The 57,671-nt window shown below is 40.5% G+C and carries 46 protein-coding genes, 2 tRNA genes, 1 pseudogene, 1 riboswitch and 1 other annotated feature; of the genes and pseudogenes, 42 read left to right on the forward strand and 7 right to left on the reverse strand.

The features are described from left to right. The first annotated feature begins 232 nt into the window (after window positions 1-232). The 9 genes and pseudogenes from H8S17_RS11580 to H8S17_RS11620 all read left to right on the forward strand — a co-directional run bounded on the left by H8S17_RS11580 (window position 233) and on the right by H8S17_RS11620 (window position 10,834). The gene (locus H8S17_RS11580) at window positions 233-436 is read left to right on the forward strand and encodes a DUF6462 family protein (protein ID WP_186867432.1); all 204 of its coding nucleotides are present in this window, start codon (window positions 233-235) and stop codon (window positions 434-436) included. Between the two features lie 76 nt (window positions 437-512). Continuing rightward, entirely contained in the window at window positions 513-683 is a 171-nt protein-coding gene (locus H8S17_RS11585) for a CopG family transcriptional regulator (RefSeq protein ID WP_186867433.1), read from the forward strand. A gap of 44 nt (window positions 684-727) precedes the next feature. After that, window positions 728-1,969, forward strand: a complete 1,242-nt coding sequence (locus H8S17_RS11590; protein WP_186867434.1) for a tyrosine-type recombinase/integrase — start codon at window positions 728-730, stop codon at window positions 1,967-1,969. A gap of 167 nt (window positions 1,970-2,136) precedes the next feature. Beyond that, window positions 2,137-2,328: pseudogene (locus H8S17_RS11595) on the forward strand (coproporphyrinogen dehydrogenase HemZ); the annotation flags it as partial. A gap of 165 nt (window positions 2,329-2,493) precedes the next feature. Continuing rightward, complete coding sequence (locus tag H8S17_RS11600; RefSeq protein WP_186867435.1) at window positions 2,494-4,212, forward strand: methyl-accepting chemotaxis protein; 1,719 nt, start codon at window positions 2,494-2,496, stop codon at window positions 4,210-4,212. A 134-nt stretch (window positions 4,213-4,346) separates the two neighbouring features. Beyond that, window positions 4,347-4,621: a binding site (T-box leader), on the forward strand. A gap of 273 nt (window positions 4,622-4,894) precedes the next feature. After that, complete coding sequence (locus H8S17_RS11605; protein WP_186867436.1) at window positions 4,895-6,601, forward strand: carbon starvation CstA family protein; 1,707 nt, start codon at window positions 4,895-4,897, stop codon at window positions 6,599-6,601. 205 nt (window positions 6,602-6,806) lie between these two features. Further along, window positions 6,807-8,066, forward strand: a complete 1,260-nt coding sequence (gene hisS / locus H8S17_RS11610; protein WP_186867437.1) for a histidine--tRNA ligase — start codon at window positions 6,807-6,809, stop codon at window positions 8,064-8,066. A 33-nt stretch (window positions 8,067-8,099) separates the two neighbouring features. Continuing rightward, entirely contained in the window at window positions 8,100-9,884 is a 1,785-nt protein-coding gene (aspS, locus tag H8S17_RS11615) for an aspartate--tRNA ligase (RefSeq protein ID WP_186867438.1), read from the forward strand. Between the two features lie 68 nt (window positions 9,885-9,952). Continuing rightward, on the forward strand, window positions 9,953-10,834 hold the full coding sequence (locus H8S17_RS11620; protein WP_186867439.1) for an N-acetylmuramoyl-L-alanine amidase: 882 nt from the start codon (window positions 9,953-9,955) through the stop codon (window positions 10,832-10,834). Window positions 10,835-11,183: 349 nt separating this feature from the next. Here H8S17_RS11620 and H8S17_RS11625 read toward each other — a convergent pair whose 3' ends face one another. Genes H8S17_RS11625 through H8S17_RS11635 form a run of 3 tightly spaced genes read right to left on the reverse strand, consistent with a single transcriptional unit; the run spans window position 11,184 to window position 14,104 of the window. Continuing rightward, on the reverse strand, window positions 11,184-12,872 hold the full coding sequence (locus H8S17_RS11625; protein WP_186867440.1) for a glycoside hydrolase family 13 protein: 1,689 nt from the start codon (window positions 12,870-12,872) through the stop codon (window positions 11,184-11,186). Beyond that, complete coding sequence (locus tag H8S17_RS11630) at window positions 12,865-13,638, reverse strand: DUF975 family protein (RefSeq protein ID WP_186867441.1); 774 nt, start codon at window positions 13,636-13,638, stop codon at window positions 12,865-12,867. Before H8S17_RS11630 ends, H8S17_RS11625 begins: the two co-directional genes overlap by 8 nt. A gap of 34 nt (window positions 13,639-13,672) precedes the next feature. Beyond that, entirely contained in the window at window positions 13,673-14,104 is a 432-nt protein-coding gene (locus H8S17_RS11635) for a hypothetical protein (protein WP_186867442.1), read from the reverse strand. 165 nt (window positions 14,105-14,269) lie between these two features. On the opposite strand from H8S17_RS11635, the gene uxaC reads away from it, so the two are divergent. The 7 genes from uxaC to H8S17_RS11670 all read left to right on the forward strand — a co-directional run bounded on the left by uxaC (window position 14,270) and on the right by H8S17_RS11670 (window position 22,386). Further along, window positions 14,270-15,679, forward strand: a complete 1,410-nt coding sequence (gene uxaC / locus H8S17_RS11640; RefSeq protein WP_186867443.1) for a glucuronate isomerase — start codon at window positions 14,270-14,272, stop codon at window positions 15,677-15,679. Between the two features lie 301 nt (window positions 15,680-15,980). Further along, entirely contained in the window at window positions 15,981-17,288 is a 1,308-nt protein-coding gene (thiC, locus tag H8S17_RS11645) for a phosphomethylpyrimidine synthase ThiC (protein ID WP_178052049.1), read from the forward strand. Between the two features lie 51 nt (window positions 17,289-17,339). Further along, window positions 17,340-18,506: a CgeB family protein gene (locus H8S17_RS11650; protein ID WP_186867444.1), complete on the forward strand. Its 1,167-nt coding sequence runs from the start codon at window positions 17,340-17,342 to the stop codon at window positions 18,504-18,506. An 86-nt stretch (window positions 18,507-18,592) separates the two neighbouring features. Beyond that, window positions 18,593-19,537, forward strand: a complete 945-nt coding sequence (locus H8S17_RS11655) for a magnesium transporter CorA family protein (RefSeq protein WP_178052051.1) — start codon at window positions 18,593-18,595, stop codon at window positions 19,535-19,537. Between the two features lie 87 nt (window positions 19,538-19,624). Then, window positions 19,625-20,377, forward strand: coding sequence for an exodeoxyribonuclease III (locus H8S17_RS11660; protein WP_186867445.1), 753 nt, complete (start codon window positions 19,625-19,627; stop codon window positions 20,375-20,377). A 95-nt stretch (window positions 20,378-20,472) separates the two neighbouring features. After that, window positions 20,473-21,735, forward strand: coding sequence for a C40 family peptidase (locus H8S17_RS11665; protein ID WP_186867446.1), 1,263 nt, complete (start codon window positions 20,473-20,475; stop codon window positions 21,733-21,735). A 75-nt stretch (window positions 21,736-21,810) separates the two neighbouring features. Continuing rightward, window positions 21,811-22,386 carry a response regulator transcription factor gene (locus H8S17_RS11670; protein WP_186867447.1) on the forward strand — a complete coding sequence of 192 codons (576 nt, stop codon included), beginning with the start codon at window positions 21,811-21,813 and terminating at the stop codon, window positions 22,384-22,386. 178 nt (window positions 22,387-22,564) lie between these two features. On the opposite strand, the gene thiT is transcribed toward H8S17_RS11670, so the two are convergent. Next, window positions 22,565-23,248, reverse strand: coding sequence for an energy-coupled thiamine transporter ThiT (thiT, locus tag H8S17_RS11675; RefSeq protein ID WP_178052055.1), 684 nt, complete (start codon window positions 23,246-23,248; stop codon window positions 22,565-22,567). A gap of 53 nt (window positions 23,249-23,301) precedes the next feature. Continuing rightward, window positions 23,302-23,427, reverse strand: a riboswitch (TPP riboswitch). 374 nt (window positions 23,428-23,801) lie between these two features. Here thiT and H8S17_RS11680 point away from each other — a divergent pair. Next, window positions 23,802-24,278 carry a hypothetical protein gene (locus H8S17_RS11680; protein WP_243238073.1) on the forward strand — a complete coding sequence of 159 codons (477 nt, stop codon included), beginning with the start codon at window positions 23,802-23,804 and terminating at the stop codon, window positions 24,276-24,278. Between the two features lie 99 nt (window positions 24,279-24,377). Beyond that, window positions 24,378-25,274 (forward strand): ATP-grasp domain-containing protein, encoded by an 897-nt coding sequence (locus H8S17_RS11685; protein ID WP_186867448.1) that lies wholly within the window; start codon window positions 24,378-24,380, stop codon window positions 25,272-25,274. A gap of 167 nt (window positions 25,275-25,441) precedes the next feature. Here the strand turns inward: H8S17_RS11685 and cls are convergent, their stop codons facing one another. Then, window positions 25,442-26,983, reverse strand: coding sequence for a cardiolipin synthase (gene cls, locus H8S17_RS11690; protein ID WP_186867449.1), 1,542 nt, complete (start codon window positions 26,981-26,983; stop codon window positions 25,442-25,444). A gap of 156 nt (window positions 26,984-27,139) precedes the next feature. Here cls and H8S17_RS11695 point away from each other — a divergent pair, with 156 nt between their 5' ends. The 7 genes from H8S17_RS11695 to H8S17_RS11725 all read left to right on the forward strand — a co-directional run bounded on the left by H8S17_RS11695 (window position 27,140) and on the right by H8S17_RS11725 (window position 33,990). Further along, window positions 27,140-27,568 (forward strand): hypothetical protein, encoded by a 429-nt coding sequence (locus tag H8S17_RS11695; protein ID WP_186867450.1) that lies wholly within the window; start codon window positions 27,140-27,142, stop codon window positions 27,566-27,568. 3 nt (window positions 27,569-27,571) lie between these two features. Further along, window positions 27,572-28,057, forward strand: a complete 486-nt coding sequence (locus H8S17_RS11700) for a signal peptidase II (protein WP_186867451.1) — start codon at window positions 27,572-27,574, stop codon at window positions 28,055-28,057. Between the two features lie 76 nt (window positions 28,058-28,133). Then, a complete protein-coding gene (gene truA / locus H8S17_RS11705) occupies window positions 28,134-28,874 on the forward strand; it encodes a tRNA pseudouridine(38-40) synthase TruA (protein ID WP_186867452.1) in 741 nt (246 codons plus the stop codon). A 24-nt stretch (window positions 28,875-28,898) separates the two neighbouring features. After that, window positions 28,899-30,623: a single-stranded-DNA-specific exonuclease RecJ gene (gene recJ, locus H8S17_RS11710; RefSeq protein WP_186867453.1), complete on the forward strand. Its 1,725-nt coding sequence runs from the start codon at window positions 28,899-28,901 to the stop codon at window positions 30,621-30,623. Window positions 30,624-30,686: 63 nt separating this feature from the next. Beyond that, window positions 30,687-31,625: a methyl-accepting chemotaxis domain-containing protein gene (locus tag H8S17_RS11715; protein WP_186867454.1), complete on the forward strand. Its 939-nt coding sequence runs from the start codon at window positions 30,687-30,689 to the stop codon at window positions 31,623-31,625. A gap of 21 nt (window positions 31,626-31,646) precedes the next feature. Beyond that, complete coding sequence (locus tag H8S17_RS11720; RefSeq protein ID WP_186867455.1) at window positions 31,647-32,588, forward strand: alpha/beta fold hydrolase; 942 nt, start codon at window positions 31,647-31,649, stop codon at window positions 32,586-32,588. A gap of 94 nt (window positions 32,589-32,682) precedes the next feature. Then, entirely contained in the window at window positions 32,683-33,990 is a 1,308-nt protein-coding gene (locus H8S17_RS11725) for a DUF1002 domain-containing protein (protein ID WP_243238074.1), read from the forward strand. Between the two features lie 88 nt (window positions 33,991-34,078). On the opposite strand, the gene H8S17_RS11730 is transcribed toward H8S17_RS11725, so the two are convergent. Then, complete coding sequence (locus H8S17_RS11730) at window positions 34,079-35,128, reverse strand: DUF6709 family protein (RefSeq protein ID WP_186867456.1); 1,050 nt, start codon at window positions 35,126-35,128, stop codon at window positions 34,079-34,081. 176 nt (window positions 35,129-35,304) lie between these two features. Here H8S17_RS11730 and H8S17_RS11735 point away from each other — a divergent pair, with 176 nt between their 5' ends. From H8S17_RS11735 to H8S17_RS11745, 3 genes are read left to right on the forward strand one after another with little or no spacing between them, the layout of a single operon-like run. Beyond that, entirely contained in the window at window positions 35,305-36,063 is a 759-nt protein-coding gene (locus tag H8S17_RS11735; protein ID WP_186867496.1) for a class I SAM-dependent DNA methyltransferase, read from the forward strand. Window position 36,064: 1 nt separating this feature from the next. Further along, a complete protein-coding gene (hslO, locus tag H8S17_RS11740) occupies window positions 36,065-36,934 on the forward strand; it encodes an Hsp33 family molecular chaperone HslO (protein ID WP_178051931.1) in 870 nt (289 codons plus the stop codon). Next, window positions 36,931-38,853 carry an NAD(+) synthase gene (locus H8S17_RS11745; protein ID WP_186867457.1) on the forward strand — a complete coding sequence of 641 codons (1,923 nt, stop codon included), beginning with the start codon at window positions 36,931-36,933 and terminating at the stop codon, window positions 38,851-38,853. Before hslO ends, H8S17_RS11745 begins: the two co-directional genes overlap by 4 nt. Window positions 38,854-39,109: 256 nt before the next feature. Here H8S17_RS11745 and H8S17_RS11750 read toward each other — a convergent pair whose 3' ends face one another. Next, the gene (locus tag H8S17_RS11750) at window positions 39,110-39,817 is read right to left on the reverse strand and encodes a phosphatase PAP2 family protein (RefSeq protein ID WP_186867458.1); all 708 of its coding nucleotides are present in this window, start codon (window positions 39,815-39,817) and stop codon (window positions 39,110-39,112) included. A gap of 366 nt (window positions 39,818-40,183) precedes the next feature. Between H8S17_RS11750 and H8S17_RS11755 the strand changes: the two genes are divergently transcribed. From H8S17_RS11755 to secD, 14 genes are all read left to right on the forward strand, one after another. Next, a complete protein-coding gene (locus H8S17_RS11755) occupies window positions 40,184-41,182 on the forward strand; it encodes a LacI family DNA-binding transcriptional regulator (protein WP_330595746.1) in 999 nt (332 codons plus the stop codon). 358 nt (window positions 41,183-41,540) lie between these two features. Then, on the forward strand, window positions 41,541-43,373 hold the full coding sequence (locus H8S17_RS11760; protein WP_186867459.1) for a hypothetical protein: 1,833 nt from the start codon (window positions 41,541-41,543) through the stop codon (window positions 43,371-43,373). Further along, entirely contained in the window at window positions 43,346-43,564 is a 219-nt protein-coding gene (locus H8S17_RS11765; protein WP_178051852.1) for a hypothetical protein, read from the forward strand. Before H8S17_RS11760 ends, H8S17_RS11765 begins: the two co-directional genes overlap by 28 nt. 61 nt (window positions 43,565-43,625) lie before the next feature. Beyond that, on the forward strand, window positions 43,626-44,735 hold the full coding sequence (locus H8S17_RS11770) for a glycoside hydrolase family 53 protein (protein WP_186867460.1): 1,110 nt from the start codon (window positions 43,626-43,628) through the stop codon (window positions 44,733-44,735). Between the two features lie 937 nt (window positions 44,736-45,672). Next, entirely contained in the window at window positions 45,673-47,451 is a 1,779-nt protein-coding gene (locus H8S17_RS11775; RefSeq protein ID WP_186867461.1) for a bifunctional homocysteine S-methyltransferase/methylenetetrahydrofolate reductase, read from the forward strand. Between the two features lie 22 nt (window positions 47,452-47,473). Continuing rightward, window positions 47,474-49,912 (forward strand): homocysteine S-methyltransferase family protein, encoded by a 2,439-nt coding sequence (locus tag H8S17_RS11780; protein ID WP_186867462.1) that lies wholly within the window; start codon window positions 47,474-47,476, stop codon window positions 49,910-49,912. A 133-nt stretch (window positions 49,913-50,045) separates the two neighbouring features. Next, window positions 50,046-51,029, forward strand: coding sequence for a phosphate acetyltransferase (pta, locus tag H8S17_RS11785; protein ID WP_178051856.1), 984 nt, complete (start codon window positions 50,046-50,048; stop codon window positions 51,027-51,029). 68 nt (window positions 51,030-51,097) lie between these two features. After that, a tRNA-Val gene (locus tag H8S17_RS11790) sits at window positions 51,098-51,170 on the forward strand. A gap of 9 nt (window positions 51,171-51,179) precedes the next feature. Further along, window positions 51,180-51,253: transfer RNA gene (locus H8S17_RS11795), tRNA-Met, on the forward strand. 118 nt (window positions 51,254-51,371) lie between these two features. Further along, the gene (locus H8S17_RS11800) at window positions 51,372-52,463 is read left to right on the forward strand and encodes a DUF3810 domain-containing protein (RefSeq protein ID WP_186867463.1); all 1,092 of its coding nucleotides are present in this window, start codon (window positions 51,372-51,374) and stop codon (window positions 52,461-52,463) included. 85 nt (window positions 52,464-52,548) lie between these two features. Beyond that, on the forward strand, window positions 52,549-53,649 hold the full coding sequence (locus tag H8S17_RS11805) for an NAD(P)H-dependent flavin oxidoreductase (RefSeq protein WP_186867464.1): 1,101 nt from the start codon (window positions 52,549-52,551) through the stop codon (window positions 53,647-53,649). A gap of 63 nt (window positions 53,650-53,712) precedes the next feature. Beyond that, window positions 53,713-53,856: a six-cysteine ranthipeptide SCIFF gene (scfA, locus tag H8S17_RS11810; RefSeq protein ID WP_178051859.1), complete on the forward strand. Its 144-nt coding sequence runs from the start codon at window positions 53,713-53,715 to the stop codon at window positions 53,854-53,856. 98 nt (window positions 53,857-53,954) lie between these two features. Next, window positions 53,955-55,316 (forward strand): thioether cross-link-forming SCIFF peptide maturase, encoded by a 1,362-nt coding sequence (scfB, locus tag H8S17_RS11815; RefSeq protein WP_178051860.1) that lies wholly within the window; start codon window positions 53,955-53,957, stop codon window positions 55,314-55,316. 162 nt (window positions 55,317-55,478) lie between these two features. Further along, window positions 55,479-57,653, forward strand: coding sequence for a protein translocase subunit SecD (gene secD, locus H8S17_RS11820; RefSeq protein WP_178051861.1), 2,175 nt, complete (start codon window positions 55,479-55,481; stop codon window positions 57,651-57,653). The last annotated feature ends 18 nt before the right edge of the window (window positions 57,654-57,671 follow it).

Genomic DNA, 57,671 nt, shown 5'->3' on the forward strand with positions numbered 1-57,671 from the left:
GTGGCAGTAACACAGGGCGATGAAGCATATCCGTGATAATGATACTTCCGGATTGTAAGGAAATTTGCAGTCCGGTCAATTTGAATGACGGTGCAAGACCGATGTGGGCAGAGTAATGATCTGTCACCTGTATGGATTTTTTATTATCTGCTGATAAAAGTGTATCAATGAAATAGATACATTTTTATTGGCAGATAATGCCAACTTTATAAAAAACGGAAGGAGAGGACGGATGGGGGATACCATAATTGTGAAAGAATGGAGAAAGTTTCGCAGATATAAGGATGGAGCAGAGTATTATGGATTTAGTCAAAGCATATTTGAGCGGCTGGCTAAGGACGCAGGTGCGATTTATAAAGTAAATAAAGTTGTACTTGTTAATTGTGAAATCTTTGAAAAGTATCTGGAAAGTTTCAGACTTGAGGGGCACAGTTAGAATAATCTTTTTGTTCTAATTTTCTTGTTGACATTTTTGTCATACAAAAATATAATGGTGGTAAGGAGGAATGGGTATGTCAAAGGCAGGACGTCCAAAGGCAGATGTAAAAAAAGAAAAAGTAGTAAGTATAAGAATGAAGCCGGAGGATTATGCGAAGGTTAAGCGATATGCTGAATCCTCTAACAAAACCATTACACAAGTGATGCAGGAAGGTGTTACAAAATTGTTAGACGAAAAAGAGTAGCATCTATGAGAACTTCTCCAATCGTTGCGGAAAGGAGAAATTTTATGGCATCACGAAAAGACAAAAAAGGTAGAGTGCTCCGAAAGGGGGAATCTTTTAGAATCACTGATGAGATGTATGTTTATGCTTATACCGATCCGTTTGGTAAAAGAAGATACATATACTCAAAAGATTTGGTAAAACTTCGGGAAAAAGAAGAAAAGTTAAAACGGGATCAGATGGATGGGATTGATTCCTACGTTGCAGGCAATGCAGATCTAAACTTTTTGTTCGATAGATATATGTCTATTAAGACAGAACTTCGAGTATCGACGAAAGCTAATTATCAGGAAATGTATGACAGATACGTTAGGAATGAATTTGGGAAAAAGAAAATCGGAGAAATTAAGTTTAGTGATATTCTTTTCTTTTATAATTATCTGATTACAGAAAAGAACCTACACATTGGTTCAGTTCAGTACATTCAAAGGCTTATCCGTCCTTCGTTGGAATTAGCAGTGAGGGATAATGTTATTAGGGGAAATCCTGCGAATGGAGTGATTCAACAGCTCAAGAAAAAAACAGAAGGTGGCAGCGCATATGTCCGTCATGCATTGACCTTAGAGCAGCAAAGAGCATTTCTTTCATTTATTGATGAAAATCCGTTGTATAATCGGTGGAAACCATTGTTTACACTGCTGATTGGTACAGGGTGTAGAATTGGTGAGGTTGTAGGATTGCGATGGGAAGATGTTGATATGGAAAAGCGTGTGATTGATATTAACCATTCATTGTTTTACTTTGCAGGAAGAAGAAATAAGACTGCACAAAAATGGGTTGTCAATGAGCCTAAGACAGAAGCAGGGAAACGTGTGATACCGATGGTAGATACGGTCTACACTGCACTGGTGGAAGAAAAGTCAAGGCAGGATGAAGAAGGTATTGTATGCAAGACAAAGATTGATGAAATGACAGGCTTTATCTTTTGTAATAGATTTAATGAAATCTACACGCCGGAATCTATTAACAGGGAATTAAGAAGGATTATTGAGAATCACAATGCAACCGAGGAAGTCAGAGCTGTTAAAGAAAGACGAGAAGCAGTATTGCTTCCACATTTTACCTGTCACCATCTGAGACATACTTTTTGTACCAGATTATGCGAAGCAGATGTCCATATCAAAGTAATTCAAACCATAATGGGGCATAAGGATATTCAGACAACAATGGATATTTACGCAGAAGTAACAGAGTGGAAAAAGAAAGAATCACTCAATGAAGTTTTTAATGAAATGAAGTTATTTTAGTATTATTGAGAAGTCCTTTGGACTTCGGGTGCAACACGAAAAAGCCAAGTGCAACATAAGTGCAACAAAAGCGGGTAGGACAGTACTCAATAATACGTTATAATACAGAGCGAAAATTCAACAAAACGCTTGAATAAGCAGTAATACTTGATAATACAGGATTCTGCTTGATAATGGAGGAAAAACAGACCATCGTGGCGTGCGGAGCGGGAGCTTCCACAAAACGTGTCTGGACAGAGCCAGATCAGGATGGAACTTATCGAATCGAAAGATGCGAGAATGTCAAGGATGTCGGGCAGTATATCGAGAGAATTGATGAGATGATTGAGCGGAAGCAGAAACTTTTTGCAGAAGAATAAATGTTTTTTCTGAAATAGTAAATTAAAAATGCTGAAAATCCGGAGATTATCACAGTCCTTTTTGGGGGAAAAATAGAATATGCCATAGAATGTCTGAAAGTGATTGACTTTTGTAAAAAATTTTGATATATAATGCTGACAAAAAGAGAAAGGAAGTAAAAATCTATGTTATCACAAAAAAATATGACGAAAAAGAAATTAGAAAATATGCATCTGCAGGAAAGGATAGATCATGGCTATAGAACGGTTATTCGTATGATGTTGATTTCAGGTCTGTTTTCTATAGTGGTCATAGGTATTTTATTTGCTAACATGCAGCATCATATCAAAAATGTTACAGCGGCAGACCAGGCAGTAAAAATCTGCAGAATAAATGTGAATGCGGCAGCGAGAAATATCAGGGAAATGGCATTGAATAATGATACATCTGCTTATGATGGTTATGAGCAGACAGTAAAAAGACTGCTTACAGAAGCTGATTCCGAATTAAAGATTTTAAAGAAAACCGGAGTTGTTCCGGAAACTAACTATGAAGAATATTCATCAGCACTTTCTGACTGGGGGAACATTGGCTATTCTATTATAGAAAAAATTAAAAGTGGTGACAAAGAACAGGCGGTTGATTCGATTCTTACTGATTGTACACCTGCATTAAACAAAGTAGTGGAAATTGCGATAAAATTAGACGAGATGACAGATGAAGCAAGCAATCAGTCTGTCAGGACCACCGTTATTTTTGCTGTGGCAGGAATTGTATGTATCATTGTGTGCTTAGCTTTCGCATGGGTGCTGACAAAGAAAACCAGTAAAAAGGTACTTGGAACGATCCTGGAACCACTACAGGCGGTTGAGGCAGTTGCAAAGGAATTGACAGAAGGAAATTTACACAGTACGCTGGAGTATCGTTCAGAAGACGAAATCGGCAGACTGGCACATAGTATGCGTAAATCAATTCGTATTTTGGGAAGTTACGTAGACGACATTGGTCGTGCAATGAAAATGTTTGCAGATGGAAATTTTGATGTTCAGCCAGAAGTAGAGTGGAGAGGAGATTTTGTCGACATTTTAAATTCTTTTATGGTGTTTGAGGACAGTATGGCAGAAACGATCAAAGGAATTCAGAATGTTTCAGGTGAGGTTTCGAGTGCGGCAGACCAGGTGGCATCAAGTTCCAATGATCTTGCAGATGGCGCTACAAATCAGGCTGCAGTTGTTGAAGAACTGACGGCAACAGTTACGGGTGTTTCTGAACAGGTAAAAAAGAATTCACAGTCAGCCAAGGAAATCAGCGAAAGAGTTGATGAACTTGGAGATGCTATTTCAGTGAGCAATGGCAAGATGCATGAAATGGTTGATTCCATGCATGAGATCAGCGATGCATCAAAAGAAATTGATAAGATCATTGCAACAATCAATGAAATTGCATCCCAGACAAATCTGCTTGCGTTAAATGCTTCAATCGAAGCTGCAAGAGCAGGAGAGGCCGGAAAGGGATTTGCTGTTGTAGCAAATCAGGTAAATGTATTAGCAGATCAAAGTGCCCAGGCAGCAAAGGAATCTGCAACATTGATCGAAACATCTGTAAAAGCTGTGGAAAAGGGAATGATGATCGCTGGACAGACTGCGACACAATTAGAAGAGGTTGCCGAGAGTTCTAAGGCAATTACGAAGGAAGTTACAAATATTGCAGAAACGTTAGATACACAGACAACAGAAATCCAGCAGATCAATGAAGGAATCGAACAGATCAATGATGTCGTACAGACAAATTCAGCAACAGCTGAGGAATGTGCGGCTGCTAGTCAGGAGATGAGCAGTGAAGCAGACAACCTGCGTGAAATGATCCAAAAATTTAAGGTTGCAGAAGATAAAAGGAATATATAAGTACTTTACATATACCGGATATAAATAGCATCTGTCTGAGGAAATGATGTAAAGAACTGAAAAAATACTGAAAAAATACAAAAAAAATCTTGACATCCAAAAAAGTCAGTGCTATAACATCATTTAACAGAAAGCGAAATGCAAAGAACAGAACAAGGCATTTCAGATACAGGTATTTTAGAGAGCTGTCGGATGATGCAAGGCAGTATATCGATCTGAAAGGTTATCCTCTGCGAGCAGCGCACTGAAATTTCAAACTATAGAAAGTATAAGTGTCGCCGGTTCCTGACCGTTAATACAGGGCTTATTATTGATATGTAGATGCATACAAAGATAAGGCTGAGAGGTCGCATCATGAAGCGGCAAGCAAAGTGGTAACGCGGAAATCAATGAGGTTTTCGTCTTTGACACCGGAAGGTGAAAAAGATGAGAATCTCTTTTTTACTATATAGGAAATTCCGTTGGAATTCCCTATATAGTAAAAGCAAGCAAGCTTGCAAAGATGCGCACCTCGCGGAGAGGAAAATTATGCTATGCATCCGCGAGGGCGCGAGAGTGTGCGGCAAGTGCACACTTATTCAAATTGGATAATTCTCATAGAGCATGAAAGCTTTCTGAAAAACATACAATTCTAATAAACCCGTGGCGAAACTGCCACAGATACAGAAAGGGAGTAGGAGAAATGAATGGTTTAGTAATAATCTTAATCGGAATTGTAGTACTTGGTGCAGGTTACCTGCTGTATGGACGCTGGCTGGCAAATAAATGGGGAATTGACCCAAATGCAGAAACACCGGCTGTTAAGATGCAGGACGGCGAAGATTATGTACCTTCCTCAAAGTTTACCGTATTTTCACATCAGTTTTCTTCCATCGCAGGTGCAGGTCCTGTGACAGGACCGATCTTAGCATCCGTATTCGGATGGGTTCCGGTACTGTTATGGTTGATCGTTGGTGGTTTGTTCTTCGGAGCAGTACAGGATTTTGGTGCCCTGTATGCATCTGTTAAGAATGAAGGAAAATCAATGGGAATGATCATTGAGAAGTACATAGGAAAGACCGGAAGAAAGTTATTTATGTTATTCTGCTGGCTATTTACACTGCTTGTTATTGCAGCATTTACAGACATGGTTGCCGGTACGTTCAATGCTTTTCCGGCAGATGCAAGCGGCGTGGCAGTTACAGATCCTGTATTTGCAAATGGTGCAGCAGCAACCGTTTCCATGTTATTTATCGTAGTTGCGATCATCATGGGACTTGTGACAAAGAAATTTACAGATATGCATGATGTAGTAAAAGGAGTACTTGCCGTTGTATTGATCGTTGTTATGTTTGCAATCGGTATGCAGCTTCCGATTTATTTAGGCAAGAATGCATGGATCGGAATCATCATGGTCTATCTGTTTTTAGCGTCTGTACTTCCAATGTGGCTTTTGATGCAGCCGAGAGATTATATGACAACTTATATGTTACTTGGTATGATCATCGGTGCAGTTGTTGGTATCGTCGTAGCGCATCCGTCCATGCAGTTAAATGCATTTAACGGATTTGTGATCGGAGAAGGTGCAGCAAAATCTTATCTGTTCCCGACTTTATTTGTAACGATCGCATGTGGTGCCGTATCAGGATTCCATAGTTTAGTATCATCAGGAACATCTTCAAAGACCATCAGCAATGAAAAAGATATGCCAATGGTAGGTTACGGTGCAATGGTTGTTGAATCTTTACTTGGTATCGTGGCATTAGTTGTTGTCGGTGCTGTAGCAGTCAACGGAACAAAACCGGACGGAACACCATTCTCCATCTTTTCATCCGGTGTTGCAGGATTCCTTGAAATGCTTGGTGTTCCTGTAGATGTTGCAACTGTATTTATGACCATGTGTGTATCCGCATTAGCATTGACATCCTTAGATTCCGTAGCAAGGATCGGACGTATGTCATTCCAGGAATTATTTTATGAAGATACCACAGATCCAGAAAAAATGGGGGCTGTACGCAAACTGCTCACAAATAAATATTTTGCAACAGTCATTACACTGTTCTTCGGATTCCTTTTGACATTAGGCGGATATAACAACATCTGGCCACTGTTTGGTTCAGCAAACCAGTTACTAGCTGCAATGGTATTGATCGCACTTGCCGTATTCTTAAAAACAACAGGACGTACCGGCTGGACATTATACATTCCGATGTTTATGATGTTAGCAGTTACCTTTACAGCATTAGTTCAGAAAACGGTCGCATTAGTCAGAAATATCGGTGCAGGTCAGGCTACATTCCTTGTAGACGGACTTCAGTTAATTGTTGCACTGCTGTTAATGGTTCTTGGAGTTTTAGTAGCATACAGTTGTTTGAGAAAATTGTTTGGAAAGAACGAAAGTGCAGAATAATCAGTGATATATGATAGAAGATGTTGTGTTTTGAAGGGAAGCTGTGATGGCTTCCCTTTCTTATTTCATTAACTGTTTCCTCTTGACACAGTGTATTGTGAAAATTATAATAAACTTTGAATGCAAAAGAATAAACACAGACATGGTCTGTGATATATGGTAGGGATCATTACCATATTATATAGAAGAAATTGGAGGAAATCTCATGGCATTAGCAAAGAAACCCGTAACCGGAATGAAAGATATTTTACCGGAGGAAATGCAGATCCGTGATTATGTGATTGGCGTGATCAAGGATACTTACCGCAGTTTTGGTTTTACACCGATCGACACTCCATGTATGGAGAGCATTGGAAATTTGAGCAGCAAACAGGGCGGCGAGAATGAAAAACTGATTTTTAAAGTATTAAAAAGAGGTGAAAAGTTAAAATTAGAAACAGCAGAAAGTGAAGCAGATTTAGTGGATATGGGTATGCGCTATGATTTGACACTTCCATTAGCAAGATTTTATTCAAACAATGCGAATAACCTGCCATCTCCGTTTAAGGCATTACAGATCGGAAGTGTATGGAGAGCAGACAGACCGCAGAGAGGACGCTACCGCCAGTTTACACAGTGCGATATCGATATCTTAGGAGAACCATCAGATTTAGCAGAGATCGAACTGATCCTTGCGACTACCACAACATTAGGAAAGTTAGGATTTAAAAATTTTGAGATCCGTATCAATGAACGCCGTATCTTAAAAGCAATGGCTGCATACAGCGGATTTTCAGAAGATGCCTATGATGAGATATTTATTACCTTAGATAAGATGGATAAGATCGGATTAGATGGCGTGGCAGAGGAATTAACAGGAGCAGGTCATGCAAAAGAGTCCGTAGATAAATATTTAGATTTGTTTAAAATCGTAGACAATGAGCCGGATGGAGTCAAAGCCATCGGTATGTTAGCAGATAAATTAGGAGATTTCTTGGAAGATGAAGTAAAACAGAATCTTGTAGAGATCATTGAAAGTGTAGAAAAGACAAAAGCAGCCGATTTTAAAATGGTATTTGATCCGACCTTAGTACGTGGAATGGGTTATTATACGGGCACGATCTTTGAAATCGCAATTCCGGAATTTGGCGGAAGCTGCGGAGGTGGTGGACGTTATGATAAGATGATCGGCAATTTTACCGGCAATAATGTTCCTGCCTGTGGATTTTCCATCGGATTTGAGCGTATCATCCTGCTTTTGATGGAACAGGGATTTCAGATTCCGGAGCAGCCAAAGAAGATCGCATATCTGATCGAAAAGAATTATCCGGCAGATAAACTTTGTGAAGTGATTGGAAAGGCACAGGATGCAAGAAAAAATGGGCAGCATGTTTTAGTTGTCCGCATGAATAAGAACAAGAAGTTCCAGAAAGAAAAATTGACCGCAGAAGGTTATGAAGAATTTGAAGAATTTTTCAATCGATAGGAAAGAACAAAGGATCAGGAGGAAATAAATAAGATGGCAGAGTCAATGAACGGCTTACACAGAAGCCACAGATGTACAGAAGTGTCCAGCCAGGACATCGGAGAAACCGTAACCGTTATGGGATGGGTACAGAAACGACGGAATTTAGGAGCATTGATTTTTATAGATTTAAGAGATCGTTCCGGTATCTTACAGGTTGTATTTGATGAAAACAGTGTAGGAAAAGAAGGGTTTGAAAAAGCGGGCACATTAAGGAGCGAGTATGTGATCGCAGTCACAGGTAAAGTGCAGCAACGTGCTGCCGCTGTCAATGAAAACTTAAAAACAGGCGATATCGAAGTAATCGCAGAGCAGATCCGTATTCTCTCAGAAGCAGAAACACCGCCATTCCCGATTGAGGAGAACAGCCAGACAAAAGATGAAGTACGATTAAAATACCGTTATTTAGATCTTAGAAGACCGGACATCCAGAAGAATCTGATGTTGAGAAGTAAAGTGATCTATCTGATGCGTGAATTTATGATGAAAGAAGGATTTTTAGAGATCGAAACACCGATCCTTTGTAAATCCACACCGGAAGGAGCAAGAGATTACTTAGTACCAAGCCGTGTGCATCCGGGAAATTTCTATGCACTGCCACAGTCACCACAGTTATATAAACAGTTATTGATGTGTTCCGGTTATGACCGTTATTTCCAGATTGCAAAATGTTTCCGTGACGAAGATTTAAGAGCAGACCGCCAGCCGGAATTTACACAGGCAGATATGGAATTATCTTTTGTAGATATTGATGATGTACTTGATGTCAATGAGCGTCTGTTAAAATATATCTTTAAAGAAGCAATCGGTGTGGACGTCCAGATCCCATTACAGAGAATGCCATGGCAGGAAGCAATGGACCGCTTCGGTTCTGATAAGCCGGATACACGTTTTGGCATGGAACTTCACGATGTATCAGAAGTTGTAAAAGGCTGTGGATTTGGTGTCTTTACAGGAGCTTTAGAGCAGGGTGGTTCTGTACGTGGTATCAATGCCAAAGGTCAGGGCAGTATGCCGAGAAAGAAAATTGATAAATTAGTTGAATTTGCAAAAGGTTATGGTGCAAAAGGACTGGCATATTTATCAATCAATGAAGATGGTACTTATAAATCATCTTTTGCAAAATTTATGACAGAAGATGAGTTAAAGGCATTAGTAGATGCTTTAGACGGAGAAGCCGGAGATTTACTGTTATTTGCAGCCGATAAGAATAAGATCGTATGGAATGTCCTTGGAGCACTCCGACTTGAGATAGCAAAAGAGTTAGATCTTTTAGATCCGAACCAGTATAATTTCCTCTGGGTAACAGAGTTCCCATTGTTAGAGTGGTCTGATGAGGAGAACCGTTATATGGCAATGCATCACCCGTTTACCATGCCGATGGAAGAAGACTGGGAGAATGTAGATACAGATCCGGGTTCTGTTCGTGCAAAAGCATATGATATCGTACTGAATGGTACAGAATTAGGTGGAGGATCTGTCCGTATCCATCAGGATGATATTCAGGAAAAAATGTTTGAAGTTTTAGGATTTACCAAAGAAAGTGCACATGAGCAGTTTGGTTTCTTATTAGATGCATTCAAATACGGAGTACCGCCACATGCAGGACTTGCTTATGGAGTTGACCGTATGGTCATGCATATGGTACATGCAGATTCCATCCGTGATGTGATCGCATTCCCGAAAGTAAAAGATGCATCCTGTCTGATGACAGAAGCACCGGGTAAAGTAGATGAAAAACAGTTAGAAGAATTGCAGTTAAAAATTGAAGAAGAGTAAATGACCAAAAATCACAATTTTGTCAGTCTGGCATACGATAAAGAGAAAATATTCTAGGAGCGAAAGCTTTGGCAACAATCGTAATAGATGCCGGACATGGCGGATTTGATAATGGTGCAAGATATCAGGATAGAAAAGAAAAAGATGATAATCTGCGCCTTGCATTAGCAGTCGGTAAAATTTTGGAACAACAGGGATATGATGTGATCTATACAAGAACAACAGATATCTATCAGTCCCCATACGAAAAAGCACAGATTGCAAATGATGCAGGTGCAGATTATTTTATTTCTTTTCATAGAAATTCAGGAGAAAATGACAATACCTATCATGGAGTACAGACACTGATCTATGGTGGTGATGAACAGGCAGAACGTTTAGCAGGATCGATCAATACAGAACTTGAAAAAGCCGGATTTAAAAATTTAGGAATCGAAGAACGCACCGGGCTGGTGGTACTGCGGAGGACAGAGATGCCTGCGGTTTTAATAGAAGCAGGATTTATCAATAACGATAAAGATAACGAGATCTTTGACAACAATTTTGAGGAGATTGCAAGTGCGATCGCATTAGGGATTGAACGTGCTATCTCACCAGAACATACAGCCAGAGCACAGGAAGAAGATGAAACACCGCAGCAGGCAGACCGGGAGGACATTCAGATGCCAATGCCCGAAAACACAGAGCAGGATATGGAATGTAAAAGAGAAGAATGTGCAGACAGGATCTTTGGAGTGGAAGTAGGGAGATTTCTATATCGTACAACAGCCAATTTCATGGCAGAACAGTTAGTAGATCAGGGATTCACCTGCTATGTCTTAGAAGAAGACGGAATACTGCATGTGGTCGTTGGAAAAGAACATACCCTGGATGAAGCAGTCACATTGAAAAAACAACTGCGGGATTTAGGATACCAGACAATGATCGTAGCAGCCAAAGATGTAAATTAAGTAAGTGTAAATTGCCTGTGTCGTTTATAACTGGAATGAAAACTGCGATATCGTCCAGATCCCACTAACTGTTTTATTTGCCCAGCTTTCGTGTGTGCCTTAGCAGGTGGTGGCATATGTGCAAAAACTGCCCAACTGTCTGAGCTTAAAAACGCAGAACGGTTCACCATATAAAAGGCGAGTTTTGGGCAGTTTTTGAAATAAACACATATGTCACCACCTGCTTAGGCGCGCTAGAAAGCCGGGCTTAAAACAGTTAGTGGGATCTGGACGATATTGTAGTTCCTCGAGACATTCATCGACACAGGCTCACCACATACCGGTTAAGCCATGTCTGTTTTTTTCCGTATCAATCATTTCCCTTCAACCTTACAACAACCACCTGACAGCTGTCTAATCTCAACACATCTGAAAGTTCTGATTCACATACCATATTCGAAAGAAGCATTTCCTGCATTTTTGACGGAAGATGCAGCGTCTGTGCTTTCGTTCCATAGTTAGCAGCAACAAGGATCTGTAAATGACTCTCCTCTAAAGTACGCAGATAAGCAAAAATATCATCACATTCTGTAAATACAGGAGTAAATCCACCATAAGTAAAACATTCTTTATATTCCGGAGATTTTCTCAGCCGGATCAGTTTCTTATAGAAATTCAATACAGAATTGCGATCAGACTGCTGGTCGGCAACATTGATCACCGTATAATTCGGATTTATGGCAAGCCATGGTTTATGGGAAGAAAATCCGGCATTTGGACTGTTTTCCCATTGCATAGGTGTTCTTGCATTGTCACGGCTGTTCATATAACAGGCATGTAGAGCTTCTTCTTTGCTGCAGCCTGCATCAAGGGCAAGCTGGTACTGGTCAATGGTATTGATATCATCATATTCTGAAATATCATTACGTTTACAGTTTGTCATGCCGATTTCCTGTCCCTGATAAAGAAATGGGAGGCCACGCAGTAAGAGGGAAGTAGCGGCTAACATTTTCTTACCGGCATCATTTTTCGCATGATCGGGAAGATAACGGCTGGCACCCCTTGGTTCATCGTGGTTTTCAATGATATTTGCTTTAAATCCGATATCAAGCATTTCAAGCTGGGAAGCAAAAATGGTATCTCTCCATTCCTTAAAACCTACCGGCTTGACATCATACCATCCATGGGAAGCTAAGTCTAATTCCTGGGCACTGAAATCAAACATCGTGGAAAAGTGTCCGTTTTCTCCGATAAACTCTTTTAATTCATCCGGTTTCATGTTAAATACTTCACCAACCGTAAAAGCATCTTTTTTTGCAAAAGTATGATTTTTTAATTCTTCTAAAAAAGTTCCCACACCTTCTGCTTCATCGATCATTTTTGTGCAGGATACCAGACCATCTATGCCGTCCGGTTCATACGATGGAAACGATAAGACTTTTTTAATGTTGATGATAGCATCAATACGAAATCCGGCAACGCCTTTATCAAGCCACCAGTTGACCATTTCATAGATCTTATTGCGGACAGTTTCATTTTCCCAATTCAGATCCGGCTGTTCTTTTGCGAACAGATGAAGGTAATAAAGATCTTTTGTGCCATCAACTTTTTCCCATGTGCTGCCGCCAAAATAAGAGCGGTAATTGCTTGGTGGATTACCATCTTTGCCTTTGCGGAAGTAGAAGTAATCACCATATTCACCATAAGGATCTGCAAGGGCTTTTTGAAACCATTCATGCTGGTCAGAACAATGGTTGACGACAAGATCCATGATAATATACATATCACGTTTTTTCGCTTCTGACAGAAGTTCGTCAAATTCATCCATGCTGCCAAATACTTCAGCAATCTTATAATAGTCAGAAATATCATATCCCTGATCGACAAATGGGGATTCATAAACCGGAGAGAGCCAGATAATGTCGATGCCTAACTCTTTTAAATAATCCAGTTTTGAAATGATTCCACGTAAATCTCCGATTCCATCATCATTTGTATCTAAAAAACTCTTTGGATAGATCTGATAGGCAACTTTGTCATGCCACCATTTTTTAGTCATATAGGATGTCCCTTTCTTCATGGTCATTTGTTTGAAATGGTATGTTTGATTCAGCCGGAAACTCTCTGGTCACATTGCGGTAAAATTCCACCATAGTCTGATTGATATATGGAACCACCCATAAAAGTCCGATGCCAAGAGAAAGAAGACCTAGTACGATCATACCAAGAAAACTGAAACTGATATAAAACATTCTGCCTTTATTGCCATGCATCAATGAGCGGCTTTTACGAAAAGCAGATAAAATGCGGCAGTCTGGTTCGTCAATTAAAATATAATATACAAGTCCATAGGAATAGGACAGGATCAGCATAAATACACAAGTGATGATCCATATAACTGCCATCAGAAGGAACATTGGTACAGAGGGAAGAAGAAGTGCTGCTACTGTACATATGGCAGCAGGGATCACAATCAGGATCATAATGCCCATCAATAAAAGTCCGGACAAGATAAAACGGTCTGGCCTTTTAGAAAAAAAACAAAACAGGTCAGAAATAGAAGTTTGTTTCTTTCGTGCCAGATTCATATGGATATAGATCAGACCACAGCTCAAAACAATGGAAAGCAGTGAGATGATGATATTTGCAAGAGAAGATACGATCATCTGAAGCTGTGTGGGAGGATTCTGCATCATAAGATTAAATGGCAGATCGGCTGCAAGAACGATCAATTCTGTGATCACAAATGCTCCCATTGGAAGACCATAATGTCCTGATAAAGTTTTGCGTGCCTGACGTTTTAGTTCTTTGGATGATAAATTCATAAAATAAGAATACTCCTTTTATTTATGTCATTTGTTATGCAATAAGGTCTATATTTTTGCCGGGATAAATTGCGGCATCTAATGATTTTTTATTCTGCTGGTAAGGATTCGATTCGTTGGAATACTTGATAACCGTTGTAGTTTCTCCGCCGGCAGTATAGGTGCGTCCACATTCCGGGCAGACAGCGGTACGGATCGATACGCTTGCGGATATCACTTCACCATGATTCTGTGCAGCCTTCGTATAGGCATTTGACACATGTTCCGCTTCATGGGCACGTACTCTTGCACCGGAAGAAGCAGGTGATATATGAGAAGCAGATTTAAAGGAAACGTTCTCATCAGAGCCATCCTGGTATTTACGGTTTTTACAGGTCTGACATTCCTGCGGTGAAGATCCATAACCGGGTTTTACAGCATTTGACGTATAACCGATTGAATAATTGGGTATATTTCTAATGTTCATACAATGCCTCCTTTGTCGTAGTAATGTACTTTCAGAAATTTTGCCATTCACTGATGTAACCGGATTGCTCCATTGCTACGCAATTATCACACTTACATCATCATTATATCAGAATTGAATAAAAACTCAAGATTGAAACAGCATATATCAGAGAGGTGTATTAAAATGAAACCTTTTATGGACAAAGAATTTATTCTTTCGACAGAAAGTGCAAGGAAATTATACCATGAGTATGCAGAAAATATGCCGATCATAGATTATCACTGTCATATCGATCCAAGAGAGATCGCAGAAGACAGAAAGTTTGAGAATATCACACAGGTCTGGTTAGGCGGAGATCATTATAAATGGCGGCAGATGCGTGCAAATGGTGTCGATGAATATGATATCACCGGAGATGCACCGGATCGGGAGAAGTTCCAGAAATGGGCAGAAACATTAGAAATGGCGATCGGAAATCCGTTGTACCACTGGAGCCATTTAGAACTGCAGAGATATTTCGGATATAACGGACATTTAAATGGACAGACAGCAGAAGAAGTCTGGAACTTCTGCAATGAAAAATTACAGCAGGATTCCATGTCAGCAAGAAATCTGATACGGCAGTCAAATGTCAGACTTCTTTGTACAACAGACGATCCGGCTGACAGTTTAGAGTGGCATAAGATGATCGCAAAAGATCAGACATTTGATGTGGAGGTATTACCGGCATGGCGGCCGGATAAAGCAATGAATCTTGAAAAGCCGGAATATAAGTCTTATTTAGATACACTTGCTCATGTAAGCGGTGTAAAGATCGTGACGTTTGAAACACTGATACAGGCATTAAAAATAAGAATGGATTTCTTTGCATCTATGGGCTGCAGGATTTCCGACCATGGGCTCGATCATGTCATGTATGCACCGGCATCAGAGGAGGAAATAGAACGTATCTTTGCAAAACGTCTGGCAGATGAGGCATTGAGTAAAGAGGAGATCATTCAGTTTAAAACAGCATTTATGCTTGCAATGGGAAAGGAATATCATGCCAAAAACTGGGTGATGCAGTTGCATTATGGCTGTAAACGTGACAATAATAAGCGGATGTATCAAAAGATCGGCGCAGATACCGGATTTGACTGTATCAGCAATGATACACCGGCAGAGTATTTAGCAGATTTTTTAAATGCATTAAATGAAACCGACGAACTGCCAAAAACGATTTTGTACTCTTTAAATCCGGCAGATAATGCAGCAATCGGTACAATACTTGGCTGTTTTAATGATTCCTCTGCGATCGGAAAGATCCAGCAGGGATCTGCATGGTGGTTTAATGACCACAAATATGGCATGACAGAGCAGATGACATCCCTTGCTAATTTAGGGCTGTTAGGCAATTTTATAGGTATGCTGACAGATTCGAGAAGTTTTCTGTCTTATACCAGACATGAATATTTCCGCAGGATCTTGTGTGAACTGATCGGCGGCTGGGTAGAAAATGGAGAATATCCGGCAGATGATGCAGTATTAGAAAAGATCATCAAAGGCATTTCTTATAATAATGCGGTCAGATACTTTGATTTTGGGAAATTGTAATATGCTTACAGTTCTTGACTTTTCTAAAGATCCTTATTATAATAACCTCGGAAAAAGAATATTGACTGGTGAGCTTATATTGATAGGCTGAGAGGAAATGCGGTTACATTTCGAGCCATGAACCTGATACGGATAATGCCGGCGCAGGAAAAGAAAGCATCGTTTCTGTCTGCAGAATAGATTATGCAGTTATGCACGAAACAGACAGAAACTTTCTGATGGTATGCATGGGGATATGTCCGCAGGGAGATATCCCTTTTTCAATGATAAAGAGTAAATAATGCATACAGGAGGATAAAAGATGCAGTATACAACACAGATGGATGCAGCACGAAAAGGCATTCATACAGAAGCATTAAAGATAGTCGCAGAGAAGGAAAACTATGATATCGATAAACTGTGTACGTTAGTCGCAGAAGGAAAAGTTATCATTCCATGTAATAAAAACCATAAAGGGATCGTTCCAAACGGAATCGGTTCGATGTTAAAGACCAAGATCAATGTCAATCTTGGTGTATCCAGAGATTGTAAAGATCTTGATGTAGAAATGCAGAAAGTACATTCAGCCGTTGAAATGGGAGCAGAAGCGATCATGGATTTAAGTTCCTATGGTGATACACAGAAATTCCGCAGAAAACTCTGCAGCGAATGTCCGGCAATGATCGGTACTGTACCAATTTATGATGCAGTTGTATATTATCACAAAGCATTAAAAGAGATCACTTCACAGGAATGGCTTGACATTGTAAAAATGCACGCAGAAGATGGTGTGGATTTTATGACGATCCACTGTGGAATCAATAAAGAAACAGCAGCGAAATTTAAACGGAACAAACGTCTTACAAATATTGTATCCCGCGGAGGTTCCATCATTTTTGCATGGATGGAGATGACCGGAGAGGAAAACCCATTCTATGAGCATTTTGACGAGATCTTAGAGATCTGCCAGAAATACGATGTAACATTAAGTCTTGGTGATGCCTGCCGTCCGGGCTGTCTTGCAGATGCAACCGATGCGTCCCAGATCGAGGAACTGATCACTTTAGGCGAGCTGACAAAACGTGCATGGGAAAAAGATGTACAGGTTATGATCGAAGGACCGGGACATATGCCGATGGATCAGATCGCAGCAAATATGAAGATCCAGGAAACCATCTGCCATGGAGCACCATTTTATGTTTTAGGACCATTAGTAACAGATGTAGCACCGGGATATGATCATATTACAGCAGCAATCGGTGGTGCGATCGCAGCGATGAATGGAGCATCATTCTTATGTTATGTGACACCTGCAGAACATCTCCGCCTGCCAAACTTAGATGATGTAAAAGAAGGAATCATCGCATCCCGTATCGCAGCACATGCAGCAGATATTGCAAAAGGAGTTCCGGGAGCAAAAGACTGGGATTATGCCATGAGTGCAGCCAGAAAGAAATTAGACTGGGAGCAGATGTTTGACGTTGCGATCGATCCGGAAAAAGCAAGACGTTATCGTGCAGAAGCAGCACCGGAAAAAGAAGATACCTGTTCTATGTGTGGTAACTTCTGTGCAGTTAAGAATATGAACCGTATTTTAGATGGGGAAATTGTAAGTATTTATGATGAATGATGTAAAAGAAGGAATCATTCCTTCTTAATGAAAAGAATTGAGAGGGAGTCTATGCGGATTTTGGTATATAAGTGGAAAGCTTATAACTATGCAGATATTTTAGAAACATTTACAGAACTTGGTTATGAGTATATCACCGTTGAACGGGATTTGGATCATTATGATGAACATGCGGGATTTGAAGCAGAATTAGCAGAGATCGTACAAAGGGAACAGTGTGAGATGATATTCAGCGTCAATTATTTTGCACTGATCACGACCGTCTGCCAGAAGTTAATGATCCCGTATGTGGTCTGGACATGTGACAATCCACTGATCAGTATGTACCACAAAAACGTATTTGCTCCCTGCAATTATTTCTTTACCTTTGATCAGACAAATTATCTTGAATTTCAGGGAATGGGCGTAGAGCATATCTGGTATCTTCCATTGGCAGTCAATACAAAAAGACTGGATTATCTGTTAGATCAGACAAATGATTTTGCGGCATATGCAAATGACATAGCATTTGTCGGCAGTTTATATGAAAGAAACAGTTATGACAGGCTTCGTCCGGCACTTCCGGAATATTTAAGGGGATATTTTGATGCAGCAGTCTGGGCACAGCAGTGTATCAGTGGCGGCAATATCTTAGAGGAAATGCTCACAGTAGATATTTTAGAGCAGTTAGAGGAGCATTTTAAATTAGAAAAATCAAAGGATTCTTTTTCAGATCTTGGACTGATCTTCTCGACAACAGTGCTGGGATTTAAAACAGCGGCAGACCAGAGAAGACGGGCACTTTTAGAACTTTCCAAAAAATATGCAGTGACGATATACAGCAATAGTGATACCAGCAGTCTTTCCCGGGTGCGTTATGGCGGCTCATTAGATTACTGGAGCGAAATGCCAAAAGTTTTTGCGGCAACAAAGATCAATCTGAATTTTACGATCCCGAATATCAAGAGCGGACTGCCGCTTCGTATCTGGGATGTGTTAGGCAGCAGAGGTTTTCTGATGACAAATTTTCAGGCAGAAATACCCTATTATTTTAAAAATAAAGAAGATTTAGTTTGTTTTGAAAGTGTAGATGAATTGGTGGAACTTGCAGGTTATTACCTGACGCACGAAGAAGAACGCAGGCAGATCGCAGAAAATGGCTACCGGAAAGTGTGTAAGCATCATGGGTATGGGCAGCGTATCACAAACATGATGGAGATCGTGGGATCGAATATTTAGGTGTTCATTTTGCAGTCTGTGTGGTATACTTATATTGTATGGTGTCGTCTGACAGTTACGATATTACGAAAAGATGGAGGCGGGACATGAGGACAATATATAAGACTGATAATGGAATCCTTTCCCAGATGGAATCCTTTGAACCGGACGTATGGGTGAATCTGATTTCACCGACGATGGACGAACTGACAGAAGTTGCAGAATATTACGATATTGATATTGCAGATGTCCGGGCAGCATTGGATGAAGAAGAAAGTTCCCGTGTGCAGATGGAAGACGGATATACCCTGATATTAGTGGATATTCCGTTTGAGGAAATCAGAAATGAACAAAAGGCATATACCACAATCCCGCTTGGTATACTTTTAGTCCAAAGTGCGATCATTACAGTCTGCAGTGATGATACAGTGATCTTGAATTATTTTTATAATAACAGAATGCGTGGGTTCAGCACCAAGAAAAAGATGCGTTTTGTATACCAGATTTTGCTTCGAACTACAAATCTTTATCAGGCATTACTGCGTGTGATCGATAAAAAGCGAAGTGAAATTGAAAAAAGGGTAGGATCGGAAACAACAGAGGACAGGGATCTTATCAACCTGCATGAGTTAGAGAGTAACCTTGTCTACTTTGCAACGTCCCTAAGTGCAAACAAAGTCGTATTAGAACGGCTGACACGCTATGAACGCATCAAACAGTATCCGGAAGATAAGGAACTGTTAGATGATGTTATTGTCGAGAACAGACAGGCGATTGAAATGACCAATATTTACCGGGATATCATTCATGGTGCAAGGGAACTGGTATCTACGATCATCAATAACCGCCTGAATAATGTGATGAAATTTCTCACTTCCATTACATTAGTTATGGCGATCCCAACGATCATATCAGGATTATACGGTATGAACGTCAGCGGAAAATGGATGCCGCTGTCAGATACCCCGCATGGATTTTTGATCATCTGCGGACTCACAGGAGCTGTGTGCCTGTCAGCATTGTTGATCTTAAAACGACGAAAGATGCTTTGAACGTAAATGGCATAGAAAGTACAGTATATTTTCTATGCCATTTCTTAGTTATCTATATAATAAGAAGAAAGATGAGGATGGAATGATATGAAACTGATCTCATGGAATGTAAATGGAATACGTGCCTGTGTTGGCAAAGGATTTTTAGATTATTTTAAAGAAGCAGATGCAGATGTTTTTTGTATACAGGAAACCAAAATGCAGGCAGGTCAGTTAGAACTGGACTTAGAAGGTTATGAGCAGTACTGGAATTATGCACAAAGAAAAGGATATTCAGGAACAGCAATCTTTACAAAGAAAAAGCCTCTTTCAGTCAGCTATGGTATCGGAATAGAAGAACACGATACAGAGGGGCGTGTGATCACATTGGAATTTGAAGATTTTTATATGATCACAGTCTATACACCAAATTCGCAGAATGAATTGGCAAGATTAGATTACCGTATGGAGTGGGAAGACGCATTTCTTTCTTATCTTAAGAAGTTAGAAGAAAACAAACCGGTGATCATCTGCGGAGATCTGAACGTGGCACATCAGGAGATCGATCTGAAAAATCCAAAGACAAACCGTAAAAATGCAGGATTTACTGATGAAGAACGTGGTAAATTCCAGACACTTTTAGACAATGGTTTTATTGATACTTTCCGTTATTTTTATCCAGACCAGACAGGGATCTATTCATGGTGGTCATATCGTTTTCAGGCAAGGGCAAAGAATGCAGGCTGGCGTATAGATTATTTTCTGGTATCAGACAGCTTAAAAGACAGACTGGCCGATGCGAAGATCCATACAGATGTTATGGGTTCAGATCATTGTCCGGTAGAACTGGTCCTTTTGTAAGCTGACAAAACTTTCCAACAGGTTTCATGGTGATTCTTATATTCTGGTCACAAATATGTAATAAAATCGTAACATATTCAGAAAGGAGAACACACATGAAACAGAGAAACAGGAAACTTTCCTGCTTGTGTATTGCAACAGCATTACTTGCGGGAGCAAATACAACGACGGTAGTTGCCCATGAATCGAAGGATCAGGTGGTCGAGGAAACTTATACATTACATACTGGAGCAGCTACAGCGGTTTTAGAAACAGCAAGAGAAGAAGCCGCACGCTATGCACAGGAGTTAAAAGAACAGGAAACAGATACGGATTTCGAAAGTCAGGAATCTAACGAAGAATCAGAAATTACAGAAACAGAACTTGCAGTTACGCAGGTAGAATCTTATCTTAATATCCGTAATCAACCGGATTTAGAAGGAGAAGTGATCGGAAAACTTTATCCGGATTCCGTAGGTGAGATCATCGGGGAAGAAGGAGAATGGTTGCAGATCTCATCCGGTACAGTCAATGGTTATATCAAGGCAGAATATGTACTGCGTGGAGAAGAAGGCGCAAGAAAAGCCGAAGAAGTCGGAGAACGTCAGGCAAAAGTAGAAGCAGTTACGCTCCGCTTAAGAGAAGCTGCTACTACAGAAGCACGGACAGTCGAACTTTTACCGCAGGAAGAAATACTTCACGTACAGGAAGAAGAAACAGAAGGCTGGATCAAGGTAGCATCAGAAGCAGCAGAGGGTTATGTATCAGCCGATTATGTGGAAGTCTATACAATATATCAGGAAGCAGAATCCAAAGAAGAAGAGGAAGCAAGGCTGAAAAAAGAAGAAGAGGAACGTTTGAGGGCAGAAGCAGAAAGAGCCGCACAGGCAGCAAGAGAAGCCGCACAGGCATCAGCAGTAAGAGGACAGGAATCTTCCAATACAGCAAAAAGCAGACAGGTTGCATCAGGAAATCAAAGCAGCCAGAATACCCAGTCTGCCCAGAGCAGTCAGGCATCTGCCACAACAGCTTCTGGTATGGGACAGAGCATTGCAAATTATGCACTTCAGTTTGTCGGCAATCCCTATGTATATGGAGGAACAAGCTTAACAAATGGCGCAGACTGTTCCGGATTTGTAATGAGTGTTTATAAGCATTTTGGAATCAATCTGCCAAGAACTTCCGGCGAACAGGGAAAGTGCGGAACCAACGCAGGCGGGCTTGCCAATGCCGTACCGGGAGATTTAGTTTCCTATTCCGGTCATATCGGGATCTATATCGGAAACGGTCAGATTGTCCATGCAAGTTCGGCAAAAACAGGTATTAAAGTATCGAATGCGAATTACAGAACGATCTTATCCGTAAGGAGGATCGTATAAAAAGTATTGCAAAATGCCATACTGATTAGAAACAGGCACAAAAACTGTGACAGAGAGTATGGGCAGGTGTGACAGATGGCAGTACTGATAGACAGACAGGAAAAAATATGGATAGAACAAATAAAAAATCTTTGTAAAAAAGATGCCATCCATATCATAGATAAGGAAGAAGCTGTACAGCATATTGAACTGGAAGTGACAGATTTTCCAATAGAAGAAAGGAAAGGGATTTTTTCGAAAATTCCTTTCCTTATTGTATCAAGAGAAAGATCAGAAGAAAAAATCTTAGAAGCATTTGAAAAAGGTGCAGAAGATTATATGATCTATCCGGTCAGTCCGGCAGTTGCAAGAGTAAGGATACTCCGTATTTTAAAACATTTGCAGCAGCACGCCGGAAATTTGCAGGAACTACAGAACATCCTTCAACTGACACCCAATGAATACAAACTGTTTTCTTATATGATGAAAAATTCCAGAAAAGTTTTAACAAGGGCAGAACTGTTAGAGGGTGCTTTTGGGGAAAACTATGAAGGATATGACAGGAACGTGGATAATTATATGAAAGAAATCCGGAAAAAATTAGAACAGATGCCAGAAGGCAGCCAGAGGATAGAAACCGTCTATGGAGTGGGATATCGGTATATGCCGTAAGGATTTTACTGTATAGGATCCGGGTGTCAAAAGATGGCTTTACGTTTTTGACTGGCAGATTGCACAAAGTGACGTGTATGTCTTAACGCCCCTTGGACGGGGCGTTTAAGACTTTTGCTGCCGTCCATGGCAGCAAAGCAAGTTCATAACATATAGTCCCATGGACTATATGTATCCGTTAGGCAGATAATGCATTTTTCTTGACTGCTGCCAATGCTTTTGCAACAGGCGGAAGGCTGATAACGATCAAAGTGGCAACAGCTTCCGGTACAAGATAAGTTGCATTATAAGTTAAAGAATAAACAATGGCAGGTGTTCCTTCAGGTGCATAAGATCCGAAGAAGACCACACCGGAAATTACTGCAAATACATAGCGTCCGAAAACGGCAGCAATATATCCGATCTGAAGTCCATGCTTCTTATTTGCAAAAAATCCTGCAATTCCCAAAGCACCGAAAGCTAAAGGATAATCTAGGATCATCTGTGGAAGTGTATAGAAGATCGGTTCCATAACAAACTGTACCAGACCATAAGCAATAGCAGTCATAAGACCAACATAAGGTCCGTACCAGTAGCCGATCAGTGCGATAAAGAGCATACTGAATAAAGTAACAGAACCGCCCATCGGAAGGTTTGCAAATTTGATCATAGAGCATACAACAGCCAAAGCGATCGCAACTGCGGAATAAACAAGCTGTTTAGTTGTCAGAGTCCGTTTCTTTTCAGAATCCTTGTGGCGAATGATTGCTGCGACTACAACTAGAAGTGCAATAATAATGACTACAACCGCAATACCCGGTGCAGTAAGACGTACGGAACCATCATCCCAGGCTCCGATCGTAGTGGTAAAAAAGTCTTTCATAAAATCCTCCTTTAATTCTGATCGCAGGGAGGAAAACACTTTTTCTGATGTAAATAATTCTCTAAATGCTTCCTTACGCCGGTATTATCCGGTTCAAGTAATAAGGGTTGATGAAAAATCATCTCTCAGCGTTGAATGAACTTATCAAAAGTACGTGTTCTGCGCCCCTAGCGATTTCGTTTGATTGTAATTTCTAACGATAATAATATAGCAGGAGGGGAAGGGAAAGTCAACTGGGAAATGTCTGGTATAAAAACTTAGCGAAGACAGTCAGTTACTGTTCAGACGCAAGCTTGACACTGCGCTGTCAAGCTATGCGCCATAGTGTTAATTATTGTGTGATTACAGCCCCTGCCTCGTAGAGGCATTTTAAATGGGCTGTAATCGTTGCTGCTCACACTGTTAGGTGTAAACAGTAACGACAGTCAGGTTCAGATCAATAATAAAAGAACAAATATTCGGAGTACGAGGGATAATTATAGGACAGCTAATATAGTAAGATATAGTCAGCAGGAAGAAAATAACATTCAATATCACAAGGAGGCTGATTTATATGAAAAAGAATTCATTTGGACAGGGAGTGGCAGTATTTATTGTAGTAATTGGTATTTGCTATATGATTGGAGCGATAGGAAAGGCAAGTGAACCTAAATGTATGAAGGCAGGATGTGATAACAGGCGGGCAAGCGGAAGCAGCTATTGTTATCTGCATAAACCATATACTGGAAATGGTTCATCACATACCACTTCATCGTACAGCAGTCAAACATCAGGCAGTACTTCGAAAGATCATACAAGCAGTTCAGGTAGCGGTAGTTATAGTACAAAATCATATACAACAAATAATTCGTCATACAATAGCAGTTTAAAGAAAGATACCACGACAAAGGCGAGCAGCTATGATTCTTACGATGATGGATACGATGACATCTATATGGATGGAGATTATGACTATGACAGATATGATCGCGATAGTGACTATGCTGATGGCGTAGATGATGCAATGGACGAGTTTGGAGAAGAATGGTAAAATGAAGACGATAGAGATTTTATATGGAGAATTGAGTTTATAGAATTTTCTTACAAGTTCATAAACAAGAAGACGTATTTTTAAATGGGAGGGTTGGCTATGGTAGATTTAGTATTATTTCCATCTAGTTATTTTAGCATCTTAAAGGTGGATGAAGATTTGCAGGCGGAGTATGAGGCGGTAAAAACTACAGGTTTGTTTGACATTTCTTTTTTTGGATATGATAAATGGATTAACGAAGATATACTTATTATCAATAATGCACCAAAAGAAGAAAGAAATGCTGTGTACAGAGGCTGGATGATGAAGCCTGAAAAGTATGAAAAATTATATCAGCTTCTGTTAGAAAAAAATATCAGGCTGGTAACGACTCCAAAAGAATATGAGTTAATGCATATTTTTCCTAATATATATGAAGCATTAAAGGAAGATACTGCAAAAATGGAGATATATCCACTACATACTAAGATTGATATTGAAAGTGTCAAAAATAGAATGGGGAGATTTATGGTAAAAGACTATGTTAAATCAGTAAAGGGTACTGATTTTCCAAAGTTTTTTGATGAAAGTGTGACTCAGGAAGAATTTGATAGCTGGATGAAAGTCTTTTATAAGTATCGTGGATCTCTATTGACTGGAGGGATATGCATAAAGGAATATCTTGATCTAAAGCGGTATGGCGGTAGAACTAATGAATACAGAGTGTTTTATATCAACCATGAGATTGCCACTGTTAGTAGAAACTCTGCACAAGGAATATATACACCGTTGCCTTCTAAGGATTTACTAGATAAATATAAGAATTTAGAAAGCATATATTATACGGTAGATTATGCAGAATTAGAAGATGGCTCATGGAGAATTATAGAAGCTGGTGATGGGGCGGTTTCAGGATTATCAGAATTTCAAAATTATGAACAGTATTTTCGGGCACTTTATCACTGTTTTAGTGATGATATAATATCTGATACCATAGATTCTTATTATAGAATGTAGTCAGGACGATTGGATTCAAGATGGCTATATTTATCTTGTAGATGAGGAAGAACTGAGTGTAGAGCAGATTTCAGAAGGGTATTGCTGGTTTAAAGCAAGACATATGAAATACCATATCATTCCAGATTGAAATAATGCAGGGAAAATCTCCCTGCATATCTTCTCCCCTAAAACAACGGTGCAAGCAGCCGGAGCATACACTGTCCGATACGAAGTACCATTGATCGTCCACCTTTGTAGCGGTCAGTAACTTCCTCACAAACAGAAAACGTATTATCAAAATCAGCAGCCATATCAGAAACAACCTTCGTTTTGTACATCAGGACACCATTTTCAAAGTGCAGATAAAGACTCCGGTAATCTAAATTGATCGTGCCGATAACAGCAAGTTCATCATCACATACACATTGTTTTGCATGGATAAATCCGGGAGTATATTCATAGATCCGCACACCGGCAGCAGCCAAAGGAGCATAATAAGAACGGGTGATCTTATAAACTAATTTTTTATCCGGAATCCCCGGTGTGATAATACGGACATCAATACCACGTTTTGCCGCCATACAAAGTTCGCGGTTCATTTCATCACTGATGATCAGATAAGGCGTTGAAAAATAAATCTTTTTGGTGGCATATTTCAACAGGTTCATGTAGACATTTTCACCAACATATTCACTGTCAAGTGGGGAATCGGCATAAGGCTGTATGAATCCCTGTTCTGTGGATACATAAGGAAAATGTTTAAGATACGGTGTATAAGTATCATCAGATTTACGGATGGCATTCCACATTTCAAGGAACATCACAGTCAGCGAACGGACAGCATCACCTTTCATACAGATACCGGTATCCTTCCAATGTCCATATGGATGTGTGATGTTAAAATATTCATCAGCTAAATTATATCCGCCGGTAAATCCGATTTCTCCATCGATCACAGTAATCTTACGATGATCCCTGTTGTTCATAAAAACATTTATGACAGGAAGCATCGGGTTAAAGACTCTGCACTGAATCCCGTCTTTTTCCATACGTTTCACAAATTCAGGACTGATAAAGCCGACACTTCCCACATCGTCATAAAAAATCCGCACTTCCACACCTTCCGAAGCTTTTTGTGCTAAAATCTCACGAATGCCTTCAAAAGATTCAGAATCTTCTATCGCATGATACTCCATAAAAATAAAATGTTTTGCAGTCCACAGAGCTTCTTTTTGTGCAGCAAGTCCTTTTGCAGCATCATCGTAAAATTCTACATCTGTATTCTGAAAGACAGGATATTTTGCATAATCTGTAATATAACGGGACTGATTTGCAATTCTTCTATTTTCAGATTCTAACTGTGCCATCACCTGTTCATTTTGTGTATTCAGTCCATCAAACGTTGTATCAATATTTTCAAAATGTTTCCGCATCCGTCGGTTAGCACCGGATTGACCAAGCAGAAGATAAAGGCTTAGTCCTAATGCCGGAAATCCCATGATCAAAATTGTCCATGGAATTTTAAATGCCGCATTGATATGCCGCCCATATATCCGTAATACGATAAGCAGGGCAAGGATACTTCCCACTAAAGCAAGTTCAGTGGAATAACGCTGCATCCGGATTCCTAATAAAACAAACCAACCAATTTGTACAAGTACGCTTAAACCTACAAAGATCAATCGTCCGATACTGTTTTTGACGGACTGTTTCTGTTCTACTCTCATTTGATCGTCCTCTTTTTTATTGATTTAAAGATTATAGTACATTTTTTCATAAAAGGGAATGAAAAAAAGAAATTCCATTTAAAATGAAAAGTGTTGTAGCCAAAGAAAAATTTGTGTACAATGATAAAAGGAAAACATACAGGAGCAGTAACAGACATGAAGAAAGAATCAGAACTCTTTGAAATCGTAATAGAAACAGTAACAGCACTGGCAATACTCATCTATATCGGCTTACAGATCTACTATGCCCATACCTATGAAAGCAGTATCACAGTCGTTGTGTACCATTTTCTTCCGGTACTTTTTTTGTACATAGGAATGACCATATTGCAGATATTTCCGGAATACTTAAATGGCATCAAAAGCGAACCGTTAAAAGGCATGGTGCGTGTATATGCCGTTCGTATGGTCAGAATAAATAAAATGTTTCTCATAATAGGTATGTTACTGCCTTCCGTGGCAGATGCATTGGGAATCCGGATGAATCCGGCATACAGCCTGCTTTTGATGGGCTGCGTTTTAGGAACGATCGTGTATTATCTCTATAAGATCTATCAGTATAATAAGAAGCAGGGAGGAAAATAAGGCATGGGAAGAAAACTTTCATTGCTTTTGCTGCCACTTGGAATTTTCAGTTTAGACGGTGCGATCAAGCATCATATAGATCAAACAAGAAAGTTAGGAGAAAAGCAGAAAATTTCAGGTGGAAAGATCATTATAAAAAAATATTATAACAAAGGTGCAGCCTTGAATTGCCTCCAGAAAAGACCAAAACTTTTATTATTCATACATGGAGCATTTCTTACTGTTTTAACAGTCCTATATGGCAGCCTGTTTTCAAAAGAGGGAAAGACGGGACTGTTAGTTTCTTTAGGGATGATCTTAGGCGGCGGTTTCAGTAATTTTTTTGATAGGATCAAAAGAAAACATGTCGTCGATTATATCAGTTTTGCAGTTCCATGGAAGTGGTTTGCGGGGATCGTATTTAATATTTCCGATTTCTTTATTTTTGCCGGCACCCTGCTTACCATTTTGTTTGATATGAATGATTCGGGTGTCAAAAGGTGGTTTTAAGTTTTTTGATTGGCAGATTGCACAAAGTTGTACATAAGCTTGAACCGTCAGCATAAAAAAGAAAAAGGAAGAAAAAATGTCAAATTATAAAATAGTCATATCCTATGATGGAACACGTTATAAAGGCTGGCAGAGCCAGAAATCAACAGATGCAACCATTCAGGGAAAGCTGCAGGATATATTGAAAAAAACAGCAGGTTATCCGGTAGAGGTGATCGGTTCAGGAAGAACAGATGCCGGTGTACATGCGAAAGGGCAGGCAGCTAATTTTCATCTGAAAGAGCAGATAGATGAGAGGAAACTGTTAGAAACCCTCAATCATTATCTGCCGGAAGATATTGCAGTTCTTTCATTAGAAGAAGTCGAAGAACGTTTTCACAGCCGCTTTCAGGCAAAAGAAAAGACATATATGTACCGATTGCATACAAGTAAGATACCGGATGTATTTGAACGGAAATATGTCTATACTTATACCGAACCGCTGCACCTTGAAAATATGAAAAGGGCAGCAGCCTATATGACCGGCACGATGGATTTTACCTCCTTTTGTGCCAATAAGCATATGAAAAAATCCGCGGTCCGAAGCGTCTATGCGATTGATTTTCAGGTAACTGAAAAAGAAATCGATATTATTTACCAGGGAAATGGTTTTTTGCAGAATATGGTCAGGATCATGACAGGCACGCTTCTAGAGGTCGGAATGGGAAAAAAGAAACCGGAAGATATTCCGATGATCTTAGCAGCGAAGAACAGAGAAGCGGCAGGATTTACGGCACCTGCACAAGGATTAGTGCTGTTAGAAGTAAAATATGATTAGAAACTTAGAACAGGAAGTAGTGAAATGTCTATACAAAAGGAAAAATGGTATGTGCAAAGCAAGAAAGCTGATTTCAAAGCAGTCGGTGAAAAATATGGCATCGATCAGGTGACGGCAAGGATCATACGCAACAGAGATATTATAGAAGATGCAGACATTGCGAAGTATCTGCATCCGGATCTTTCAGATCTGTATTCACCGCATCTGATGAAAGATATGGACAGACTGATCGAAATTTTGCATAAGAAGATAACGGAAAAAAAATCCATCCGTATCATTGGTGATTATGATATTGATGGGATCGAATCATCTTATATTCTGTTAAAAGGCTTACAGAGAGTAGGAGCCATCGTAAGTGTTGCGATTCCAGATCGTATGAAAGATGGGTACGGTGTCAATGAAAGTCTGATCACAAAGGCAAAAGAAGATGGCATAGATACGATCATAACCTGTGATAACGGAATTGCAGCTTTAGATGCCATTGCCTATGCAAAAGAAGAAGGACTTACGGTTTTAGTGACCGACCACCATGATATTCCCTATCAGGAAGAAGATGGTGTCCGTAGCTATCTGCGCAGTCAGGCAGATGCGATCGTCAATCCGAAACAGAAGGAATGTGGATATCCGTTTGCAGGTATCTGTGGTGCAGTCGTTGCATGGAAAGTCATTCAGGCGTTATATGAGGCATGTAAGATACCGGCAGAAGAAGCCATGGTATTTTTGGAAAATGCGGCATTTGCTACGGTGGGAGATGTGATGGATCTGATCGATGAAAACAGGATCATCGTAAAATACGGTTTAGAGCAGATGCGTCATACCAGGAATTTAGGATTGCAGGCTCTGATACAGCAGAAAGAGGTACAGGCAGACCGTCTGAGTGCATATCATCTTGGATTTGTATTAGGCCCCTGCATCAATGCCAGCGGCAGGTTAGATACAGCAGTCCGTTCTTTAAAATTATTATTAGCTGATCAGAAAGAGTCAGCGATCATTCTAGCCACAGAGTTAGCGGATTTAAATGAGGAACGTAAGCAGATGACAGCAGATGGACTAGATGCGGCAGTTGAAATGATACAGGCACAGGCACTCGATCAGCAGAAGGTCATGGTAGTCTATTTAAAAGACCTGCACGAAAGTCTTGCAGGCATTGTAGCAGGAAGAATACGGGAGTTATATCATCATCCGGTATTTGTACTGACAAAAGCTGAAGACGGAGTCAAAGGTTCGGGACGTTCGATCGAAACCTATTCGATGTATGAGGAATTGTGCAAGTGTCAGGATCTTTTTACAAAATTCGGTGGACATAAGATGGCGGCAGGACTTTCCATTCCCGAAGAAAAAGTACAGGAATTTACGGAAAGGATCAATGCAAATGCCACCTTGACAGAGGACGATTTTATCCCTAAGATACTGATCGATGTTCCGATGCCGCTTGCCTATGTGAATAGACAGCTTGTAGAAGAATTAAAGGTTTTAGAACCATTTGGCAAGGGAAATGCAAAGCCGGTATTTGCAGATAAAAATATCCGTATCCGTGACAAACGGATCGTAGGTAAAAACAGGAATGTTTTAAAACTGACCATACAGGATATGGCAGGAGGCACGTATCCGGCAGTTTATTTTGGTGATGCAGAAACGATGATGCAGTTCTTAGAAACAAAAGATGTGATCTCCATCGTATATTATCCTGAGATAAACAGCTATATGGGCAGGGAAGAGATACAATTTGTGATCTCGAATTATTGTTAAATGAAAAGAACTATAAAGGCACAGCATTACAACGTTGAACGGAAGATAGGAACAGGAGAAAAAATGTTTGGTGGAAAAAAGATAAAAGAAGCAGAAGACAGGATACAGGAACTCGAATTAGTTGAAACAAGATATGAGAAAATGACGGAAGATGTACAGAAGATCAAAGATTCCACAGATGAAATGTTTGCAGATTTAGAGTCACAGAATATGCAGATCGATCAGGAGATCAATCATCTTTATGATGAAATTTCAGCAGACGGCAAAGAGGAAAAACTGCTGTTGATGGGAACAAATCAGTTAAGCGAGGGAGTATCACAGTTAAAAATACAAAAAGATGCATGGATAAAAGAAGCAGAAAACTGGGAAGAATATGTAAAAACCGGAGAAAAGGTTGCAGCAGCGTTGCAGGATACGGTTACATTTTGTGGAGAAGTACAAAAAGAAGAAGCGGATAAAAAGACTGCACTACAGACAGCAGTTGAAGCAGCAGAGGAAGAAGTATCAAAACTGCGGGAAGCAGCAAAGGGCATGACAACGCTGGCATTAAATGCAGCGATAGAAGCCGGCAGGTTAGGAGAAAGCGGATTTTCTTTTTTACAGGCAGCAGAAAGTGTGAGAAAATTGTCTGAGGAATATGTACAGCATATCCAGATAGTAGAAGAATTTTTAGCAAAAGCGGCAGAGGTATATCCAAAGGAAGATGCAGCAGGTCAGTTAGAACAGTTGTCAGAACGTACCAGAGAAACCGCAGATATGGCAGGTGCATTTTGTGACCGAGGACAGTCAGACATGGCTTCTTTAAAAGAGCAGTTTACAAAGCAGGTAGAATTACAGCAGGAACAGATAGCCGGTATGCAGGATTGTATACAAAAGAAAGAAAAGACAAGAGAGCGTATCGAAGAACAGATAGAAATGATCCGAAAGAACCATGAGAACAGCAGTAAGGCAGCAGGTGAGATCGAAGAACGGCTGTCTTTGTTCTATGGAAAAGTATTATAAAAAAGCATGGGAGGATATGCGATGCAGAAAGAGGAATTTCAATTTTTATCTGCGGATAAGAGGACACAGATCCATGCGGTAAAATGGATACCGGATGATGGAGAATATACTGCGATTTTGCAGATCACACATGGCATGCAGGAGCATATCGACCGTTATGAGGAATTTGCCGGTTATCTGAATAGACAGGGAGTTTTAGTTGTAGGCAATGATCATCTCGGACATGGAGATTCTGTTTATGATGCATCGGAATATGGATATTTTACAAAAGAAAATCCAAGTGATGCATTAGTTGCAGACATGCATACATTAAGGGAGATCATACAAAAGCACGAGCCTGAGAAACCCTATTTTATGCTCGGACACAGCATGGGTTCTTATATGCTGCGGAAATATATCACGATCCATCCTGAAGATCTGCGGGGAGTCATATTGGTTGGAACCGGAAGCATGCCGGACCGGACGATGAAATTAGGCATGAATATCTGCCGTTTTTTAGGAAAGGTAAAAGGCTGGCATCATAAGAGCCGTCTGGTGAAAAAACTTTCTTATATGGGGCCGTACAAGCAGTATGATCTGACAGGGGCAGATAAGGAAAATAGCTGGCTGAGCAAGGAAACAGCAGTTGTAGAAGCATTTTATAATGATCCGAGAGCCGGATTTGATTTTACCGTCAATGGCTATTATGGATTGATGGAGGCTGTGTATTATGATAATCAGCCGGAACATATCGCAAAGATTCCACGAAGGCTGCCGATTTTTTTAGTTTCGGGAGATCAGGACCCGGTAGGAGATATGGGAGTTGGTGTGAAAAAAGTATATCGGCAGTACGAACAGGCAGGATTGTACGATATCACATGGAAATTATACGAGAATGACAGACATGAGATTTTAAATGAAACCGACAGGTACAATGTGTATGAGGATATTTATGCGTGGATGTGTGTCAGGGAAACGACATAGTTTATAAAATAAATCTTAAGTTTTTTTGATTCCTTTGACAAAGTGCGAAAATTGTGCAAGAATGAAGTGCGTTCAGCGAGAGGAGGTTTTTCATATGAAAAAAAGATGGATGCGAATCATCAGTATGGTACTTACAGTAACCATGGTATTTGGTTCTACTGTTTCTGTATCAGCAGCAGAGCCGATAGATGCAGTAACCACACAAAATGCAGCAACAACACAGGATGCAGCAACAACACCGGGAGATGATGAAGTACAGACATCAGCCGATGCACAGGGTACAAATGCAGCAGCCGATAGTACAACAACAGATGCTTCTAAGAGTGAGGCAGCAGACAGCAGTACAGCTACAGATGCAGCGGCCGGTGCAGCATCAGGGACAACCGCAGCCGATAATGCGGCAACAGGAACAGCAGGATCGGACAGCACACCGGCGGCAACAACCGGAACTGACAATAGTGCAGCTTCAACCACAACCGATAACAGCGGTGCATCTACAGAGCAGAAAGCATCAGAAACAAAAGACATCGCAGGAACTGTTACAGTAGATACAGAAGTTGCAGGAACCGTTACCGTAGAAGAAGATAAAAACGATGATAATGTCAAGATCAAAAAACATGACAAGCCATATCTGGCATTAGGTGCTGATCTGACAGCAGAACAGCAGGCAACAGTACTTTCCATTATGGGAATCGATCCTGCAAAACTTTCTGATTATGATGTTGTCTATGTCAATAATGAAGAAGAACATAAATATTTAGACGCATATATTGACAAGAGCAAGATCGGAACAAAATCCTTATCATCTGTTGTAGTCATTGAACGGGACGATGGCAATGGAATCAATATTTCTACAAATAATATTTCATATTGTACGGTAGGTATGTATAAAAACGCCCTTGCAACCGCAGGTATTGTCAATGCAGATATCATCGTAGCAGGACCTTTCCCATTATCAGGAACGGCAGCCTTAGTCGGTGCATTTAAAGCATATCAGGAAATGACCGGAGATGAGATCGACGAGCAGAATATCGATGCTGCACTAAATGAGTTAGTTGTTACCGGTAAGCTTGAGGCAAACGGAGCAAGTTCAGATGATGTGGAAAGCATGATCGCCTATGTAAAACAGGCAGTTGTAGAACATGACTTAAGTGATGAGGCAGAGATCCGTCAGGTGATCGCAGAAGGCTGTGACAAATTCGATATTACACTGACAGAAGATGAAGTACAGGAAGTTGTCAAACTGATGCAGAAGATCAGTGATCTTGATCTGGATTTAGATGGTCTTTTAAATGCTGCACAGTCGATCTATGATAAGATATCTACCGCAGATGGTGGTTTCTGGGCAAAGATCAGAGAACTGTTACAGACTATGATCGATAAGATCAGAGAATTATTCTAAGTTTGCGTAAGAACATACGGAATATTTACAGAGTGTTAAAAAGAGGATTGCCATACCATGTGATATGGAAATCCTCTTTTTTATAAGATCAGATCCTTCGTTTCATAAATGCGGCTAACTTTTCAAAGTGGAATGGATCACCTTGGATATCGTGGATCTTCTGGCGGTTTTCTTCACTGAAACCGACGAGGATATCATGGTTTGCTTCCGACAGATAGTCCATGATACCATCAATATCAGATTTGATATTTTTCGGACAGTGGATATAGACATGTTTGTTTGCCGTAATATTTAACGTATAAGAAATACTAAAATGATACCAGAACAGCTTGTGAAGTGTGGAATGTTTATAGATCCAGATGATCTCTTTGATCGGTACGATCGCAATTCCATACTTAGAAGTTTCTATAAAAAAGTGTTCAGTGATAAACATATCTTCGGTAGCAAGCTGTGGTAAAGTAGCAAGTTCTTCTTCTGCTAAAGCTAACAGCTGTTTTGGCTTGCCAAAATGTCCAAGCATCTGGCATGGCGGTGAAAAATCCGGTCTGCAGATATATAAGATGCATAAGATCACAGCAGCCATGGAATAGATACCGCTGGCAGTTAAAAAGATAAATAACAGCAGTCCAAAACCATATTTAAAATCCGGTTCACTTAGGTAATAGGGATTTACTTTGGAATGAATACCGGTGTCACTCCATGACAGATCAGCAGATAAGTTGGTCAGCAGTGCATTATAGTTGGCATCTGCGGCTAATATTTTACCATGGATACGGACTTGTGGGATTTCCGGAAGCCCCTGTTCACAAGTAGTCGGTGACAGCAGGACGATGCAGCATTCCTTTTCATCAGGATTATCCATATAGTAGAAATAGCCGACAGTGCGGTTGAATCGCGTCTTGGTATATCCGGTAAAATGCAGGTCATGCAGTGATGCAGAGATAAATACATCTTTTTCACTATGCAGTTCTCCCATGTCAGAGATACGGAACAGTTCTGTTGGAAATACAACAGAAGTGACCGGAAGTACGATAAAAACGGCTATGATAAAAATCAGATAAAGCAGCGGACCGAACAGCCGTCTGCGGTAGAGGCTTTTGATATTTCTCGATATATAATGATCATAATTTTCCTGCATGTCAAACTCCTTAAAAAATCTTTTGATGCTAAATGTTAGTATAAGGGAGTGCCGCAGATTATGCAAGCTGAACTGTTACTTATTTTTTTATTGAGAGATAGACAAAAAGTGCGTATAATAGTATGAGGTGTTTAAGAATTATAGAAGCAGTTTACGGATTAGATAAGGAGGCAGCAGTGGAGGCATACAGCGGATTTGCAGAAGTATATGACCTGTTCATGGATAATGTACCCTATGAAAAATGGAGCAGATATCTGATCGAAGTTTTAAAGCAGTATCAGATCACAGACGGACTCATCTTAGATCTCGGATGCGGAACAGGAAAGATGACACGCCTGTTAGCACAGGCTGGTTATGATATGATCGGTGTAGATATTTCTGAAGAAATGTTAGGGATCGCAAGAATGCAGGAGGCAGAAGATTCCGGTATCTTATATCTGAATCAGGATATGCGGGAATTTGAACTGTATGGAACAGTACGGGCAGTCGTCAGTGTGTGCGATTCCATGAATTATATAACATCAGAAGAAGAACTGCTCACCGTATTTTCATTAGTCAATAATTATTTAGATCCCGGAGGTATTTTTATCTTCGATCTGAACACGTTATATAAATATCGCAACGTCCTTGGTGAAACAACAATCTGTGAAAACCGCACAGAAGGCAGTTTTATCTGGGATAATTACTATGATGAAGAAGAACAGATGAATGAATATGACCTGACACTTTTTATCAGGGAAGAAGATGGAAGATACCGTAAATACGAAGAAACGCATTACCAGAGAGGCTATGAATTAGAAACCATCAAAAAACTCATAGAGCAGTCCGGTTTAGAATTTCTCGCATGTTACGGTGAAGATTCTAACGAACCACCGGCAGAAGATTGTGAGCGGGTATATTTTATAGCAAGAGAATGTACAAAAAAGGAGAACTAATATGTCAGATTATATTGTAAGAGCAACAGCGGCAGACGGACAGATACGTGCATTTGCCATTACATCAAGAGAATTAGTAGAAGCAGCGAGAAAGCATCACAATACCAGTCCGGTTATGACAGCAGCATTAGGAAGGCTGTTATCAGGAGCGGTGATGATGGGAGTCATGATGAAAGGTGAAAAAGACCTTTTGACGATCCAGATACAGGGAAATGGACCGGCAAAAGCACTGACCGTTACCGCAGATGCAAATGGTCATGTAAAAGGCTATCCGGAAGTGGCAGATGTGATCTTACCGCCAAATGCAAAAGGTAAGTTAGATGTCGGTGGAGCATTAGGCATTGGTGTTATGAGCGTGATCAAAGATATGGGGTTAAAAGAGCCGTATGTCGGACAGATCGCTTTACAGACAGGAGAAATCGCAGATGACCTTACTTATTATTTTGCAACATCAGAACAGATCCCGTCCTCGGTTGGCTTGGGTGTTTTGATGAATAAGGATAATACAGTCAGACAGGCAGGCGGCTTTATCGTGCAGTTAATGCCGTTTACAGATGAAGAAGTGATCGAGAAATTAGAGAAGCGTATTGCAGAGATATCTTCCATTACAGACCTTTTAGAAAAAGGTGATACACCGGAAGAACTGTTAAAAGAAGTATTAGGTGATATTGAATTTGAAGTGACGGACACCATTCCAGCCGAATTTCATTGTGACTGCTCCAAAGAGCGGATCGCAAAATCCTTAGCAACGCTTTCAAAAAAAGATTTAGATGAAATGATCGCAGATGGAGAAGGCATTGAAGTCAAATGTCATTTCTGCAATACCAGCTATCAGTTTGACACACAAGAATTAAAGGAGATCAGAAATTGAAAGACGGATATATCAAAGCAGCGGCTGTAACACCGGATATTAAGGTAGCAGATACAAAATACAATACAAAAAATATCTGTAAAAAAATTGAAGAATGTAGTAAAAACGGGGCAAAGATCATTGTATTTCCTGAACTTTGCATTACCGGCTACTCCTGTGGGGATCTGTTTTTGCAGGAACTGCTGTTAAGAGATGCCTTAAAAGGGTTAAAGAAAATTGCAAAATGCACAGAAAAGACTGATGCGGTCGTGTTTGTAGGACTTCCGTTTGAGTATAAAGGAAAATTATATAATGTGGCAGCAGCCGTCAGTGCAGGTGAGATCTTAGGATTGGTACCAAAGACTTATCTTCCGAATTATAATGAATTTTATGAGGCACGCCATTTTACAAAAGGCATGGAAGAAACCGTTTATGTAGATATCGAAGATGAGCAGGTGCCAATGGGCAGTAAGATGTTATTCGTCTGTGATAAGATGAGAGAACTTGTGATCGGAGCAGAGATCTGCGAAGATCTGTGGGCAGCAGGTCCGCCGAGCATTGCACATGCACTTGCAGGGGCAACGGTGATGGTCAATCTTTCAGCCAGTGATGAAACAACCGGAAAAGCAGCATACAGGAGAGAATTAGTGACAGGACAGTCTGCAAGGCTGCTCTGTGGTTATATCTATGCGAGTGCAGGCAATGGAGAATCCACACAGGACGTTGTCTATTCTGCACATAATCTGATCGCAGAAAACGGAACATTATTAGCAGAGTCGAAACGTTTTGAAAATGAAACAGTCTATACAGAAATCGATGTGCAAAAATTAACCGAAGAACGCAGAAGAAATACTTCATTTTGGGCGGGCGGCAAAGAAAACGAATATGAAGAAGTGGAATTTTCTTTAAAAATAGAAGAAACGACACTGACACGCTTTATCGATCCGGCACCGTTTGTTCCGGACAGAAAAGAAGAAAGAGAAAAACGCTGTGAGGAGATTTTGACGATACAGGCAATGGGACTGTACCAGCGGTTAAAACACACGAACAGCAAATGTGCGGTTGTAGGCATTTCCGGCGGTTTAGATTCTACCTTAGCACTGCTTGTAACGGTACGTGCATTTGACCGTTTAGGGTTAGACAGAAGCGGGATCAAAGCAGTTACCATGCCAGGCTTTGGTACAACAGACAGAACATATCTGAATGCTGTGAATATGATCAAATGTTTAGGAGCAGATTTTCGGGAAATTTCGATCAAAGATGCCGTCAATGTGCATTTTAAGGATATCGGACAGGACGCATCGGTGCATGATGTTACTTATGAAAACTGTCAGGCGAGAGAGCGTACCCAGATCTTAATGGATATTGCAAATAAAGAAAATGGAATGGTCATAGGAACCGGAGATATGTCAGAATTGGCATTAGGCTGGGCAACTTATAACGGAGATCATATGTCCATGTATGGAGTGAATGCATCCGTACCAAAGACTTTAGTCCGTCATCTGGTACATTATTATGCAGATACCTGTGGCAATGAGGAATTAAAAAAAGTCCTCTATGATGTATTAGATACACCGGTCAGCCCGGAACTACTGCCACCGGAAGATGGAAAGATTTCCCAGAAGACAGAGGACATTGTAGGACCGTATGAACTGCATGATTTCTTTTTATATTATATGCTGCGTTTTGGATATCCACCGAAAAAAGTGTACCGTCTTGCCTTACAGGCGTTTGAAGGACGTTATGAAAAGGATGTGATCTATAAGTGGCTTAGGAATTATTACTGGAGATTCTTCTCACAGCAGTTTAAACGTTCCTGTCTGCCGGATGGACCAAAAGTCGGAACGATCGCAGTATCACCGAGAGGCGATCTTAGAATGCCGTCGGATGCCTGTGGACGCATCTGGTTAGATGAGGTAGAAGCGTTAGAGGAGAAGTAATGTCTGTGGAATAGTTTTGCAGCAAAAAGCTCCCACAATTTGATACAAACGTTACAGTTCACACAGCAGACAGGCATTTACTGTCTGGCTGCGTAAGAAAGTGATTCAGGTGGTGATTTTTGCTTTGCAAAGCGAACTTTCATGCAAAAATCACAAGTTACTGGTCACGGAGTGAACAGTAACATACAAACCAGAAAAAGCAGCGATCTGTTTCATAAATCGCTGCTTTTTCTGGTTTGATAGACTCTAAATAATATCATATACTGATACGTTCTTCCAGAGAAGTTTCGGAATTGCCGACATGTACCGGACTCTTTGCATATACAACGGTATACATGAAAACAGAGAGGACGATTCCGGTAATCACATCAAATACCGAATGTTGTTTTAAAAACATGGTCGATAAGATAATGCTGACCATTAGGATCGCAGAACCATATCGCACCGGTTTATTCTGTTTAAAATTCTCACTATGCCAGATGGCAATGTTGACACCAATTGAATTATAGACATGGATGCTCGGAAACAGGTTTGTAGCAGTATCTGTTTTATATAAAGCACGTACCATGTTGACGAATATATTGTCATGGGCAAAAGTGGCTGGTCTTAAGTAATGTCCATTTGGATATACCGTGGAAATAATTAAGAAGATGGTCATTCCGGTAAACAGGAAAGCACATAATCTGTAATATTCCCCTTTATTCTTAAACAGAAAATATAAAACAGCAACCGCAACATAGGCAAACCATAAGAAATAAGGAACGATAAAATATTCGATAAATGGTATCTTATCGTCGATCGCCATATGTATCACATGAAAACGTTTTGTAACTGTCTGCTCTAAATAAGAAAACCATGGAAAATAAATAAGCAGATACAGTAAAAGCAGGCTGTGTTTATATTTCTTAAAACAAGCAACTACAGTGTCTTTTACGGTAGTCTTTTTTGATTTTGAAAAATTCACACTCACAATATCACCCTTTATTCGTAATTACTAATAATTATTATGCTCATTGACAAGCATTATAGCACAGGTAATTTTTTGCTACAATCCTCTTTTGCGTTATTTTATAAAATTTACAAATTTCTTAATAATTTGAAGATGTTTTACATGAAAAAGGTACCAGTAACACCAGTAAAGGAACAAAAGAAAACTCTGATATAAAAGAATTGACGGTTGCAAAATTTCCTGCTATCTTATAGAAAAGAACAACCGATTGCGCCTTTTGGTGAATCGTTGTGGCATGATCGGAAGCATAGAAAATCGTAAATAGAAGGTACTTACAAACGTACCAGATGGTTACAGAAAATAATAGTACAGGAGAATACCGTGAAAAATATTACAATCGCAGATGTTGCAGAAGCACTTGGCGTTTCTAAGACTACCGTATCAAGGGCTATTTCCGGAAAAGGCAGGATCGGGGCAGAAACAAGGGAAAAAGTGCTTGATTATATTGAAGAACATAATTATACACCGAACGTGATCGCAAAGAGCCTTGCACAGTCAAAAACATATAATATCGGCGTGATGATCCCGTCTGAGTATGACATCATCGACCTGCCGTTTTTCCAAAGCTGTCTGTTTGGCATACAGGAGATCGCAGCAACGATGGATTATGACATTTTGCTTACGATCAGTAAGCCGGAAGATACCTCTCAGCTAGAGCGTATCGTGACAAACCGTAAAGTAGATGGCGTGATCTTAATGCGTACGTTTGTCGATGATAAACAGGCAAAAATGCTTGCAAAAAGGGGAATCCCATTTGCAACGGTCGGTGGAACGAATGTCAAAGAAGCCATACAGGTGGATCAGGATCATCAAAGTGCATGTAAAGAACTGACATCGATCCTTTTAATGAAAAAAATGAAAAGGATCGCATTAGTCGGTGGAGATGAAAAACATGTCGTTACCCAGAAACGTTTAAAGGGATATTTAGACGCATTCAAAGAAGCACATATACCGGTGACAGAAGATCTGATCTATCTGGGCATGAACAATCCGGTGCTTTTAGACCAGAAGATCGAGGAGATCTTAAAAAAAGGTGCAGACTGTATTATTTCCATGGACGATGCCCTTTGTGGAAGTGTGCTCAAAAAACTGCGTGCAGAACACGTAAAAGTACCGCAGGATATCAAGGTGGCATCTTTTTACAACAGTTCCGTACTTGAAAATAATGTGCCGTCGATCACCTCATTGTCATTTGATGAGAAAGAACTTGGCATGGTAGCGTGCAGGGAACTGATGAATGCGATTGAGGATAAAGAGATCAACAGGGCAACAACATTAGGATATCAGGTGATATTGCGTGAATCGACATTGCAGGCATGAAAAATTATACGATTGAAGGATCGCATCTTTTACATCTATCGAAATGGCCGGGCAGTCAGTACAGCCTCCTTTGTGTAAAGTGCATTTTTAGCAGTAGCATTGATCGGTGTTTGGGCAGTTTATCAAAAAAAAATCCAAAAATCTTAAAGAAAAATTCATTGACAGAACCACATTCACCTGCTATACTACAACCACAGAACAACCGATTGCGCAAATCTTCAAAAAGTTGCGTAAAGGTCAGAAAAATAAGTAAGAAGATCAATCTTACATAATAAGTGCAAAACCAGCCGGAACATGAAAAGGCAGTACATAATTTCCTTCCGGTAAGACATAAAAAATAACAAAAAGGAGAAAAGGGATGGACAAATTTGTTGTAAACATTATTCATCGTCCAGAGATGGTTCCGGAGTATTCCGCAACCGTGACAGGACATGGCAAGGAAGAAGATATCGGAGATAAGAAATTACTGACAGAATCTTTAGATATTTTCAAGACACAGCAGAGATTAGCACATGAAAACGGATTAAAGGTTACGATCCAGATGACCTATGCTTCTCTTTTCAATGATGAAGCAGTAGCCATAGCAAAAGCAGACCATGAGAAATACGGAGATGAGATCGCACTTTCCTTATTAGGCCTGCCATGTGAGCAGTTCCGTGAGAAATATAAGACGAAAGATTTCTGTATCTGGATGTTCTCCATGGAAGATAAGAAAGCGATCGTAGATGATGTATTTGGCAAGTTCCATGATACATTCGGATTTTATCCGGAATCTACAGGTTCCTACTATATGGATGCAGATCTGACAAACTACATCAAAGAAAAATATCCAACTGTAAAATGTGCAGTTGCAACCTGTTGGGAAGAAGGACCAAAGGCATATCATACCTGTAATAATTCATGGTATACATTATTTGATGGCGGCCCATGGGCACCTTGGATCCCTTCCAAACAGAACACGCACGCACCGGCAGCAAATGAAGCAGAAGATTCAGGAATCGTTGCAATCCCGCATCTTTCCCGTGATTTAATTGCCTGCTACGATGGAAATGGTTCTAACTTCGGAACACATCCACAGAACGTACTGCGTGGTATGATCTATGATACAAAGACATGGGAATATCCATATCTTTACAATCTGATCGATCAGTACAGAGATCTTGCAAAATATAACAACGGATATGCGTATAACATGATGTTCGTTGGACCGGGCTGGATGAATAAGATGGGACGCTGGGAAGCTCCATATGAATTGTTAGAGAAATCCTATTCTGATGGCTGTAAATATTATGGACAGCTCAAAAAAGAAGGCAAGTTGATTGACATGACCATGTCTGAATTTGCTGATTACTACCGTAAAAAGAAAACTTATACAGAACCGGAATGTGCACTCTGGAGAGATATTTTATACGGTTCAGATAAACAGGTATTCTGGTATACAGATCCATATATGCGTGCATGTGTCAACATGGATCAGGGCGGTGCAATCGTTGATCTAAGACCATATGCAGCAAAATTAGAATGGCCGGTAGGTATCGGAACAAAACACGTCCAGGATGCATCTTATCCATTTTTAATCCAGGAGAAATATCGTGCAGGTTATTTTACGCATTATGCAGGAGAAGGAACCGTCCGCAGTGCAAAACTCTGTCACAACGGAGAAGAAGTAGATTTATGTTTGTGCCGTACAAAAGCTCATTTTTCACAGGAAGGTAATACAAGAATCTTAACCTTAGATCCTGTAGAGATTGAATTTGCAGATCTGACCGTAAAATTACAGACAATCGAATACTTTGAAGAAGGAAGTTCCGCGATCAAAATCGAGCGTAAAGTATTAGAAATGTCAGATCCATCCGCAGAAGTAGAATTAAACGAATACATGGTAGCATGTTATGGTACAACCGAATATCCGGAAGATATGACAGGTATCACATTAAAATGCGAAGGAAAAGATGAAAAGACCATCAATTATGAATACCGTTGCAGAGAAGCAGAAGCATTTGGAGCAGAAGCAGTCAGCGCAGTCATTCCTGCTATCGAAACAAAAGTTTCTTTAGCTGCTGATAAAGAAGCAGAAGGATATATCAAAGAAGGATATGCTTTCTCACCGATGTTCACATTAGGTTACAAGACAACATTGAAAGATAAAGGAGGATTTGCGACATGGCTCAAGCTGGAAAAGGAAAATTAAATTACAGATGTCCATCCTGTTTTATGAGGGATTTGGATATCGATATGTTTTTTGACAAAGATAAGGGAGAATATTACTGCCTAAGATGCCAGTACACCGGAACAGAAGAAGATGTACTTGCCAAAAATGAAATGGTAAGGTTCCGTTATCGTGCAATGATGAAACGTTTTGAAAAATTTGATTTTGACTAAACTATAAAAAAGAGTATGCGCCTGTTGCATACTCTTTTTTAAAAAAATGGGAGGAAAACAGATGCAGCAGTTTATCAAAGGAGTAGACTTATCTACCTTGTTAGAAGTTTTAGCCTGTGGGGCCAAATATTATGACCATGGACAAGAAGCAGATGTTTTAAACATCTTAAAACGCTATGATATTGATTCTGTAAGACTCAGACTTTGGAACGATCCATATTCGGCTGATGGAAAGCCATACGGAGCCGGTACAAATGATATGGATACAACCATAAAAACCGCAAAGAAGATCAAAGATGCCGGATATACATTTTTGTTTAATCTGCATTACAGTGATTTCTGGGCAGATCCGGGAAAACAGTTTATTCCAAAAGCATGGGAAGGTATGTCAGCTGATGAATTAGAAACAGCCGTATATGAATTTACAAAAGAATCCATGGAAAAACTGATAGAAGAAGGTGTTGCGCCGGATATGGTGCAGGTCGGAAATGAACTGTCAAACGGACTGCTCTGGCCATACGGAAAGACACCGGATTATGACAGGATCGCAAAATTTGTAAATGCAGGTATACGTGGAGTGCGTGCCGTAGATCAGAAAGTACCGGTCATGATCCATCTGGATAATGGCGGAAATAATGCATTATATCGGGAATGGTTCGATCATTTTATGGAGCATGGAGAAGAATTTCAGATCATCGGGCTTTCCTATTATCCATTCTGGCATGGCAGTTTAGATGCACTTGAGCAGAATATGAATGATATTGCCGTACGTTACAATAAAGATGTAGTGGTTGCAGAAGTTTCCATGGGATTTACGATGGAAGACTATGCTGCTTATGAAAAATTAGAACCACAGGACCGAAAAGGCTATGCAACAAAACCGGAACTTGTCGCAAAGATCGAATATCCGATGACAAAAGTGGGACAGGCGGATTTTATGCAGGACTTTATGACAAGAGTGGCAAATGTTGCGGATGATCATGGCAAAGGTTTCTATTACTGGGAACCGGCATGGATTCCGGTTGCCGGTTCCGGCTGGGCAACGAAAGAAGGACTTGCATATATCAAAGATAAAGGCCCATGTGGGAATGAGTGGGCGAATCAGGCACTCTTTGATTATGATGGAAATGCACTTCCGGCGTTGGAAGTGATTCGGGATTTTCATCATTAGAGAGTGGTTGGGTAAATCGGTTATGGGTTAGGTGGAAGGTTGTGAGCCTGTGTCGGTTTACTGGGTTGATAAACTGTCAGAGCTTCCGTATACCGCCTGCTGTTTTAAGCCCGGCTTTCTAGTGTTCCTAAACAGATGATGCCATAAGCGTTTATTTTAAAAACTGCCCCAAACTCGCCTCCCGTATAGAGAAATGTTCGGCGTTTTTGAGCTCGGACAGTGGGGGCAGTTTTTAACGCTTATGTCACCATCCGCTAAAGCACACACGAAAGCCGGTCAATCAAAACAGCAGGCGGTATACGGACGCTCTGACAGTTTAATTTATACAGTGGGACACAGGCAAGTTACGTTTTTGTGCATAATCGATGTTACCTCGTTATTAGCTGGTAATAGCTTGCATATATTTCAATACTTACCAGTGAAATTAAAGATTGTTACTATCTATTTAGATATACACAAAAGTTATTCACGAACGAATCATCAGCATAAACCCAAGAAAGCGTAAATTGCCTGTGGCTCAAAAGCCTAGATGAAACTGCGTCGTATCTGTAGGGCACCGGTGGTTTTTATTACCCAGCTTTCGTGTGAGCCTTAGCAGGTGATGACATAAGCGTAAAAACCGCCCCACTGTCTGAGCTCAAAACCGCAGAACATTTCACAATATATGAGGCGAGTTTGGGGCGGTTTTTGAATAAACGCTTATGTCATCGCCTGCATAGGCACACTAGAAAGCCGGGTTAAAAACCACCGGTGCCCTACAGATACGACGCAGTTTACTCAACACAATAAAAGCCACAGGCTCACAACCTTCCGTTTAACTAATATGATGCATACCAAAATCCCCAAAATTCAACTTTGCAAATCCCCCCTCCTATGGTAAACTAATTCAGAGAATCAGCCCGGTAAGCTGTAGACCAGGGCAAAGGAGAAAGACAACATGCACGTAAGAGAACAGTTAAAACAGGGACGCATACTTACAGACGGAGCCATGGGAACCTATTTTGAGACAAAATATCCGGGTGAAGAACAGATGGCAGAAGCCTGCAATATAAGTGCACCCGATAAGATAAAGCAGATCCATTTAGAATATTTACAAAGCGGCGCACAACTGATCCGGACAAATACATTTGCAGCAAATACCATGTTTTTTGAAGATATCGATATGGTAAAGAAACTGATACAGGCAGGTTATCAGATTGCAGAAGAAGCAGTAGCAGAATCAGGTGGCACCGCTTTTATTGCCGCAGACATCGGCCCGATCTATGATCCGCAGTTTCTTGGAAAAGAAGAAGTATTAAAGGAATACTATACAATCTGCGATACCTTTTTAGATTGTGGAGCAGAGATTTTTGTATTAGAAACCCAGTCAGAGTTTACCTATGTAGAAGAAGTTACAAAATATTTAAAACAGAAAAAAGATGTATTTGTGATCGTGCAGTTTTCTGTCGATAAAAACGGATATACAAGAACAGGACTTGGCATGGAACGTATCATCGAAAAAGCAGCAGCCATGGATACGATCGATGCCTATGGATTTAACTGTGGCATCGGTGCTGCACATTTGAGCAGGCTTCTTTCAAACCTTGTATTTCCGAATGATAAATTTGTCACAGCACTTCCGAATGCAGGATATCCGGTGGAACTCCGTGGAAAGATCATCTATGGAGATAATCAGGATTATTTTGTGGAAATGATGGAGCAGATCGCAGATCTTGGCATAGAGATCTTAGGAGGCTGCTGCGGAACGACACCACAATATATCAAAGGTTTAAAACAGGCAGTGAAACCACATGCATATGTGAAGAAAAAGATCGGAACGAATGCGTCTGAAGAAGGTGGACGCAAACTTCTTCCTATCGAAGCAAAGCTGAAAAAGAAAGAAAAACTCTATATCGTAGAATTAGATCCGCCATTTGATACCAATATCACAAAAGTGATGCAGGGAGCAGAAACGATCAAAGAGGCAGGCGCAGATCTGATCACTTTAGCTGATTCGCCAATGGCGAGAACCCGTATGGACGCAGGAAAATTAGCAGCAAAAGTACAGCGTGAGACCGGGATCCCGGTAATGCCGCATATCTGCTGCAGAGATAAGAACGTGATCGCCATGCGTTCCGGTATGTTAGGCGATTATGTCAATGATCTGAGATATTTTTTAGTTGTGACAGGAGATCCGGTAGGCAGGGATGATAAAGGTGTGGTAACACCTGTTTTTGATTTCAATTCGATCCGTTTTATGGAATATCTTACCGGAATGAATCAGGATGTATTTGCAAAAGAGCCGGTTGTCTATGCCGGTGCTTTGAATTATCATGGTGTAAATAAAGATGCGATCTGTAAAAGAGTACAGCTTAAGATGGAAAAAGGCTGCAGCATGTTTTTGACACAGCCGGTATATTCGAAAGAGGATATGGAGCGGATTGCTTATATCAAAGAAAAAACAGGAGCAAAGATCATGTGCGGGATCATGCCGCTTGTCAGCTATAAAAATGCAATGTTTATGGCAAATGAAATGCCTGGGATACGGATACCGGAAGATATCATAGGGCGTTATCAGCCGGAAATGACGCGGGAAGAGGCAGAAGAAACCGGAATCGCGTTAGCAGTAGAAATCGCAGATCAGATGAAAGAGATTGCAGATGGATACTATTTTATGACGCCATTTAACCGTGCAGGCATGATTGCAGAGATTATAAAGAAAGTGAAAAGATTTTAAATCACTTTAGGAAGGAAACCATATGACGAAAAGAGAATTACGGGAACTGATCGAGAGTCAGGCAGTCATTTTAGATGGAGCAACAGGCAGTAATTTACAGGCAGCAGGCATGAAGATGGGAGTATGCCCGGAACAGTGGATCATAGAAAATCCAGAGGCTATTATAAAATTACAGCGTGCTTATGTAGAAGCAGGAACTAATATTTTATATGCTCCGACATTTACAGGAAACCGTATCAAGTTAGCGGAGTATGGATTAGAAGAAGAGTTAGAAGAAATGAACCGGCAGTTAGTGGCACTGTCAAAAGAAGCGGCAGCAGGACAGGCACTTGTAGCAGCCGATATTTCGATGACCGGACAGCAGTTATATCCGATCGGGGATATGCAGTTTGAAGAACTGGTAAATATCTATAAAGAACAGGTATGGGCAGTCGAAGATGCCGGCGTGGATCTGTATGTCGTAGAGACGATGATGAGTTTACAGGAATGTCGTGCAGCCGTTTTGGCAATCAAAGAATCCAGCAGCCGCCCGATCATGGTGAGTCTGACATTTGAAGAAACCGGAAGAACGCTGTTTGGTACAGATCCGGCAACAGCCGTAGTCGTATTACAGAGCCTTGGTGTCGATGTGATCGGAATCAACTGTTCCACAGGACCGGATAAAATGGCAGAATTAGTAAAAGCCATGTACGAAGTTGCCTATGTGCCGATCCTTGTAAAACCAAATGCAGGACTGCCAAAACTTATCGATGGAAAAACAGTTTATGATATGCAGCCACAGGAATTTGCAGATGCAATGGTGAACTTAGCAGCCTGCGGAGCCCGTGTGTTTGGTGGATGCTGTGGTACGACACCGGCACATATCAAAGCGATGACAGAGGCGTTAAATGATGTAGAACTTCTTCCAATAAAAACAGAGCACCGCAGATTTTTAGCATCTGAACGTAAAATGACAGAGATCTTATTAGACGGTCCGTTTACGATCGTAGGAGAGCGTATCAATCCGACAGGAAAGAAAAAATTACAGGCAGAACTTAGAGAAGGCAGTCTTTCTTTAGTCTGCGAAATGGCAGTACAGCAGGAAGAAAACGATGCAGCAATCCTTGATATCAATATGGGAATGAACGGAATTGATGAAAAAGCCATGATGTTAGATACGATTTACGAAGTATCTTCTACCGTAGATCTGCCGCTTTGTATTGATTCAAGCCATGTCGATATCATTGAAGCTGCACTTCGTATCTATCCGGGAAGGGCATTGATCAATTCGATTTCCTTAGAAAAAGAAAAATTTGAGAATTTAATCCCAATCGCAAAAAAATACGGTGCAATGTTCATTTTACTTCCTTTATCAGATGAGGGACTGCCGGAAAATAAAGAAGAAAAGCATAAGATCATAGAAACGATCGTTGCGGCAGCAGAAGAATCCGGAATGGTGCGGGAAGATATTATCGTAGACGGCCTTGTGGCAACGGTAGGTGCAAATCCAAACGCAGCCGTTGAATGTTTAGAAACGATCGCATATTGTAAAGAGAACCGTCTGGCAACGATCTGTGGACTGTCAAATATTTCTTTTGGACTGCCGGAGAGAAGCTGCATCAATACCGCATTTTTAACAGCAGCGATCACAAGAGGACTGACAATGGCGATCGCAAATCCGGCACAGGAAGCCTTGGTAGATGCAGCTTATGCAGCCGATCTTTTATTGAATAAAGAAGGTGCGGCAATCCGCTATATCAATCGTGCGAATAAGAAAAAAGTACCGGAAAAATCCTCGGCGGCAGATGTTAATGCAGATAAAACAGCAGGACAGTCAGAGCAGGTGACTCCGAAAAAACGTGTGTTTGACTGTGTTGTAGATGGCAATAAGGGCAGGGTATTAAGCGAAGTGGATAAGGCATTAGAAGCAGGAGAACTCCCGGAAGTCATTATCAGTGACAGCCTGATCCCGGCGATCAACCGGGTAGGTGAACTGTTTGAACAGCAGATATATTTTCTGCCACAGCTGATTTCATCCGCAGGCACGATGCAGAAAGCAATCACTTATTTAGAGCCGAAGATCAAGCGGGATGAAAACGCCGTAGAAAAAGCCACGATCATTATGGCAACCGTCGAAGGGGATATTCATGATATCGGTAAGAATTTAGTTGTTCTGATGTTGAAAAACTACGGATACCGTGTCCTTGACCTTGGAAAAGATGTGGCAGCAGATACGATCGTTGACACAGCCATCAAAGAACATGCACAGATCATTGGATTGTCAGCACTTATGACGACCACAATGATGCGTATGAAAGATGTGGTGGAACTTGCAAAAGAAAGAGGCTGTAAGAGCCAGATCGTCATTGGCGGGGCAGCCGTTACGGAAAGTTTTGCAGAGGAGATCGGAGCAGACGGTTATTCCAAAGATGCAGCCGACTGCGTACGGTTAGTCGCAAGGCTGTTAGGAGAAGAAGTGTAATTTTATTTTGGATTTTTTTTAGTGCAAATGGTCTATAGTCTTGCTTTTTATTAGAAAGTGTATACAATGTAACTTAGAACGTAACTGAATAGTTGCATTATGAAAATAAAAACATAGAGGAGAAAGATATACAATGTATGGATTTGGAGATTTAATCGCAATCTTAAAAAAGAGCCCGAAAAAAATTGTTTTCACAGAGGGAACAGATGCACGTATCTTAGAGGCAGCTTCCCGTTTATTAGCAAGTAATTTCTTAAAACCGATCTTAGTTGGAAAGGAAGAAGAGATCATTGCTGCATCAGAAGAAAGCGGATTTAATATCCGTGGAGCAGAGATCATCGATCCTCTGAAGTTTGACAGATTAGATGAGATGATAGATATGTTCTGTGAACTGCGTAAGAGCAAAGGAGTTACAAAAGAGCAGGCAAGAGGAATCTTATCACAGGCCAATTATTTTGGAACAATGTTAGTAAAAATGGGAATCGCAGATGCACTTTTAGGTGGAGCAACTTATTCTACAGCAGATACCGTACGTCCGGCATTACAGCTGATCAAGACAAAACCGGGCAACAGCATTGTATCGTCTGTATTTATCATGGTTCGTGCAAGGGCAACCGGTGATAACGAAGTACTTGCAATGGCAGACTGTGCGATCAATATTCATCCAAACGAGGACGAATTAGCAGAGATCGCAACAGAAGCAGCAGAGTGTGCAAAGATCTTTGGTGTTGATCCGAAGGTTGCATTCTTAAGCTATTCTACATTTGGTTCCGGAAAAGGTGAAGATGTAGATAAGATGCGTAATGCAGCAGCAAAAGCGAAATTAAGAGCACCGGAACTTCAGGTTGAAGGTGAGTTACAGTTTGATGCAGCCGTTTCTCCAAGAGTTGCACGTACAAAATGCCCGGATTCAGCAGTTGCAGGACATGCAAATACATTTGTATTCCCTGATATCAATGCAGGTAATATCGGTTACAAAATCGCACAGCGTTTAGGCGGTTTTGAAGCATATGGCCCAATCTTATTAGGATTAAATGCACCGATCAATGACCTTTCCCGTGGATGCAATGCTTCAGAAGTATACTCCATGGCGATCATTACAGCAGCATTGGCATAAAAAATACTTGACATATACAGACAAACTGTTATATAATAATCGAGCAGGTTCCAAAACCTGCTTCATATGGGATCTTAGCTCAGCTGGGAGAGCATCTGCCTTACAAGCAGAGGGTCACAGGTTCGAGCCCTGTAGGTCCCATATATTTATGGCGGAATAGCTCAGTTGGCTAGAGCACACGGTTCATACCCGTGGTGTCGAGAGTTCAAATCTCCCTTCCGCTACTATTCGTAAGATACCGGAATTGCTATTATGGCAGTTCCGGTTTTTTTCATCCTATTATATGAATACTCCAATGCATCCTTTTTTCTTTGTTATATTTCATAAGGACGGTGATCAATTATGATACGCAGACACAGAGCAACCTTTATCATTCTATTCATAACCATTTTCGTCTATGTACTTTCATGGAAATGCCAGAGGGCAGTAGATTATTACCGCCTGCATATATTCCCGCTTGGAACAAATACATTAGCGAGAGTTCTGTCCGTCATACCTTTTTCCGTCGGGGAAATCCTGATCATAGCAGCAGTTTTCTTTCTGCTGATCAGTTTTATCATAACCATTCTAAAACTTCTATTCCGAAACAAATTCCAAAAATCCTTCCATATCTGCAGAAAAATATTTAGATTTATCTGTATATGGGTGATCGTGACAGAAACATTTTTCTGTTTTGTCATGTACCATGCATCTACAGTAGAAGAAACTTATTTTGCAGATGCAGAGATTGGAGAAGATGCCTTGGTAAATCTCTATGAGATGCTGGTGAATAAGGCAAATGGACTCTCAGAAAAGATGCAGCGGGATACACAGGGGAATGTCATGTATGATGGAGATCTGTATGCACAGTGTAAAGCAGCAATGCAGAATTTAGGAGAAGAATATCCCTATTTAAAAGGATATTATCCGAATCCGAAACCGATCGCAAATTCCGGTTTTATGAGCCAGCAGTATTTAGCAGGGATCTATTTCCCATTTACTTTAGAAGCAAATTATAATCAGACCATGTATATTATGAACAGACCGGCAACGATCTGCCATGAATTAAGCCATTTAAAAGGCGTGATCTTAGAAGATGAAGCAAATTATTTTGGATTTTTAGCCTGTATCCGTTCCGAAGATGGATTTATACAGTACAGCGGATATTTAAGCGTTTTATCTTATGTCAGCAGGGAAGTCAGAAAAAATATTCCGTTAGAAGTACGGCAGGAAATGACTGAGCCGAATACGCTTGTGCAGAATGATGTTGTCTTTTTGACAGATGAGGCATGGGAAAAAGTAGAAAAAGAGGCGGTGATCAGTACAGAAACAGCAAATCAGGTAACGGATACATTTTTAGAAAGCAATTTAAAGAGCAATGGGGTAAAAAATGGCATGGAGAGTTACAGTCAGGTTGTCCGTCTGCTGTTAAAATGGTACGAACATAGTAATTAAAACTACATTACTTGACAACTGATACTTTAAATAGTAGAATAAGATAAAAGTTTACTAAATGAACTATTGAGAGAGGTTGTCAAAGATGAACGAATTAAAAATCGGAAATAAAACAGCAAATGTACCTATTATACAGGGAGGCATGGGTGTTGGTGTCAGCCGCAGCCGTCTGGCAGGAGCCGTAGCGGCGGCGGGAGGCATAGGGATCATTTCTACCGCACAGATCGGATATGATGAAGCCGGATTTTGCACCGATCCAAAGAAAGCAAATATAACAGCGATCAAAAAGCATATCGCTTTGGCAAAAGCACAGGCAAAGGGCGGGCTTGTCGGCGTGAATATCATGGTAGCGTTAAAAGATTATGCAGAGCATGTAAAAGCATCCATAGAAGCAGGTGCAGATGTGATCATTTCCGGTGCAGGACTTCCGGTGTCACTTCCGAAATTGACAGAGGGGACAGATACCAAGATCGCACCGATCGTATCCACAGAGAAAGCAGCACATGTGATCCTGAAATTATGGGACAGAAAATTTCACAGGACAGCGGATTTTATCGTGATTGAAGGTCCGAAAGCAGGCGGACATTTAGGTTTTTCACAGGAAGAATTAGCAGATGCAGACCAGATGGATTATGATAATGAGATCAGAAAGATCATATCCGCAGTCAGAGAATATGAAGAAAAATACCACAGAGAGATACCGGTGATCGTGGCAGGCGGCATCTATAGCAGGGAAGATGCCTTTCATGCGGCAGAGCTTGGTGCAGATGGCATACAGGCAGCTACACGGTTCGTTGCAACCGAAGAGTGTGATGCAGACATTGCCTATAAAATGGCATATGTCAAAGCTAAAAAAGAAGATGTTGTGATCATCAAAAGTCCGGTCGGAATGCCGGGACGGGCAATTAGAAATCCATTTTTAGAAGAAGTGGCACAGGGAACATGCAAGATCGAAAGATGCTACGGCTGTCTTGCAAAATGTGATCCAAAAGAGATACCATATTGTATCACTGATGCCCTGATCCGTGCCGTAAAAGGTGATGTGGAGCATGGGCTGATCTTTGCAGGGGAGAATGTAGAGAAAGTAGATAAGATCAGTACGGTAAAAGCGGTGATCGATGATCTGTCTGCGGGATTTTACAGCGGAGAAAAAAATACTTTTCATATACTGCCACATGTGGTATAATACTTTTCAAGTATGAACCCGGAGATCCGGTGTCAAAAAAGTAGGAGAAAAGGAGATTTCATCATGAAACACGTAAAAACATTAAATACAAGAAAATTACAGAATACAATTAAGAAAGGCGGCTGCGGAGAATGTCAGACATCCTGTCAGTCAGCTTGTAAGACTTCCTGTACAGTAGGAAATCAGACTTGTGAGAATAACAAATAAGAAAAGAGAATCAGGACTACATAGCACAGACCGCCCGCACAGCGTGCGGTCGTTTGTGCGTTATAGTTATATCAGGTAGAAAGAGAGGAAATATTGTAGTGGTTCATCAGTACAAAAACAACGGCTATAATATTGTTCTGGATGTCAATAGTGGTGCGATCCATGTTGTAGATGATGTGACATATGATGTCATCGCATTATGGGAAGACCATACAAGAGAAGAGATTGTAGAGCAGTTAAGATCAGACTATGCAGAGGCTGATATTACAGAAGCCATGGAAGAAGTAGCAGAGCTTGAAAAAGACGAGGCACTTTTTACCAAAGATGAATATGAGGATTACATCATAGACTTCAAGAAGCGTCCGACGGTAGTAAAAGCATTGTGTTTACATATTGCCCATGACTGTAATTTAGCTTGTCGCTATTGTTTTGCAGAAGAAGGGGAGTATCATGGAAGAAGGGCACTGATGTCCTATGAAGTCGGTAAGGCAGCTTTGGATTTCCTGATTGCAAATTCGGGCAGCCGGAGAAATTTAGAGGTAGATTTCTTTGGAGGAGAACCGACACTGAATTTTCAGGTAGTAAAAGATTTAGTGGCATATGGCAGGGAGCAGGAAAAACTGCATGATAAGAATTTCCGTTTTACATTGACAACAAACGGTGTTCTGTTAAATGATGAGATCATGGAGTTTGCCAATAAAGAGATGGCAAATGTTGTCTTAAGCATTGACGGACGTAAAGAAGTCAATGACCGTATGCGCCCATTCCGTAACGGCAGCGGCAGTTATGATCTGATCGTGCCGAAGTTCCGGAAATTTGCAGACAGCAGAAAACAGACAAATTATTATGTCAGAGGAACCTTTACACATAATAATTTAGATTTTTCACAGGATGTACTGCATTTGGCAGATCTTGGATTCAAGCAGATATCGGTCGAGCCTGTTGTTGCACAGGAGACAGATGATTATGCGATCAGGGAAGAAGATCTTCCACAGTTATTTGAAGAATATGATAAGTTAGCTGCAGAAATGGTGAAACGGCATAAACATGGAGATGATTTTAATTTTTTCCATTTTATGATAGATTTAGAAGGTGGTCCATGTGTTGCAAAACGACTTTCCGGTTGTGGCTCAGGAACGGAATATCTTGCAGTAACACCATGGGGTGACCTCTATCCATGCCATCAGTTTGTAGGAAATGAAAAATTCTTAATGGGAAATGTGACAGACGGTGTTACAAATACAGCGATCCGAGATGAATTTAAGAGCTGTAATGTGTATGCAAAAGAAAAATGCCGTAATTGCTTTGCAAGATTTTACTGCAGTGGCGGATGTGCGGCAAACTCATACAATTTCCATGGGGATATTCATAACGCTTATGATATCGGATGTGCATTACAGAAAAAACGAGTAGAATGTGCGATTATGATCAAAGCAGCAGAAGCATTCGAAGAAGAGTAAAGGTTACTCTTCACTCAGTAGCCAGACATTTACTGTCTGGCTGCGTAAGAAAGTGATTCAGGTGGTGATTTTTGCTTCGCAAGGCGAACTTTCATGCAAAAATCACGAGTTACTGGTCACGGAGTGAACAGTAACGAGTAAAGGAAAGGAAGAGGTAAGAAAATGAAGAACAAATTTAACAAAGGTCAGGGTATTGCAATGCTCGTTGTGATCGCTCTGATACTGGGTGGACTGGCATATTACACATCCATCATTCTTTCTTCTACCGGAGTCGGAGAGGACAAGAGTATCAAACTGGGCTTGGATTTAGCAGGTGGTGTCAGCATTACCTATCAGGTAGAAGATGATAATCCTACCGCAGAACAGATGAGTGATACTATTTACAAGTTACAGAAGCGTGTGGAAAGCTATAGTACAGAAGCATCCGTATATCAGGAAGGTGATGACCGTATCACAGTTGAGATCCCGGGTGTTACAGATGCAAATGCGATCTTAGAGGAATTAGGAAAACCGGGTTCCTTAGAGTTCCAGACATCTGATGGAAACACATTTATGACTGGTGACATGGTTGCAGATGCACAGGCAACTTCTTACCAGAATAACATGGGTAACAAAGAATTTATCGTAGAATTAACACTGACAGAGGAAGGCGCTACCGTATTTGGTGATGTGACATCAGCAAACGTTGGTAAAAACTTACCGATTGTTTACGATGATCAAGTGATCAGCAATCCGACAGTAAACGAAGCAATCACCGGAGGAAAAGCACAGATCACTGGTATGGAATCTTATGAGCAGGCAGAAGCATTAGCATCTAGTATCCGTATCGGTTCCCTTTCCTTACAGCTTAGTGAGTTACGTTCTAATGTTGTAGGTGCACAGTTAGGTAGTGCAGCAATTTCAAGCAGTTTAAAAGCAGCAGCGATCGGTCTTGCAATCGTTATGTTATTTATGATCATTGTATATTTTGTACCGGGTGTTGCAGCATCTATCGCACTTGCAATTTATACATGCCTTGTAGTTGCAACAATATACTTATTTGAGATCACATTAACACTTCCGGGTATTGCCGGTATCATCCTTTCCATTGGTATGGCAGTAGATGCGAACGTTATCATCTTCGCACGTATCCGTGAGGAGATCGCAAGTGGTAAGTCCGTAGGAACTTCTATGGACATCGGATTTAAAAAAGCAATGTCAGCGATCATTGATGGTAACGTAACAACATTGATCGCAGCAGCTGTACTTGGTCTGTTAGGTTCCGGTACTGTAAAAGGATTTGCTTATACATTGGCAATCGGTATCATTCTTTCCATGTTTACCGCATTGTTTGTAACAAGAATTATTTTAAATGCATTATTTGCAGTTGGTTTAAGAGCTGAAAAGCTTTATGGAAGATCAAAAGAACGTAAACCATTCCGCCTTGTAGAACACAGAGGAATCTTCTTTGCAATCTCTATCGTTGTGATCGCAGCAGGATTTATCGGAATGGGAGTACATGCTTCAAATGGTAAGGCATTAAATTACAGCCTTGACTTTATCGGTGGTACATCAACAACAGTTCCATTTGATAAGAGTTACACGATCGAAGAAATTGATGCAGATATGGTTCCGCTAGTAGAAGCGATTACCGGTGACAGTGATGTACAGACAACACAGGTACAGGGCAGCAATCAGGTAATCTTTAAGACACGTAATCTGACATTAGATGAACGTGAGCAGTTAAATCAGACATTTGTAGACAAATATGGTGTAGATGATAAAGAGATCCAGTCTGAAAGTATCAGTTCTACGATTAGTTCAGAAATGCGTACCGATGCATTAAAAGCAGTTTTGATCGCAGTTATCTGTATGCTGATTTATATCTGGTTCCGTTTCAGTGATGCAAGATTTGCTGTAAGTGCTATCTTAGCACTGGTACATGACGTATTAGTTGTATTGACCTGTTATGCATTGATGCGTATTTCTGTTGGAAGTACATTTATCGCATGTATGCTGACGATCATCGGATATTCGATCAATGATACGATCGTTATCTTCGATAGAATCCGTGAGAATATGAAAGGCATCAAAGTGAAGGATTCGAATGATTTACGTGAAATCGCAAACAAGAGTCTGACACAGACATTGAGCAGAAGTATCAATACCTCTATCACAACCTTTATCATGGTATTTATGTTATGGTTATTAGGTGTTGCTACAATCCGTGATTTCTCCTTACCACTTATGGTAGGACTGATCAGTGGTTCTTATTCTTCTGTTTGTATCGCAACCCAGTTATGGTTTGTATTTAAACGTAAGATCGGTAAACACAAAATTGCAGATCCACAGAATTAAAGATCAGATATAAAAGAT

This window comes from Roseburia zhanii, assembly GCF_014287635.1.
GTDB classification, from domain to species: Bacteria; Bacillota; Clostridia; order Lachnospirales; family Lachnospiraceae; genus Roseburia_B; species Roseburia_B zhanii.

Bases quoted from the DNA above. Each gene is read 5' to 3' on its own strand.
- H8S17_RS11580 (WP_186867432.1), top strand. From the start codon at position 233: ATGGGGGATACCATAATTGTGAAAGAATGGAGAAAGTTTCGCAGATAT.
- H8S17_RS11585 (WP_186867433.1), top strand. From the start codon at position 513: ATGTCAAAGGCAGGACGTCCAAAGGCAGATGTAAAAAAAGAAAAAGTA.
- H8S17_RS11590 (WP_186867434.1), top strand. From the start codon at position 728: ATGGCATCACGAAAAGACAAAAAAGGTAGAGTGCTCCGAAAGGGGGAA.
- H8S17_RS11600 (WP_186867435.1), top strand. From the start codon at position 2,494: ATGTTATCACAAAAAAATATGACGAAAAAGAAATTAGAAAATATGCAT.
- H8S17_RS11605 (WP_186867436.1), top strand. From the start codon at position 4,895: ATGAATGGTTTAGTAATAATCTTAATCGGAATTGTAGTACTTGGTGCA.
- hisS (WP_186867437.1), top strand. From the start codon at position 6,807: ATGGCATTAGCAAAGAAACCCGTAACCGGAATGAAAGATATTTTACCG.
- aspS (WP_186867438.1), top strand. From the start codon at position 8,100: ATGGCAGAGTCAATGAACGGCTTACACAGAAGCCACAGATGTACAGAA.
- H8S17_RS11625 (WP_186867440.1), bottom strand. From the start codon at position 12,872: ATGACTAAAAAATGGTGGCATGACAAAGTTGCCTATCAGATCTATCCA.
- H8S17_RS11630 (WP_186867441.1), bottom strand. From the start codon at position 13,638: ATGAATTTATCATCCAAAGAACTAAAACGTCAGGCACGCAAAACTTTA.
- H8S17_RS11635 (WP_186867442.1), bottom strand. From the start codon at position 14,104: ATGAACATTAGAAATATACCCAATTATTCAATCGGTTATACGTCAAAT.
- uxaC (WP_186867443.1), top strand. From the start codon at position 14,270: ATGAAACCTTTTATGGACAAAGAATTTATTCTTTCGACAGAAAGTGCA.
- thiC (WP_178052049.1), top strand. From the start codon at position 15,981: ATGCAGTATACAACACAGATGGATGCAGCACGAAAAGGCATTCATACA.
- H8S17_RS11650 (WP_186867444.1), top strand. From the start codon at position 17,340: ATGCGGATTTTGGTATATAAGTGGAAAGCTTATAACTATGCAGATATT.
- H8S17_RS11655 (WP_178052051.1), top strand. From the start codon at position 18,593: ATGAGGACAATATATAAGACTGATAATGGAATCCTTTCCCAGATGGAA.
- H8S17_RS11660 (WP_186867445.1), top strand. From the start codon at position 19,625: ATGAAACTGATCTCATGGAATGTAAATGGAATACGTGCCTGTGTTGGC.
- H8S17_RS11665 (WP_186867446.1), top strand. From the start codon at position 20,473: ATGAAACAGAGAAACAGGAAACTTTCCTGCTTGTGTATTGCAACAGCA.
- H8S17_RS11670 (WP_186867447.1), top strand. From the start codon at position 21,811: ATGGCAGTACTGATAGACAGACAGGAAAAAATATGGATAGAACAAATA.
- thiT (WP_178052055.1), bottom strand. From the start codon at position 23,248: ATGAAAGACTTTTTTACCACTACGATCGGAGCCTGGGATGATGGTTCC.
- H8S17_RS11680 (WP_243238073.1), top strand. From the start codon at position 23,802: ATGAAAAAGAATTCATTTGGACAGGGAGTGGCAGTATTTATTGTAGTA.
- H8S17_RS11685 (WP_186867448.1), top strand. From the start codon at position 24,378: ATGGTAGATTTAGTATTATTTCCATCTAGTTATTTTAGCATCTTAAAG.
- cls (WP_186867449.1), bottom strand. From the start codon at position 26,983: ATGAGAGTAGAACAGAAACAGTCCGTCAAAAACAGTATCGGACGATTG.
- H8S17_RS11695 (WP_186867450.1), top strand. From the start codon at position 27,140: ATGAAGAAAGAATCAGAACTCTTTGAAATCGTAATAGAAACAGTAACA.
- H8S17_RS11700 (WP_186867451.1), top strand. From the start codon at position 27,572: ATGGGAAGAAAACTTTCATTGCTTTTGCTGCCACTTGGAATTTTCAGT.
- truA (WP_186867452.1), top strand. From the start codon at position 28,134: ATGTCAAATTATAAAATAGTCATATCCTATGATGGAACACGTTATAAA.
- recJ (WP_186867453.1), top strand. From the start codon at position 28,899: ATGTCTATACAAAAGGAAAAATGGTATGTGCAAAGCAAGAAAGCTGAT.
- H8S17_RS11715 (WP_186867454.1), top strand. From the start codon at position 30,687: ATGTTTGGTGGAAAAAAGATAAAAGAAGCAGAAGACAGGATACAGGAA.
- H8S17_RS11720 (WP_186867455.1), top strand. From the start codon at position 31,647: ATGCAGAAAGAGGAATTTCAATTTTTATCTGCGGATAAGAGGACACAG.
- H8S17_RS11725 (WP_243238074.1), top strand. From the start codon at position 32,683: ATGAAAAAAAGATGGATGCGAATCATCAGTATGGTACTTACAGTAACC.
- H8S17_RS11730 (WP_186867456.1), bottom strand. From the start codon at position 35,128: ATGCAGGAAAATTATGATCATTATATATCGAGAAATATCAAAAGCCTC.
- hslO (WP_178051931.1), top strand. From the start codon at position 36,065: ATGTCAGATTATATTGTAAGAGCAACAGCGGCAGACGGACAGATACGT.
- H8S17_RS11760 (WP_186867459.1), top strand. From the start codon at position 41,541: ATGGACAAATTTGTTGTAAACATTATTCATCGTCCAGAGATGGTTCCG.
- H8S17_RS11765 (WP_178051852.1), top strand. From the start codon at position 43,346: ATGGCTCAAGCTGGAAAAGGAAAATTAAATTACAGATGTCCATCCTGT.
- H8S17_RS11770 (WP_186867460.1), top strand. From the start codon at position 43,626: ATGCAGCAGTTTATCAAAGGAGTAGACTTATCTACCTTGTTAGAAGTT.
- H8S17_RS11775 (WP_186867461.1), top strand. From the start codon at position 45,673: ATGCACGTAAGAGAACAGTTAAAACAGGGACGCATACTTACAGACGGA.
- H8S17_RS11780 (WP_186867462.1), top strand. From the start codon at position 47,474: ATGACGAAAAGAGAATTACGGGAACTGATCGAGAGTCAGGCAGTCATT.
- pta (WP_178051856.1), top strand. From the start codon at position 50,046: ATGTATGGATTTGGAGATTTAATCGCAATCTTAAAAAAGAGCCCGAAA.
- H8S17_RS11800 (WP_186867463.1), top strand. From the start codon at position 51,372: ATGATACGCAGACACAGAGCAACCTTTATCATTCTATTCATAACCATT.
- H8S17_RS11805 (WP_186867464.1), top strand. From the start codon at position 52,549: ATGAACGAATTAAAAATCGGAAATAAAACAGCAAATGTACCTATTATA.
- scfA (WP_178051859.1), top strand. From the start codon at position 53,713: ATGAAACACGTAAAAACATTAAATACAAGAAAATTACAGAATACAATT.
- secD (WP_178051861.1), top strand. From the start codon at position 55,479: ATGAAGAACAAATTTAACAAAGGTCAGGGTATTGCAATGCTCGTTGTG.